Raw genomic sequence first — 57,671 nt, forward strand, 5'->3', positions numbered from 1 at the left:
CACCTCTTGGGCTTCCGCTTCGCGCCGCGCATCCGCGACCTGGGCGACACCAAGCTCTACATCCCGAAGGGCGATGCCGCCTATGACGCGCTCAAGCCGATGATCGGCGGCACGCTCAACATCAAGCACGTCCGCGCCCATTGGGACGAAATCCTGCGGCTGGCCACCTCGATCAAGCAGGGCACGGTGACGGCCTCGCTGATGCTCAGGAAACTCGGCAGCTACCCGCGCCAGAACGGCTTGGCCGTCGCGCTGCGCGAGTTGGGCCGCATCGAGCGCACGCTGTTCATCCTCGACTGGCTGCAAAGCGTCGAGCTACGCCGCCGCGTGCATGCCGGGCTGAACAAGGGCGAGGCGCGCAATGCGCTGGCCCGTGCCGTGTTCTTCAACCGCCTTGGTGAAATCCGTGACCGCAGTTTCGAGCAGCAGCGCTACCGGGCCAGCGGCCTCAACCTGGTGACGGCGGCCATCGTGCTGTGGAACACGGTCTACCTGGAGCGTGCGGCGCATGCGTTGCGCGGCAATGGTCATGCCGTCGATGACTCGCTATTGCAGTACCTGTCGCCACTCGGCTGGGAGCACATCAACCTGACCGGTGATTACCTATGGCGCAGCAGCGCCAAGATCGGCGCGGGGAAGTTCAGGCCGCTACGGCCTCTGCAACCGGCTTAGCGTGCTTTATTTTCCGTTTTCTGAGACGACCCCTAGTTGTTTGCGGTCTTGCGTGGCAGGGAGCAGGCATCTTTAACTTGCCTTTCACAGTGATGCTATGGACTATCATTAGATTAATTATCGTGGTATCGCTTGTATTTATTACTGGAAAATTCGGTCTATCAAGAGAGTTTACTTTCCCCGCAGCAGCAGTAGGTTTAGCTTTTAGTTTATTCCCTGTCCTTGATCATATTGCGTTAGGTTATTCTGCTAAAAATTTCTATGAAACCACTAATTTTATGGGGCAAACGGTTCGGGAATTTGGTGCCAGTAAAATTACGGTCTGGTGGGGTTCGATTTATGCCAAAATAGCCTATGCTAGCCTTGCAGGTTTAATTGGATATGGTGTTAAGGTCGCCACTGATGATTAAAAAAGAAAAACCAACTTGAAGTTGGTTTTTTTGGCACTGTTGCAAATAGAGATTTGAGTCGATGATGTTCCCTTTAAAAAGTACTTAGAGACCGAAAACCCTGTTGATTAGACACACTTCACCCTGAGGCTGACCATAATAAAATGACGATGCTTGTCCTTTACGTAGTGCACGCATGACTTCAATACCTTTAATTGTGGCATAAGCCGTCTTCATAGATTTGAATCCTAATGTGGCCCTGATGATCCGCTTTAGCTTGCCATGATCACATTCAATCACGTTATTTTTATACTTAATCTGCCTGTGCTCAAGGTCTGGTGGACATTTACCTTCCCGTTTTAACCGTGATAAAGCACGTCCATATGTGGGTGCTTTATCCGTGTTGATCACTTGTGGAATTTGCCACTTCTTCACATTATTTAAAATTTTTCCAAGAAAACAATATGCTGATTTGGTATTACGTCTAGAAGAAAGATAAAAATCAATGGTATCGCCACGTTGATCGACTGCACGATACAGATAAGACCATCGTCCATTCACTTTTACATAGGTTTCATCAATATGCCACGAGCTCAGATCTGTAGGATTACGCCAATACCAGCGTAAACGTTTTTCTATTTCAGGAGCATAACGTTGAACCCAACGGTAAATAGTCGTGTGATCAACATTCACACCCCGTTCGGCCAGCATTTCCTGCAGTTCACGATAGCTAATGCCATATTTACAATACCAGCGCACAGCCCAAAGAATGATTTCGCCCTGAAAATGCCGACCATGGAAAGGATTCATATGCTGCACCTTTAGCTAAAACAGTCTTCAGCTTACCATTCGTGGTTATTTGCAACAGTGCCGCTGACGCACACCATCGCCCACCGGGTGGGTCGCTATCTGGAACGGCAAGGCCTGCTGGAACGGGATGTCGAAAACAGCTATCTGGCCTCGGATGCGGTGGATGACGACCCGATGACACCCCTGCTGGGGCACTCGATCACTTACCGTATCGCTGTCGGTTCACAGGCGGGGCGAAAGGTGTTCACTTTGCAAACTCTGCCGACCAGTGGTGATCCGTTCGGTGACGGGATTGGCAAGGTAGCCGGGTCCAGCCTGCACGCCGGCGTGGCGGCCAGGGCCGATGAACGCAAGAAGCTCGAACGGCTGTGCCGGTACATCAGCCGCCCGGCGGTATCCGAGAAGCGGCTGTCGTTAACACGAGGCGGCAACGTGCGCTACCAGCTCAAGACGCCGTACCGGGACGGCACCACGCACGTCATTTTCGAACCATTGGATTTCATTGCAAGGCTGGCCGCCCTGGTACCGAAGCCCAGAGTCAACCTAACCCGCTTCCACGGGGGGTTCGCACCCAACAGTCGGCACCGGGCGTTGGTCACGCCGGCAAAACGGGGCAGGGGCAACAAGGTCAGGGTGGCTGATGAACCGGCAACACCAGCACAACGGCGAGCGTCGATGACATGGGCGCAACGGCTCAAGCGTGTTTTCAATATCGACATCGAGACCTGCAGCGGCTGCGGCGGCGCCATGAAAGTCATCGCCTGCATTGAAGACCCTATAGTGATCAAGCAGATCCTTGATCACCTGAAGCACAAAGCCGAAACCAGCGGGACCAGGGCGTTACCCGAAAGCCGGGCGCCACCGGCTGAGCTGCTCCTGGGTCTGTTTGACTGACGAGCCTGAAGGCCAACGATACCAATCAAAATGCTGCGTTCACAGCGCCGCGGCAGGGATCCGCCGTGCTGGTTGTCGGAAAAGGAGCCGCTAGTGGGAAAGAGGAGGGTAAATTTTCAGCGTTGCTGGCTCCCCGTCAGCCGGATTGGGTTGCATCGCAGGGGTGTCGAAAGAGTCAACTGCGGTCCAAAGCTGTTGGACTTGGGTGAAAAGGGCGTTTATTCTTCCTATACGTGCCGCGTTCCAGGCGGCGACTATGAGGGCTATGTCGATGCCCATGTGCGCCGGCTGGAGGCGCTACGCCGGGCCGGTATCGTCGAGCGGATCGACGCCGACCAATGGCGCATCCCCGATGATCTGGTCAGCCGTGCCGCCGCCCATGACGCCGGCCGAGACAGTCAGGCCAGCGTTCGCGTCCTTTCCCCGGTCGATCTGAACAAACAGATCGGATCGGACGGCGCGACCTGGCTGGACCGGCGGCTGATCCACGGCGAGACGGCCGACCTTGCGCCAACCGGCTTCGGGCAACAAGTCCGCGAAGCCATGGACCAGCGCCGCGAGCACCATATCGAACAGGGCGACGCCACCCGCAGCCGGGACAGCCGCGTCTTCTACCGGCGCAACCTTCTCGCCATCCTGCGGGAGCGCGAGGTAGCCGGCGTCGGATCGGATATGGCTTTGAGTAAGGGCCTGCCGTTCCGCGCCGCCACGGACGGCGAGAGCGTCAGCGGCAAGTTTACCGGAACCGTGCATCTATCGAGCGGCAAGTTCGCCGTGGTCGAGAAATCCCATGAGTTCACCCTTGTCCCGTGGCGGCCGATCATCGACCGCCAACTCGGCCGCGAGGTTATGGGCATCGTGCAGGGCGGGTCGGTGTCGTGGCAGTTAGGGCGGCAGAGGGGGCTGGAACGCTGAGTGCGCCCATGCCGCATTGCGAAGCAAAAGATAATCTGATAAAATGTAGCAATTCATATTCGTAAGCGTGGAGTAATCAGATGGGAAATTCCAAGTCAGCAGACAAGTAAGCCGCAACAACCAGTATTGTTGTTGCGGCGCTCTGTAAGGCTAGTCTCATCTGATTGCTGACGAGCAGACGTCGCCCGGTATTCCTTAATCTTAATCGAGGGTTGATTCGTCATGACCACCACACGCCCCGCGTGGGCCTATACGCTGCCGGCAGCACTGCTGCTGATGGCTCCTTTCGACATCCTCGCTTCACTGGCGATGGATATTTATCTCCCTGTCGTTCCAGCGATGCCCGGCATCCTGAACACGACGCCCGCTATGATCCAACTCACGTTGAGCCTCTATATGGTGATGCTCGGCGTGGGCCAGGTGATTTTTGGTCCGCTCTCAGACAGAATCGGGCGACGGCCAATTCTACTTGCGGGCGCAACGGCTTTCGTCATTGCGTCTCTGGGAGCAGCTTGGTCTTCAACTGCACCGGCCTTTGTCGCTTTCCGTCTACTTCAAGCAGTGGGCGCGTCGGCCATGCTGGTGGCGACGTTCGCGACGGTTCGCGACGTTTATGCCAACCGTCCTGAGGGTGTCGTCATCTACGGCCTTTTCAGTTCGATGCTGGCGTTCGTGCCTGCGCTCGGCCCTATCGCCGGAGTATTGATCGGCGAGTTCTTGGGATGGCAGGCGATATTCATTACTTTGGCTATACTGGCGATGCTCGCACTCCTAAATGCGGGTTTCAGGTGGCACGAAACCCGCCCTCTGGATCAAGTCAAGACGCGCCGATCTGTCTTGCCGATCTTCGCGAGTCCGGCTTTTTGGGTTTACACTGTCGGCTTTAGCGCCGGTATGGGCACCTACTTCGTCTTCTTCTCGACGGCTCCCCGTGTGCTCATAGGCCAAGCGGAATATTCCGAGATCGGATTCAGCTTTGCCTTCGCCACTGTCGCGCTTGTAATGATCGTGACAACCCGTTTCGCGAAGTCCTTTGTCGCCAGATGGGGCATCGCAGGATGCGTGGCGCGTGGGATGGCGTTGCTTGTTTGCGGAGCGGTCCTGTTGGGGATCGGCGAACTTTACGGCTCGCCGTCATTCCTCACCTTCATCCTACCGATGTGGGTTGTCGCGGTCGGTATTGTCTTCACGGTGTCCGTTACCGCGAACGGCGCTTTGGCAGAGTTCGACGACATCGCGGGATCAGCGGTCGCGTTCTACTTCTGCGTTCAAAGCCTGATAGTCAGCATTGTCGGGACATTGGCGGTGGCACTTTTAAACGGTGACACAGCGTGGCCCGTGATCTGTTACGCCACGGCGATGGCGGTACTGGTTTCGTTGGGGCTGGTGCTCCTTCGGCTCCGTGGGGCTGCCACCGAGAAGTCGCCAGTCGTCTAACCGACGACTGGTAGCAGGCCCGCTCCGATGCGGCGCACTAACCATCGAAACCTCGTGAATGTCGGTATCCTGTCTGGCAGGATACCGCTCATTTCCCTTGTTCAGTTCATCGCCGTCGCCGAGCATCTGAATTTTCGGCATGCGGCCAAGGCACTTGGTATCAGCCAGTCGAGCGTCAGCGCGCGTGTGAAAGCGCTGGAGGATAACCTTGGTGTCCTGCTATTTGAGCGCCATGCGCGGGGCGTTCGGCTAACAGACGCAGGCAGGCACTTCATGGAGCGTGTCACGGCGGGTGTCGATCAACTCGATCACGCAGTGAAGACCGCGGAGTGACGGGCACTGGCTGGCAATGTCTAGCAACGGCAGGCATTTCGGCTGAGGGTAAAAGAACTTTCCGCTAAGCGATAGACTGTATGTAAACACAGTATTGCAAGGACGCGGAACATGCCTCATGTGGCGGCCAGGACGGCCAGCCGGGATCGGGATACTGGTCGTTACCAGAGCCACCGACCCGAGCAAACCCTTCTCTATCAGATCGTTGACGAGTATTACCCGGCATTCGCTGCGCTTATGGCAGAGCAGGGAAAGGAATTGCCGGGCTATGTGCAACGGGAATTTGAAGAATTTCTCCAATGCGGGCGGCTGGAGCATGGCTTTCTACGGGTTCGCTGCGAGTCTTGCCACGCCGAGCACCTGGTCGCTTTCAGCTGTAAGCGTCGCGGTTTCTGCCCGAGCTGTGGGGCGCGGCGGATGGCCGAAAGTGCCGCCTTGCTGGTTGATGAAGTACTGCCTGAACAACCCATGCGTCAGTGGGTGTTGAGCTTCCCGTTTCAGCTGCGTTTCCTGTTTGCCAGCCGGCCCGAGATCATGGGGTGGGTGCTGGGCATCGTTTACCGCGTCATTGCCACGCACCTGGTCAAGAAAGCGGGCCATACCCACCAAGTGGCCAAGACGGGCGCGGTCACCCTGATCCAGCGTTTTGGATCGGCGCTCAATCTGAATGTTCACTTCCACATGCTGTTTCTCGACGGTGTGTATGTCGAGCAATCCCACGGCTCAGCGCGTTTCCGCTGGGTCAAGGCGCCGACCAGCCCAGAGCTCACCCAGCTGACGCACACCATCGCCCACCGGGTGGGTCGCTATCTGGAACGGCAAGGCCTGCTGGAACGGGATGTCGAAAACAGCTATCTGGCCTCGGATGCGGTGGATGACGACCCGATGACACCCCTGCTGGGGCACTCGATCACTTACCGTATCGCTGTCGGTTCACAGGCGGGGCGAAAGGTGTTCACTTTGCAAACTCTGCCGACCAGTGGTGATCCGTTCGGTGACGGGATTGGCAAGGTAGCCGGGTTCAGCCTGCACGCCGGCGTGGCGGCCAGGGCCGATGAACGCAAGAAGCTCGAACGGCTGTGCCGGTACATCAGCCGCCCGGCGGTATCCGAGAAGCGGCTGTCGTTAACACGAGGCGGCAACGTGCGCTACCAGCTCAAGACGCCGTACCGGGACGGCACCACGCACGTCATTTTCGAACCATTGGATTTCATTGCAAGGCTGGCCGCCCTGGTACCGAAGCCCAGAGTCAACCTAACCCGCTTCCACGGGGTGTTCGCACCCAACAGTCGGCACCGGGCGTTGGTCACGCCGGCAAAACGGGGCAGGGGCAACAAGGTCAGGGTGGCTGATGAACCGGCAACACCAGCACAACGGCGAGCGTCGATGACATGGGCGCAACGGCTCAAGCGTGTTTTCAATATCGACATCGAGACCTGCAGCGGCTGCGGCGGCGCCATGAAAGTCATCGCCTGCATTGAAGACCCTATAGTGATCAAGCAGATCCTTGATCACCTGAAGCACAAAGCCGAAACCAGCGGGACCAGGGCGTTACCCGAAAGCCGGGCGCCACCGGCTGAGCTGCTCCTGGGTCTGTTTGACTGACGAGCCTGAAGGCCAACGATACCAATCAAAATGCTGCGTTCACAGCGCCGCGGCAGGGATCCGCCGTGCTGGTTGTCGGAAAAGGAGCCGCTAGTGGGAAAGAGGAGGGTAAATTTTCAGCGTTGCTGGCTCCCCGTCAGCCGGATTGGGTTGCATCGCAGGGGTGTCGAAAGAGTCAACTGCGGTCCAAAGCTGTTGGACTTGGGTGAAAAGGGCGTTTATTCTTCCTATACGTTGTCGGCAGCGGGCCAAAAAGGAATACGTCCATGCCCATCGAGGTGAAACCGGCTGTGAGCGCGGGTTCAAGCATATAGCCCGACAGGCGCGTATCCTTGCCGATCACGACACGATGGCGGTGGTCACCGCGACGAAAGACACGGCCAGCCGCCATGCCGACGCGCAAGGCGGTTTCCGCCGTCATCGCGCCTTCGTTGGCTTTGCCACGAATACCGTCTGTGCCGAAATATTTGCGCACCATAAGGTCGATTATCCTGTCGTCGGGTCGCCCTCAAAGGGGACATGCCTGCTGAACCGCGAATATAGAGAAATATCCCGAATGTGCAGTTAACGAATTCTTGCGGTTTCTTTCAGCGCCGCCAATACCGCCAGCCCGTCGCGCAAGGGGCGCGGCTCGTGTGTGCGGATGAAGTCAGCTCCACCTGCGGCGGCGGCAAGCTCTGCAGCGAGTGTCGCGGCCCCGACATCCCCCGGACCACGGCCTGTGAGCGCGCGCAGAAAGGATTTGCGCGAAACAGACAGAAGCACCGGCAAATCGAAGCGCAGCCGCAATTCATCGAACCGCGCCAGCACCGAGAGCGAGGTTTCGGGAGCAGCCCCCAGAAAAAACCCCATGCCGGGATCAAGGACAAGGCGGTTGCGTTTGATACCGGCACCCGTCAGCGCCGCGATGCGCGCGTCAAAGAACGCCGCAATGTGATCCATGATGTCGCCAGCGGGTGCCTCGCGCCGATCTGCCTGCCCGTCTTGCACCGAATGCATAACGACGAGTTTGGCAGATGATTTCGCCAATTGCGGATAGAACGCAGCGTCTGGAAAACCGCGAATATCATTGAGATAGGCCACACCACGCGACAAGGCATAGGCTTGCGTCGCGGGTTGATAACTGTCGAGCGAGACGGGAATGCCATCTGCCTTGAGCACGTCCAGCACCGGCGCGATACGCGCGATTTCTGTGTCGGACGAAACAGGCGCGGCGTCGGGATTGCTGGATGCCGGACCGAGGTCGATCACATCTGCCCCCTCGGCCATCAGCTTACGCGCCTGCGCAATGGCTGCGTCTGGCGCCAGATACCGGCCTCCATCGGAGAAACTGTCCGAGGTTATGTTGACGATGCCGAAAATGATGAGCGATTTATTCATGGGGGCTTCTATAATAATCTCTGTACACGACAAAAATAGATAACTCATTGAAATAATGTCACAATAATTGTTTTCTAACGACGAATACTATGACACATCTCAATGAGTTATATCTTATCTTAAACAAATCTCTAAAATGGAACAAGTCACATTTAAAGTGCTTTGCGCTCATCATGCTTGTGATTATTTTAAAGCAAACATGTAATCTTTCTTCTGCATCTAAAGCCTTGCCCATCAAGTGTTTACCACAATCATTTTATCGACGTATGCAGCGCTTCTTTGCAGGTCAGTATTTTGATTATCGTCAAATTTCTCAGTTGATTTTCAATATGTTTTCATTCGACCAAGTGCAACTGACTTTAGATAGAACCAATTGGAAATGGGGAAAACGAAATATTAATATCCTGATGCTCGCAATCGTTTATCGTGGAATAGCGATACCTATCCTTTGGACATTGCTTAATAAACGTGGAAATTCAGATACGAAAGAGCGTATTGCTTTGATTCAACGCTTTATAGCCATTTTTGGTAAAGACCGTATTGTGAATGTGTTCGCAGACAGAGAGTTTATCGGTGAGCAGTGGTTTACATGGTTAATTGAACAAGACATCAACTTCTGCATTCGTGTTAAAAAAACTTCATTGTCACCAATCATTTAGGAAAGAATCATAAAATTAGTGATTTATTTCGCCATCTTAAAGTTGGTCAAATTGAATGTCGTAAACGACGGATTTTGGTTGGTCGGGTGAAACTATATATAAGTGCACTACAGTTAGAAAATGGAGAGCTTTTACTCGTCGTTTCTCCTCAGTTTAATGCCAATGCTATTCAGGATTATGCATTACGCTGGGAAATTGAAACCTTATTCAGTTGTCTCAAAGGACGCGGGTTTAATCTTGAAAATACGCGCTTGACAGACCCTAGACGAGTGAAAAAATTGATTGCGGTGTTAGCTATAAGCTTCTGTTGGTGTTACTTAACGGGTGAATGGCAACATAATCAAAAAAAAGCGATAAAAATAAAGAAGCATGGACGACTCTCAATGAGTTTATTTCGCTATGGTTTAGACTATGTTCAAATGGCGATTCAGCGTTTAATTGGTTTTGGGAAAAAAGAAGAGTTTAAGGAAATTTTGGCAATTTTAAGAAAGCAGAATCCTGATAGGATAAGGGTTCTGTGAAATTTGTCGTGTACAGAGTATAATAATAATAATCGAGCATGAGTCTCATACGGATGCTCGGGTCGAAAGGGAATCCCCAGGCGAGTAACCTGTTTGCGGTGATCCATTAGCTGCAGGAGCAGAAGAGCATACATCTGGAAGCAAAGCCAGGAAAGCGGCCTATGGAGCTGTGCGGCAGCGCTCAGTAGGCAATTTTTCAAAATATTGTTAAGCCTTTTCTGAGCATGGTATTTTTCATGGTATTACCAATTAGCAGGAAAATAAGCCATTGAATATAAAAGATAAAAATGTCTTGTTTACAATAAAGTGGGAGTAGTAATTTCGTTACTTTGTTTAGAATTTCTTCAGAAATATTTCTTAATAAATCGTGTTTTTCAACAAGCGTAAAATTACTTTCTAAAATCTCTTGTTGTTTAGCTCGAGTTTGGGTATAAGCCCCATAATAAAATTGACGAGGATCTTTAAGCACGTACCAATCTTTCATTTGGATTACAGTACGGCCCTTATCGTAAAGATCAAATTCAGGCTGCCATAAAGGTTTGTAATGAAAATTAATTTCTTCCTGAATATCGTAGGTCGCTTCTTGATAACGTGAAGCTGGTTTATCACCAAATCTTTTTTCAATATAAGCATAAGTATTTCTTAAAGGCTTAACTGAAGATGTTTTAATATCAATTTGCATATAAATCTTCCTGATTTTTTAATAAAGACTAGAGTTTTTATTCTCTAATACCGGCCTGTCCAAATCGCCACTTCATGCGGTCATATTCAATCTTTGCAAAATCATCCGTACTTAGGTGCTGTACTTGATGGTGTGCGCAGAATTCTTCAAAAGCCTTGACTGGCATAATCATTTCTACAGCTAACTCTGGATGGGGTCGTTTGCGGGAGGGGGCGGAATCCTACGCTAAGGCTTTGGCCAGCGATATTCTCCGGTGAGATTGATGTGTTCCCATCCGAGCGGCGAAACATGGGCCAAGAGATCGGGCGATAGCAGCTTTCCATCGCGTTTCTGGTTTGCAACGACCTCGCCGAGCTTCATGGTGTTCCAGAAGATGATGATGGCGGCGAGCAGATTCATGCCGGCGATGCGGTAATGCTGGCCTTCGGCGGAACGGTCGCGGATTTCACCGCGGCGGTGGAAGCTGATTGCCCGCTTCAGCGCATGATGAGCTTCGCCTTTGTTGAGCCCGATCTGGGCACGCCGTTGGAGTTCGGCATCCAGAATCCAGTCGATCATGAACAGGGTGCGCTCGACGCGACCGACTTCCCGCAGGGCTGTCGCGAGCTCGTTCTGCCGCGGATAGGAGGCGAGTTTCCGCAGAATCTGGCTTGGCGCGACGGTCCCGGCAGCAATGGTGGCGGCGATGCGCAGGATGTCGGGCCAATTGCGCTCGATCATGGCTTGGTTGACCTTTCCGCCGATCAACGCTCGCAGGTGCGCCGGGGCGGCCGACGGATTGAACGCGTAGAGCCGTTTGGATGGCAGGTCGCGGATGCGCGGAGCGAACCGGTAGCCGAGAATGGCACATGCGGCAAAGACGTGATCGGTGAAGCCGCCCGTGTCGGTGAACTGCTCGCGGATATGGCGTCCAGCATCGTTCATCAGCAGGCCATCGAGGATGTAAGGCGCTTCGCTTGCCGTTGCAGGAATCACCTGGGTTGCGAACGGCGCATATTGGTCGGAGACGTGGCTATAGGCTTTCAGGCCCGGGGTATTGCCATATTTCGCGTTGACCAGGTTCATGGCCTCACCTTGCTCTGTAGCGACGAAGAACTGTCCGTCGCTCGAAGCCGACGTGCCCATGCCCCAGAACCGGGCCATGGGTAACGCTGCCTGTGCCTCGACCACCATGGCCAGCGCCCGGTCATAGGCTTCGCCCTCGACATGCCACCGTCCAATGCGGATCAATTCCCAGAAGGTGTGGGTGTTTGTCGCATCCGCCATTTTGCGCAAGCCGAGGTTGATCCCTTCCGCCAAGATAACGTTCATTAGCCCGATCCGGTCAGCGCAGGGTGCTCCTGTGCGCAGATGGGTGAACGCTTCGGTGAAGCCGGTCGCCGCATCCACCTCCAGCAGGAGATCGGTGATGCGCGTGGGCGGGATCTGCTTGTAGAGATCGAGCACCAGATCTTCGGCGCCTGTCGGCGCGGCGGCTTCGAGTTTCTCGATATGCAGAACGCCGTTTTCAATCGACCCGCCCGGGATCGTGCCTGCGCGAGCGGCACGGCCAAGCTCGCGCAACCGCATGTCGAGGCGAGCTTGCCGGTCTGCCAGCCATTCCTCCGGCCGCAATGGCACAGCGAGACGACCGCCTTCCGCGATGGATTGTGCCGGAACGAGTGCGTGTTTCAGATCGCCATAGCGCCGGGACCTAGTAAGCCAGACATCTCCGGAGCGGAACGCATGGCCTTGTCGCAAATTCTTCAGGTTAACTCGATGTTGACCATGGGGAGAGAAGTTGCCGCTCCTGATATTGCGGAGCGAGCCGATGATTTTGAATACCATTGCCGAAAAGCTGAAGCGCCAGTCGAAGGATGATTTCAAGGGCAGGCATTTCGAGGCCTGGCTGATTGTACAGGCGGTTGCCTGGTACTTGCGCTACCCGCTCAGCTATCGTGACTTGGAAGAGATGTTTCGCGAGCGGGGCTTCGAGGTCGATCATAGCACGATCAACCGCTGGGTATTGGCTTATGCACCTGTCATCGAGAAACGGCTGCGGCAGTTTCGTCGACCCCATTGCGGCTCGGTCCGGATTGATGAGACCTATGTCAAGATCCGCGGCAAATGGCGCTATCTGTACCGAGCCATCGATAAGCATGGCAATCCGGTGGATTTCCTGCTGACCGCTAAGCGCGATCTCGACGCTGCCAAGCGGTTCTTCCGAAAGATGCTTAAAGATGAACCCTTGTTGTCGCCGAACAGGATTGGGACGGACGGGGCCAACACCTTCCCGTCAACGATCAAAACGTCGGTTGATGATGGGCTTCTCCATCCCGATCCCGTGCATTATGTGACCAAACATCTCCAGCAGGGGATTGAGAGCGACCATTTCCGGGTGAAGAAGAACATGCCGAAGATCGGCGGTTTCCAATCCTTTAACACGGCGCGGCGAACCATCGCGGGTTTCGAGGCGATGCTGTGGCTGCGGAAGGGCTTTGGCTTTTCAGGCGGCTGGACCGTCAATGACCAGAATGATTTGCTTGCGCGCCTCTTCGGACTGCAAAAGGTTAACAAAGCATGAAAATACCGGCCTTGGCTGGGTGATAGCTGCCTCCAAAAGTGTTTGCGACACGCCCGGAACAATTCAGCCACTGCACCCATGTTCCGAGTTGGTGTGGTTTGCGGATCGTATGCCGGCATCTCGTTGCGCAAGATCTGCACCCAATCGGCAGGCACGGGCGGCGATCTCCAATCTGCGGGATCAGTCAGATCACCCGAGTGCGTGGGCATGACAATCGTGCCCTGGGGACCAACACAATCCAGAAGGGCCTGAATCACTGCGACCGGCCCTCCCGCGACCCAGCCGAGCGAGCTTAGCGAACTGTGGACGAGAACTGTGCCACCAAGCGTAAGGCCGTTCTCTCGCATTTGCCTTGCTAGGCTCGCGCGAGTTGCTGGCTGAGGCGTTCTCGAAATCAGCTCTTGTTCGGTCGGCATCTACTCTATTCCTTTGCCCTCGGACGAGTGCTGGGGCGTCGGTTTCCACTATCGGCGAGTACTTCTACACAGCCATCGGTCCAGACGGCCGCGCTTCTGCGGGCGATTTGTGTACGCCCGACAGTCCCGGCTCCGGATCGGACGATTGCGTCGCATCGACCCTGCGCCCAAGCTGCATCATCGAAATTGCCGTCAACCAAGCTCTGATAGAGTTGGTCAAGACCAATGCGGAGCATATACGCCCGGAGCCGCGGCGATCCTGCAAGCTCCGGATGCCTCCGCTCGAAGTAGCGCGTCTGCTGCTCCATACAAGCCAACCACGGCCTCCAGAAGAAGATGTTGGCGACCTCGTATTGGGAATCCCCGAACATCGCCTCGCTCCAGTCAATGACCGCTGTTATGCGGCCATTGTCCGTCAGGACATTGTTGGAGCCGAAATCCGCGTGCACGAGGTGCCGGACTTCGGGGCAGTCCTCGGCCCAAAGCATCAGCTCATCGAGAGCCTGCGCGACGGACGCACTGACGGTGTCGTCCATCACAGTTTGCCAGTGATACACATGGGGATCAGCAATCGCGCATATGAAATCACGCCATGTAGTGTATTGACCGATTCCTTGCGGTCCGAATGGGCCGAACCCGCTCGTCTGGCTAAGATCGGCCGCAGCGATCGCATCCATGGCCTCCGCGACCGGCTGCAGAACAGCGGGCAGTTCGGTTTCAGGCAGGTCTTGCAACGTGACACCCTGTGCACGGCGGGAGATGCAATAGGTCAGGCTCTCGCTGAATTCCCCAATGTCAAGCACTTCCGGAATCGGGAGCGCGGCCGATGCAAAGTGCCGATAAACATAACGATCTTTGTAGAAACCATCGGCGCAGCTATTTACCCGCAGGACATATCCACGCCCTCCTACATCGAAGCTGAAAGCACGAGATTCTTCGCCCTCCGAGAGCTGCATCAGGTCGGAGACGCTGTCGAACTTTTCGATCAGAAACTTCTCGACAGACGTCGCGGTGAGTTCAGGCTTTTTCATATCTCATTGCCCCCGGACGAGCGTCTGCTCCGCCATTCGCCGTCCGCCGTGCCAATCGGATCAGCCGTCCAAATGCGGGATTTTCGTTAGTCGGAGGCCAAACGGCATTGAGCGTCAGCATATCATCAGCGAGCTGAAGAAAGACAATCCCCGATCCGCTCCACGTGTTGCCCCAGCAATCAGCGCGACCTTGCCCCTCCAACGTCATCTCGTTCTCCGCTCATGAGCTCAGCCAATCGACTGGCGAGCGGCATCGCATTCTTCGCATCCCGCCTCTGGCGGATGCAGGAAGATCAACGGATCTCGGCCCAGTTGACCCAGGGCTGTCGCCACAATGTCGCGGGAGCGAATCAACCGAGCAAAGGCATGACCGACTGGACCTTCCTTCTGAAGGCTCTTCTCCTTGAGCCACCTGTCCGCCAAGGCAAAGCGCTCACAGCAGTGGTCATTCTCGAGATAATCGACGCGTACCAACTTGCCATCCTGAAGAATGGTGCAGTGTCTCGGCACCCCATAGGGAACCTTTGCCATCAACTCGGCAAGATGCAGCGTCGTGTTGGCATCGTGTCCCACGCCGAGGAGAAGTACCTGCCCATCGAGTTCATGGACACGGGCGACCGGGCTTGCAGGCGAGTGAGGTGGCAGGGGCAATGGATCAGAGATGATCTGCTCTGCCTGTGGCCCCGCTGCCGCAAAGGCAAATGGATGGGCGCTGCGCTTTACATTTGGCAGGCGCCAGAATGTGTCAGAGACAACTCCAAGGTCCGGTGTAACGGGCGACGTGGCAGGATCGAACGGCTCGTCGTCCAGACCTGACCACGAGGGCATGACGAGCGTCCCTCCCGGACCCAGCGCAGCACGCAGGGCCTCGATCAGTCCAAGTGGCCCATCTTCGAGGGGCCGGACGCTACGGAAGGAGCTGTGGACCAGCAGCACACCGCCGGGGGTAACCCCAAGGTTGAGAAGCTGACCGATGAGCTCGGCTTTTCGCCATTCGTATTGCACGACATTGCACTCCACCGCTGATGACATCAGTCGATCATAGCACGATCAACGGCACTGTTGCAAATAGTCGGTGGTGATAAACTTATCATCCCCTTTTGCTGATGGAGCTGCACATGAACCCATTCAAAGGCCGGCATTTTCAGCGTGACATCATTCTGTGGGCCGTACGCTGGTACTGCAAATACGGCATCAGTTACCGTGAGCTGCAGGAGATGCTGGCTGAACGCGGAGTGAATGTCGATCACTCCACGATTTACCGCTGGGTTCAGCGTTATGCGCCTGAAATGGAAAAACGGCTGCGCTGGTACTGGCGTAACCCTTCCGATCTTTGCCCGTGGCACATGGATGAAACCTACGTGAAGGTCAATGGCCGCTGGGCGTATCTGTACCGGGCCGTCGACAGCCGGGGCCGCACTGTCGATTTTTATCTCTCCTCCCGTCGTAACAGCAAAGCTGCATACCGGTTTCTGGGTAAAATCCTCAACAACGTGAAGAAGTGGCAGATCCCGCGATTCATCAACACGGATAAAGCGCCCGCCTATGGTCGCGCGCTTGCTCTGCTCAAACGCGAAGGCCGGTGCCCGTCTGACGTTGAACACCGACAGATTAAGTACCGGAACAACGTGATTGAATGCGATCATGGCAAACTGAAACGGATAATCGGCGCCACGCTGGGATTTAAATCCATGAAGACGGCTTACGCCACCATCAAAGGTATTGAGGTGATGCGTGCACTACGCAAAGGCCAGGCCTCAGCATTTTATTATGGTGATCCCCTGGGCGAAATGCGCCTGGTAAGCAGAGTTTTTGAAATGTAAGGCCTTTGAATAAGACAAAAGGCTGCCTCATCGCTAACTTTGCAACAGTGCCAATTTATGAGTAAAGGATTATGTCCACGATAAGCACCTGGGTCGATTCCTGGGAGGCGGCCATGAGGGTAGGGAAGCGCCGTCCCGTCAAGTCAGCGTAATGCTCTGCCAGTGTTACAACCAATTAACCAATTCTGATTAGAAAAACTCATCGAGCATCAAATGAAACTGCAATTTATTCATATCAGGATTATCAATACCATATTTTTGAAAAAGCCGTTTCTGTAATGAAGGAGAAAACTCACCGAGGCAGTTCCATAGGATGGCAAGATCCTGGTATCGGTCTGCGATTCCGACTCGTCCAACATCAATACAACCTATTAATTTCCCCTCGTCAAAAATAAGGTTATCAAGTGAGAAATCACCATGAGTGACGACTGAATCCGGTGAGAATGGCAAAAGCTTATGCATTTCTTTCCAGACTTGTTCAACAGGCCAGCCATTACGCTCGTCATCAAAATCACTCGCATCAACCAAACCGTTATTCATTCGTGATTGCGCCTGAGCGAGACGAAATACGCGATCGCTGTTAAAAGGACAATTACAAACAGGAATCGAATGCAACCGGCGCAGGAACACTGCCAGCGCATCAACAATATTTTCACCTGAATCAGGATATTCTTCTAATACCTGGAATGCTGTTTTCCCGGGGATCGCAGTGGTGAGTAACCATGCATCATCAGGAGTACGGATAAAATGCTTGATGGTCGGAAGAGGCATAAATTCCGTCAGCCAGTTTAGTCTGACCATCTCATCTGTAACATCATTGGCAACGCTACCTTTGCCATGTTTCAGAAACAACTCTGGCGCATCGGGCTTCCCATACAATCGATAGATTGTCGCACCTGATTGCCCGACATTATCGCGAGCCCATTTATACCCATATAAATCAGCATCCATGTTGGAATTTAATCGCGGCCTCGAGCAAGACGTTTCCCGTTGAATATGGCTCATAACACCCCTTGTATTACTGTTTATGTAAGCAGACAGTTTTATTGTTCATGATGATATATTTTTATCTTGTGCAATGTAACATCAGAGGGCACTGTTGCAAATAGTCGGTGGTGATAAACTTATCATCCCCTTTTGCTGATGGAGCTGCACATGAACCCATTCAAAGGCCGGCATTTTCAGCGTGACATCATTCTGTGGGCCGTACGCTGGTACTGCAAATACGGCATCAGTTACCGTGAGCTGCAGGAGATGCTGGCTGAACGCGGAGTGAATGTCGATCACTCCACGATTTACCGCTGGGTTCAGCGTTATGCGCCTGAAATGGAAAAACGGCTGCGCTGGTACTGGCGTAACCCTTCCGATCTTTGCCCGTGGCACATGGATGAAACCTACGTGAAGGTCAATGGCCGCTGGGCGTATCTGTACCGGGCCGTCGACAGCCGGGGCCGCACTGTCGATTTTTATCTCTCCTCCCGTCGTAACAGCAAAGCTGCATACCGGTTTCTGGGTAAAATCCTCAACAACGTGAAGAAGTGGCAGATCCCACGATTCATCAACACGGATAAAGCGCCCGCCTATGGTCGCGCGCTTGCTCTGCTCAAACGCGAAGGCCGGTGCCCGTCTGACGTTGAACACCGACAGATTAAGTACCGGAACAACGTGATTGAATGCGATCATGGCAAACTGAAACGGATAATCAACGCCACGCTGGGATTTAAATCCATGAAGACGGCTTACGCCACCATCAAAGGTATTGAGGTGATGCGTGCACTACGCAAAGGCCAGGCCTCAGCATTTTATTATGGTGATCCCCTGGGCGAAATGCGCCTGGTAAGCAGAGTTTTTGAAATGTAAGGCCTTTGAATAAGACAAAAGGCTGCCTCATCGCTAACTTTGCAACAGTGCCTTAAAAAGAGTATAGGTTTTTATTGCGATAAACTAGGTTTCACTTTGGTTCACCATGAAGATGGATTCGCAGTTCTAATGTGTAATGAGGTTCGGATTCATCTATGGGAGGCAAGTGATGAAGGCTGGCGCTCTCGTAGTAATGATTCACCGGTTTGTACAGGTGCGGAGTCGTTTATTGCTGGTACTGCTAGTTGCCGCATTGAAGTAGAGGGAATTGATGAATTATATCAACATATTAAGCCTTTGGGCATTTTGCACCCCAATACATCATTAAAAGATCAGTGGTGGGATGAACGAGACTTTGCAGTAATTGATCCCGACAACAATTTGATTAGCTTTTTTCAACAAATAAAAAGCTAAAATCTATTATTAATCTGTTCAGCAATCGGGCGCGATTGCTGAATAAAAGATACGAGAGACCTCTCTTGTATCTTTTTTATTTTGAGTGGTTTTGTCCGTTACACTAGAAAACCGAAAGACAATAAAAATTTTATTCTTGCTGAGTCTGGCTTTCGGTAAGCTAGACAAAACGGACAAAATAAAAATCTAAATATGCTTGAACAACTTGTAACTTAAATTCATAACTGTATTTTGCCATAAAAAATGACCTCCCATAAGTTAGATTTTTGGTCTAACTTATGGGGGTCAGTTCATTCTACACTTGGGCTGCATGTTTTGATTAATTATCTAATATCTCCGGATCTCCTGTAAAGGAATATAAAACTGCCTGCATGTTTTTCAAATAAAATACGGTGAATTTCCCATCATCAGCGCTATACCAAACTCTCAAAGGCGGATTTGCTTCAAGCATTGCTTCCCTTGCTTCCACGGTATCATCAATTACGGCTTCGCCGGTGAGCCGAATCCATTTTCCTTTTGCCATACCTGAGACTTCCACCTTTGAATTTGCCAATAACTGCTGATAAACTTTTTTCTGATTGGTTGTACCAAGATAGACCTTGCCATTCCTCTCCATGGCTGCATTAAACGGTCTGACCCTTGGCTGGTCTCCTTCAACGGTTGCAAAATAAAAAGTTTTTGCTTCATTTAAAAAATCAACAACTTGACTCATCCTTTTTTACCTCCATAAATAAATTTTTCTTTACTTTTCTTTGACCTAAATTCCACGTGCATTTTTTATTAGCTTAAAAGAACATAAGCACGCCTTTGGCGTGAGCATCGCGGCAAAGCCGCTCTATTTCTAGGCAACTCTCTTCTCGTCTTTTATACTCTGCTTCATGTATATTCCCAGACCCACTAAACTGCTATTTCAATATGACGACGGATGGAACCGCTTCATTGATAACAACCCTGTCGATGAATGGCAACTCCTCTGTGTTGAAAAGATGCTCGCCTGTAGCACCTGCGCGATGGGCGTTCGACGTTATTGCTGTTCTTCTCCTGAATGCACGCATTCGCGCTTCTTTTGTCAAACCTGTAAATCCAAAGCTTGCAGTGCGTGTGGGCTCAAAGGCACCGAACAGTGGATCGCCCAACAACGGCATATTTTGCCAGATTGCGAATGGCAACATATCACTCTCACGATGCCGCACTTGCTTTGGCCTTTTTTCAATAACAACTGGGCCTTGCTCAACCAACTCTTTCGCTGTGCCACCCGTGCTATGCTCAAATACGCTAGACGCCTTGGACTCGACATTGGCATTTTTTGTGCACTGCACACCTATGGTCGCCAACTCAATCAACATCCCCACATTCATTTATCCGTCACCCGAGGCGGTCTCACCAAATACGACACCTGGAAGCCGATTTTCTTTAAAAAGAAAGACGTCGAAAAAGTCTGGCGCAGTGCCGTTATTCGGCTCCTTCGAGACAACTATGTTCAGTTACAACCGAATAAATTGCCTGGTTTCGGGCATATTCGCGATTACCCAACGTGGTGTCGTTACCTCAATGCCCAGTTTCAACGTTATTGGAAACTCCATTTTGCTAAGAAAACCCGAGGCGCGTGGCACAACGTCAAATATCTAGGGCGTTACTTAAAACGTCCGCCTATCTCGGCCTCTCAATTGAAACACTACAGCGGCGGCACCGTGCTCCATCATTATTATGATCACCACAGCCAGCAACATCGGCGACAAATTTTATCCCAAGAAGAAATGATAAGACGTTATGTCAGTCATATCCCAGCTCGCCATTTTAAAATGATCCGCTATTACGGTTTTTTAGCCAATCGCAAACGTGGGCACTTATTACCTAAAGTGTATGACGCGTTGGACATGATTCATCCTAACGTGCCTGAAAAACCGGGGTTTGCAGCCCTGACCAAAGGATTTTTAAACACGGATCCGTACCAATGTATTTTATGCGGAAACCGACTGCGGTTTATGAGTGCCGAAAAAGGCCTACACGCGGTCACTTTACTGTCAGAAAGGCGGGATAAAATGGCTAAAAAGCGATGGTTACAAACCGCAGCCTAGGATCAGTGTGCCTATCATTTCAGTTTTTGGTTAAAAATAGTGCGGTTACGCGTTAGCAAGGTTAAGTTTAAATACGATAGAGACCTTTTAGTAGACTCTGATGACGAAACATATCGTTATTAACTCATTAAACTGTTAATCGAATTTCCTAACCATGAACACTATTTCACGAAGAATTTAAACTGATACTCCCACATTGTAACATTATTTACCACCACCTTTCAATCTTTTTCAATAAATTATTGATTGCAACTTTTGAGTAAAGATACTTATTAAACCCTGCAAGTTATCCACAGAGCAACACTCGATTTTCAAGATGATATCTTTATTATACCAGACATTTTTCATACACTTCCTTGTACGGATAGTTTTCTGACAAATTCATAATTACAGTTCTTGCGGTTTTACCCAATTTGTGTAGGGCTTATTATGCACGCTTAAAAATAATAAAAGCAGACTTGACCTGATAGTTTGGCTGTGAGCAATTATGTGCTTAGTGCATCTAACGCCGGAGTTAAGCCGCCGCGCGTAGCGCGGTCGGCTTGAACGAATTGTTAGACATCATTTACCAACTGACTTGATGATCTCGCCTTTCACAAAGCGAATAAATTCTTCCAAGTGATCTGCGCGTGAGGCCAAGTGATCTTCTTTTTGTCCCAGATAAGCTTGCTTAGCTTCAAGTAAGACGGGCTGATACTGGGCAGGTAGGCGTTTTATTGCCCAGTCGGCAGCGACATCCTTCGGCGCGATTTTGCCGGTTATTGCGCTGTACCAAATGCGGGACAACGTAAGCACTACATTTCGCTCATCGCCGGCCCAGTCGGGCTGCGAGTTCCATAGCTTCAAGGTTTCCCTCAGCGCCTCGAATAGATCCTGTTCAGGAACCGGGTCAAAGAATTCCTCCGCTGCCGGACCTACCAAGGCAACGCTATGTTCTCTTGCTTTTGTAAGCAGGATAGCTAGATCAATGTCGATCATGGCTGGCTCGAAGATACCCGCAAGAATGTCATTGCGCTGCCATTCTCCAAATTGCAGCTCGCGCTTAGCCGGATAACGCCACGGGATGATGTCGTCATGCACGACAAGGGTGACTTCTATAGCGCGGAGCGTCTCGCTCTCGCCAGGGAAAGCCGAAGCCTCCATAAGATCATTGAGCAATGCTCGCCGCGTCGTTTCATCAAGCTTTACGGCCACAGTAACCAACAAATCAATATCGCTGTATGGCTTCAGGCCGCCATCCACTGCGGAGCCGTACAAATGCACGGCCAGCAACGTTGATTCCAGATGGCGCTCAATGACGCTTAGCACCTCTGATAGTTGGTTCGAAATTTCGATGGTCACCGCTTCCCTCATGATGTCTAACGGGCGAGGTAAGCCGACCGCAGAATGCGGGTCGGCTTGACCGAAATGTTAGAACCAGAAGCCAAAACGGATAACTTGAATTTGGCGACGGGCGCTAACCGTGAAAAAACGCTGCGCCACCGAGGCGGCACAGCACTGCAAAAACGATAGCTGCTTGCGCTTGCTACGCAAGGGCTAGAGGCCAAAAAGACTGAAAACCTGCGCAGCCCATGCAGGCGAAGCCCGGAAAAAAGGCAAAACAGGCACTGAATAACGCCTGAAAAGCTAAATGCCGTTTGAATAAACATGAGCTAAATAAAGCTGGGTTTCAGTGGTGCTAACGTTGGACGTAACGAGAGCCGGAGCGCAGCGGAGGGAACCAAAATGCGCAGCATTTTGGCGTCCCGTTGACGGAATGGTTAGCCGTTTCGACGCGCATAAACGGAGTGGGTGTACGGAATTACAGCTTGAATGGTTTCGGTTGAGACAAGCTCGAATTCTGTTTCGTTGAGCATTGGGAAGAAGGCGTCACCCTCGAAGGTTTGATGTACCTCAGATAGAAACACGCCGTGGGCGTGAGGTAGTGCCAGAGTGTATATCTCAGCTCCGCCCGCGACGTAGAGTTCATTGCCGAGTTCGGATGCCAAAGCGATAGCGTGCGACAGCGTTGAAACAACTACGCAGCCAGTGGCGCGGTAGTTAGCTTGGCGTGAGATTACCAATGTGTGACGGTTCGGTAGAGGCTTGCCGATAGACTCAAAGGTCTTTCGCCCCATGACAACGACTTTTCCCTCAGTGAGTCTGCGAAAAATCTTCTGCTCACCCGGAATTTTCCAGGGGATATTAGGACCATTGCCAATAACCCGATTGGCTCCCATCGCAGCAACGAGATAAATGCGTACTGATTCCGAGTTCATATGGCTAACTTTGTTTTAGGGCGACTGCCCTGCTGCGTAACATCGTTGCTGCTCCATAACATCAAACATCGACCCACGGCGTAACGCGCTTGCTGCTTGGATGCCCGAGGCATAGACTGTACAAAAAAACAGTCATAACAAGCCATGAAAACCGCCACTGCGCCGTTACCACCGCTGCGTTCGGTCAAGGTTCTGGACCAGTTGCGTGAGCGCATACGCTACTTGCATTACAGTTTACGAACCGAACAGGCTTATGTCAACTGGGTTCGTGCCTTCATCCGTTTCCACGGTGTGCGTCACCCGGCAACCTTGGGCAGCAGCGAAGTCGAGGCATTTCTGTCCTGGCTGGCGAACGAGCGCAAGGTTTCGGTCTCCACGCATCGTCAGGCATTGGCGGCCTTGCTGTTCTTCTACGGCAAGGTGCTGTGCACGGATCTGCCCTGGCTTCAGGAGATCGGAAGACCTCGGCCGTCGCGGCGCTTGCCGGTGGTGCTGACCCCGGATGAAGTGGTTCGCATCCTCGGTTTTCTGGAAGGCGAGCATCGTTTGTTCGCCCAGCTTCTGTATGGAACGGGCATGCGGATCAGTGAGGGTTTGCAACTGCGGGTCAAGGATCTGGATTTCGATCACGGCACGATCATCGTGCGGGAGGGCAAGGGCTCCAAGGATCGGGCCTTGATGTTACCCGAGAGCTTGGCACCCAGCCTGCGCGAGCAGCTGTCGCGTGCACGGGCATGGTGGCTGAAGGACCAGGCCGAGGGCCGCAGCGGCGTTGCGCTTCCCGACGCCCTTGAGCGGAAGTATCCGCGCGCCGGGCATTCCTGGCCGTGGTTCTGGGTTTTTGCGCAGCACACGCATTCGACCGATCCACGGAGCGGTGTCGTGCGTCGCCATCACATGTATGACCAGACCTTTCAGCGCGCCTTCAAACGTGCCGTAGAACAAGCAGGCATCACGAAGCCCGCCACACCGCACACCCTCCGCCACTCGTTCGCGACGGCCTTGCTCCGCAGCGGTTACGACATTCGAACCGTGCAGGATCTGCTCGGCCATTCCGACGTCTCTACGACGATGATTTACACGCATGTGCTGAAAGTTGGCGGTGCCGGAGTGCGCTCACCGCTTGATGCGCTGCCGCCCCTCACTAGTGAGAGGTAGGGCAGCGCAAGTCAATCCTGGCGGATTCACTACCCCTGCGCGAAGGCCATCGGTGCCGCATCGAACGGCCGGTTGCGGAAAGTCCTCCCTGCGTCCGCTGATGGCCGGCAGCAGCCCGTCGTTGCCTGATGGATCCAACCCCTCCGCTGCTATAGTGCAGTCGGCTTCTGACGTTCAGTGCAGCCGTCTTCTGAAAACGACACCATGTGCAAACGATGTCAGAATAGAGTTAAATTTCCTATTGATTGACATATTCCGTCAAAGGTAATAGATTTCATCCTGACACTTTTGCCTTTGGAGGCATCTTGCAAGGTCAACGCATCGGCTATGTCCGCGTCAGCAGCTTCGACCAGAACCCGGAACGGCAATTGGAGGGTGTTCAGGTGGCGCGGGTGTTCACCGACAAGGCTTCTGGCAAGGACACCCAGCGTCCCGAGCTGGAAAGGCTGCTGGCCTTCGTCCGCGAGGGCGACACCGTGGTGGTGCATAGCATGGACAGGCTGGCACGCAACCTTGATGACCTGCGCCGCATCGTCCAAGGGCTGACACAACGGGGCGTGCGCATGGAGTTCGTCAAAGAAGGGCTGAAGTTCACCGGCGAGGACTCACCGATGGCCAATCTGATGCTGTCGGTCATGGGAGCCTTCGCTGAGTTCGAGCGCGCCCTGATCCGCGAACGTCAGCGCGAGGGAATCGTGCTGGCCAAGCAGCGCGGTGCCTACCGGGGACGAAAGAAATCGCTGAACAGCGAACAAATTGCCGAGTTGAAACGGCGAGTTGCGGCAGGCGACCAAAAAACCTTGGTGGCCCGTGACTTCGGCATCAGCCGCGAAACCTTGTACCAGTACCTGCGGGAAGACTGACCATGCCACGCCGCTCAATCCTGTCCGCCACCGAGCGCGAAAGCCTGCTGGCACTGCCAGATGCCAAAGACGAACTGATACGGCACTACACGTTCAACGAAACCGACCTGTCGGTGATCCGTCAGCGTCGCGGCGCCGCGAATCGATTGGGCTTCGCTGTGCAGCTTTGCTACTTGCGATTCCCTGGCACCTTTTTGGGCGTCGATGAGCCTCCGTTTCCGCCCCTGTTGCGCATGGTGGCCGCGCAACTCAAGATGCCAGTGGAAAGTTGGAGCGAGTACGGCCAGCGCGAACAGACACGGCGGGAGCACTTGGTCGAGCTGCAAACGGTTTTTGGGTTCAAGCCCTTCACCATGAGCCACTATCGGCAAGCCGTGCATACATTGACCGAGCTGGCCTTGCAGACCGACAAAGGCATCGTGCTGGCGAGCGCACTTGTCGAGAATCTGCGGCGGCAGAGCATTATCCTGCCCGCCATGAATGCCATCGAGCGCGCAAGCGCCGAGGCCATCACCCGTGCCAACCGACGCATTTACGCGGCGCTGACCGATTCTTTGTTATCACCCCACCGTCAGCGCCTGGACGAACTTCTCAAGCGCAAGGACGGCAGTAAAGTGACGTGGCTGGCATGGCTGCGCCAGTCGCCTGCCAAACCGAACTCTCGCCACATGCTCGAACATATTGAGCGCCTGAAATCCTGGCAAGCACTTGATCTGCCCGCAGGCATCGAGCGGCAGGTTCACCAGAACCGCCTGCTCAAAATCGCTCGTGAAGGTGGCCAGATGACGCCTGCTGATCTGGCAAAGTTCGAGGTGCAACGACGCTATGCCACGCTGGTAGCGCTGGCCATCGAAGGCATGGCCACCGTCACCGATGAAATCATCGACCTTCACGATCGCATCATCGGCAAGCTGTTCAACGCGGCCAAGAACAAGCATCAGCAGCAGTTCCAGGCTTCCGGCAAGGCGATCAACGACAAGGTGCGGATGTATGGGCGCATCGGTCAAGCGTTGATTGAGGCCAAGCAAAGCGGCAGCGATCCGTTCGCCGCCATCGAGGCCGTTATGCCCTGGGACACCTTCGCCGCCAGCGTCACCGAAGCGCAAACATTGGCGCGGCCTGCCGACTTTGATTTCCTGCACCACATCGGTGAAAGCTATGCCACGCTACGCCGCTACGCGCCGCAGTTCCTGGGCGTGCTCAAATTGCGGGCTGCGCCCGCCGCCAAGGGTGTGCTCGATGCCATCGACATGCTGCGCGGCATGAACAGCGACAGCGCGCGCAAGGTGCCCGCCGATGCGCCAACCGCATTCATCAAGCCGCGCTGGGCAAAGCTGGTTCTGACCGACGACGGCATCGACCGGCGTTACTACGAGTTATGCGCCCTGTCGGAGCTGAAGAACGCGCTGCGCTCCGGTGATGTCTGGGTGCAGGGTTCTCGCCAGTTCAAGGACTTCGACGAATACCTGGTGCCGGTCGAGAAGTTCGCCACTTTGAAGCTGGCCAGCGAATTGCCGCTGGCAGTGGCCACCGACTGCGACCAATACCTGCATGACCGGTTGGAATTGTTGGAGGCGCAACTCGCCACAGTCAACCGCATGGCTGCGGCCAACGACTTACCGGATGCCATCATCACCACCGCGTCAGGCCTGAAGATCACGCCGCTGGACGCGGCAGTACCAGACGCCGCGCAAGCCATGATCGACCAGACAGCTATGCTGCTGCCGCACCTCAAAATCACCGAGTTGCTGATGGAGGTCGATGAATGGACGGGCTTCACCCGCCACTTCACACACCTGAAGACCAGCGACACGGCCAAGGACAAAACCTTGCTGTTGACGACGATCCTGGCCGACGCGATCAACCTGGGTCTGACCAAAATGGCCGAGTCCTGCCCTGGCACCACCTACGCCAAGCTGTCTTGGCTGCAAGCCTGGCACATCCGCGATGAAACCTATTCGACGGCGCTGGCCGAGCTGGTGAATGCGCAGTTTCGGCAACCCTTCGCCGGCAACTGGGGTGACGGCACCACGTCATCGTCGGACGGCCAGAACTTCAGAACCGGCAGCAAAGCAGAAAGCACTGGTCATATCAACCCGAAGTATGGAAGCAGTCCAGGACGGACTTTCTACACCCATATCTCCGACCAGTACGCGCCCTTCAGTGCCAAGGTGGTCAACGTGGGCATTCGTGATTCAACTTACGTGCTTGATGGCCTGCTGTACCACGAGTCGGACTTGCGCATCGAGGAACACTACACCGACACGGCAGGCTTCACCGATCACGTGTTTGGCTTGATGCATTTGCTGGGATTTCGCTTCGCGCCGCGTATCCGTGACTTGGGCGAAACCAAGCTATTCATCCCCAAGGGCGATGCCGCCTATGACGCGCTCAAGCCGATGATTAGCAGCGACAGGCTGAACATCAAGCAAATACGCGCCCATTGGGATGAAATTCTGCGGCTGGCCACCTCCATCAAGCAAGGCACGGTAACGGCTTCGCTGATGCTGCGCAAACTCGGCAGCTACCCGCGCCAGAACGGCTTGGCCGTGGCGTTGCGCGAGCTGGGGCGCATCGAGCGCACGCTGTTCATTTTGGATTGGCTGCAAAGCGTGGAGCTGCGCCGCCGCGTCCATGCGGGGCTGAATAAGGGCGAGGCGCGCAACGCGCTGGCCAGGGCGGTCTTCTTCTACCGATTGGGTGAAATCCGCGACCGCAGTTTTGAGCAGCAGCGCTACCGGGCCAGCGGCCTCAATCTGGTGACGGCGGCCATCGTGTTGTGGAACACGGTATATCTGGAGCGTGCCACCAGTGCTTTGCGTGGCAACGGCACGGCGCTGGACGACACATTGTTGCAATATCTGTCGCCGCTGGGGTGGGAGCACATCAACCTGACCGGCGATTACCTATGGCGCAGCAGCGCCAAGGTCGGTGCGGGGAAGTTTAGGCCATTGCGACCGCTGCCACCGGCTTAGCGTGCTTTATTTTCCGTTTTCTGAGACGACCCCTAATAAATCCCCCGATTTCTGTTGAAGAAAAAAATCATTGGTTAGGTAAATTAGCCTTTTCCGCTTTAGTCGCGCTCAAGCTGGCGCAGTGGGATGGAAAAGCTGCCCGAAACGCCCAGTCCGAAAATCTTTTTCTGCTTCGCTGGCTACAAACGGCCCTGAAACAAAAACGGTTTCATCGTTGTGTCGTTCATGATTTTGAATGGCTCATTCACCTTGGCCAACAATGGCTAATGACCTCAAAATTAAAATCACGGTTAGAATATCTGTGGCGTTCGTGTTGTTGTGATATTACCAGGCAAAGTGATTTGTTTCGTTTAACCTACGCGACCGAGCTGCTTAAAGATTTGGGCTGGGACAGTGTGGTACTCAGTGAAGACCGCTGGCAAAAACTGATTGCGAAAAAGCCGATAGTCACTGCAATTCCCACCTTCTATGTTACTGCCTCTGCTTTAACCACTGGATTCAGTGATGAAGGAAAACAGATAGACTCGGTGGCGTTTTGGGTGCTGGGTGATAAAAAACAATTTAGCGAAGTCTTCAAACAACACCATCTTTGCGGTCAGTTCGATGAAAATTTGCCACACTATACGTTGTTGTTCTTACTGTAGGGTATGGATTTGCAGAGTTTTTCTCAAAAATACACTTAACGCACAGTTTGTGTATAGTTAGGCTTTAGTCCCTATGAGACTCAGTTGTTCGAAATTTAAGCTAAAAAAGGATATACTCCATGAGAAAAATCAACATAAGCTTAAACGACTGTTTTGGTGAAAAAATCAAAATGATTAGAGAGCGAGAAAAAAATTTTTCTCCAGATATTAATTGGTTTTCTAAAATGGATATTGAACGTTTAGATACATATATGACAAAATTTCAATTCAATTCATTTGAAGAAATTCCTCAAGATATGTCTAATTTTTCATACCCACCTTTTGAGGAAATTAATTTCGAATTACCATCGCTACTCAAGCCTGAACATATAGCTAAACTTCCTCTTCAACATCAGAAAAAACCAATAATAATAGAAGTAGACGGGCTTCTTTTTTTAAAAAACCTTGGGAAAGGTGCTTTTTGTATAGACCCTCGCCGTTGGCACAGAATTAAAACTTACATAGCCCAAGGGAATGTAACTTATCCTGAAGGGTTAAATGATGAGTTTGGTGTTTTTGATGGCCGTCACAGAACTCTTCTATTGATGCAATTATATAAGCGCAGATTTGTGCCTGTTGTCGTAGATGAAAAACAGTCTAAAGAATTTATAGCGGCTGCAAAACGATTGAAAGCGCTAAAATTCTAAATTTTGATAGATATGATGTTAGGATTTCCGAGTTTTTAGTTCCACTAATTGGGGCCCGCTTGGAAAACAGAAAATATCCTACGTTAAGGTTATGTTATATACAAATTGATATCAACTCTAGTTCCAACAAGTTTAAAAACTACAGTGGTAAAGAAAAATGCGTTCCCATTTTTAAGAGGCTAAAAGATGTCAGTAATAAGAGCAATAACAATACAGAATTTTAGAAGCATAAAAGAGTTTAAGTGGCATCCAAAACCTGGGCTTAACTGTATAATTGGCCCAGGTGACACGGGAAAATCCACAATTCTAGATGCTATAGACTTAGCGCTCGGAGCGAGACGAAGTTATAATTTTACTGATGCTGATTTTCATGGTCTAAATACTCAAGAGCCTATCGTGATAACAGTCACTATCGGTTGCCTAGATGGTGAGCTCATGAATATTGATAAATACGGCTTTTTTCTTCGTGGTTTTAACCACACATCACTTGAAATACACGATGAACCACAACCGGGTGATGAAACAGTTCTTACCATTAAACTAATAGTTGATCAGGATTTATACCCAGACTGGCGCTTGTACTCAGAAAGAGCAGAAAGTGAAGGTTTAGAGAAGCGTCTGCAATGGAAGCATAAAGAGTTACTAAGCCCAGCTAGACTTGGAACTACTACATATCAACACCTCGCTTGGGGTAACAGCTCTATCCTCAATAAACTCTCAGAAGATACCCTCGATGTTTCAGCAACACTTGCAGAATTAGGAAGACAAACTAGACAACACTTCGCAGATCAGCAAGTTGATGGTGTTAATGATGTTCTATTAAAAGTACAAAAAATCGCAAATGGATTGGGAGTACCAGTCGGTAAACTTAAAGCGCTATTAGATGTCAATGGAGTATCCCTTTCAAACGGCGCTATAAGCCTTCACAATGATGACAATACCCCTTTACGTCAACTAGGCACTGGCTCATCTAGATTGCTTATTAGTGGGTTACAAAAGGCTGCAAGCAAATCAAACATTATTTTAGTTGATGAAGCAGAATATGGGCTAGAACCATATAGAATAACTCGTTTGCTAAATGAGTTAGGTTCCAAAGATACACAGCCAACTCAGCAGGTGTTCATTACTACACATTCACCATATGTTCTCCGAGAGCTACAGGCTCAACAATTAAATGTATTAAGAAAAGTATCTTTAGCTACTCAAGTTTTTGGTAATACCCAAGAATCTCATAAACTTCATAGCCTTGAAGGAAACGATGAGCAACAATCGACTTTGCGTGCTTGCGCTGAATCATTCTTCAGTAAAGCTGTAATCGTTTGTGAAGGTAAAACAGAAATTGGATATGTTCGAGGAATTGATCTTCACAATCAAAGCACGAATTACCGTAGTATTAACGCATGTGGTGTCCATTGTGCCGATGGCGGTGGAGATAGCATGTTCGTAAGAGCGGAAATTTTTGCTCAATTAGGTTATCCCACCGCCATATTTAAAGACTCAGACAAAGCTCAGGAACATGTAGGACCTTCTCAACTGGCTGCGAGTAAAGGCATCGCTATCTATGAGTGGGGTAATAATTCTGCAACTGAAGATGTGCTTTTTATGGCTTGTCCGGCTCAGGTGATTCCTCAATTACTGGCTATTGCAATTCAGCGAAAAGGCCAAGCAGCAATCGAAGACCATATTATTGCTCACTCACAAAACCAAATAACGCTTGATGTTTGTCTAAATCACTTTCAAGAGAGTTATCGAGCGATTTTAGCCAAAGCTGCAAAAAAAAAGTCATGGTTCAAAGATATCGAACCAGCAGAAACGTTTGCACGGAATGTGATTGCTCCCAATTATGCTCAATTTTCAGAAGCTCTCACAACTACGACTAACCAACTGTTTCGATGGGCTCTAGAGCAAGGTGATTGATAATGAGCATAGAAGCAATTTTCGATAATGATGTTGGCTCTATAGTGGCTCCGGCAGGGTGCGGTAAAACCCAGTTGATCACTGATACTCTGGTGATAAAACCAAACAAGCCATATCTTGTCTTAACTCATACGACGGCAGGTGTAGCCGCTCTAAAACTAAGGTTGAAAAAATTATCTGTCCCAACAAAGAACTTCTTTGTTACAACAATAGATGGTTGGGCTTTGAAATTAGCAAAAAACTTTCCTGTTTCATGTCCTATACAAACCTCTCCTGAAAATCCAAAGGCATTCTATCCAGAGTTAAGAAGAAGTGTTCTTGCGTTACTCCAAAATGGGAACGTAAACGACATTCTAAGAGCATCATATTCACGACTACTTGTTGATGAGTACCAAGACTGTAACTTGGTGCAACATCAGGTAGTAACAGAGCTATCGTCATTAATTCCGACGACAGTTTTCGGCGATCCGATGCAGTGTATATTTAACTTCGCAGGAAGGATGCCTGACTGGAACACAGAGGTTCAAGCAAGGTTTCCTCAAATACATGAATTAACAGTACCATGGAGGTGGAATAATGCTGGTTCCCATGGTCTTGGACAGTGGGTACTCGATTGCCGAAATATATTGATCCAAGGTAATAAAATAGATCTTTCGACATGCCCTGGTTATGTTCACCACAAGCCATTGTCCGGTGTTGCAAGCACTGACTTACAAGCTCAACAAGCTGCTCAATATGATATTTTTAATAGAGCTCAAAATGAATCTTTGCTCGTAATCGGTGATTCAATAAATGCAAGATCTAGGCATAAATATGCTCAAAGTAGTAGGAATATTGATGTCGTTGAGCCAGTGCAACTCGACGATGTAGCTAATGCTGCTCGCTCTTTTGATAGTGCGCAAGGCATAGATTTGGTTGATGCCATTCTTACCTACTCGGGTGAGATGATGACCAATGTGCAAAGGCCACAGACCCTACAAAGATTACGCACTATTCAAGCAGGGAGAAGTCGAATACCTATCACTTCACTGGAGACTGCTCTCCTCAATGTTCTCCAGAATAGCTCTCGCAATAATATTCTGACGGCTTTGCTGCAATTAGAGTCTAAACAAGGAGCTAAAGTTTATCGCAAGGCTGCATTTTCAGCGCTGAAAGACACTATTTCACTTTCAAGCTCTATGCCTGACCAGACCATATTGGACGCCGCTTCATCAATTCGTGAGCAACTCAGGCTACATGGCGATCGACGAATATCTCGCCGCGCAATTGGATCGACACTGCTACTGAAAGGGCTAGAGTGTGATCATTCACTAATTCTTAACGCTGATAACATGAATGCACAACATCTATACGTTGCTTTATCAAGAGGGGCAAAATCAACAACTGTTTTTTCTCAAAGCAACCTGATTGGCCCATAACCATTTAATGGGGTGTTTTGACTTAAAGAACGGTTTGTCTGATTGATTCTTAAAACGCTTTTAAAAACATAGCGTTATAATGGTTTGTTAAAATTAAAAACTTAATATTCAACATACTAATCAACTGAATATTAAGCTTATTTTTAATTTCTTTATTTCATAAATTCAATGCTATTAATTTCATCCTCTGTTAAAGGTAGAAATTCTTCCATGCTGTCGGCTACACTGTGTGCATAAGCACTAATATCCTCTTCATCGACTTCACCTAAGCTATTCCTCATGCTCTCTGCAAACTCTTCGATATTATTGATAATATTAGCATGCAAGCTCGGATCTGCTTTAATAGCGGGGTTCAGTGATGAGGGGAAACAGGTTAACTCAGTAGAGTTTTGGGTGCTTGGGGAGAGAAAACAATTTAGTGAAGTAATCAAACAGCACCATCTTTGTGGTCAGTTCGATGAAAATTTGCCACACTATACGTTGTTGCTATCACGTTAGGATGTATCATATCTACAGCGTCATACACTTTAGGTAATAAACGCTCACGTTTGCGATTGGCTAAAAAATCGTAATAGCGGATCATCTTAAAATGCCGTGGTGGGTATAGAATGGGATTCCTGCGTAGAACCCATTCTGATTTATTTATAGCATAGAATAATGTAGAATTTATTGTGTTGTATTCGAAGGTTTTTTACATCCTAGTTCTATAAGTGCATCAGTAATAAATGGAAATGCTGGTTGTTGCCATGGATTAATATAATTTGGTTTTAGGCTTGTTACTTCAAATTTTGTTTTATTTTTATTGTCATAAACCCATCTCTTTGTCGTATTTATTTCTTCATACTTATCAATCTGATATTTGATGTTATCAAGAATATCTTTTAATGAGATGGATGGACAGTTCCCTGTTCCTTTTGTTACGTACTGCTGCGCCGCTTCCAAAAATCCCAAACAGTGAGAGTATTCGTTGCTTGAACCTTTTTGGGCTCCATTATTACAAATTTTGACCAAATCTTGAATTGATGGTGCTGCATAATAGGTGGCTTTTGGTGTATCTATGTACTTGCTGATGTCACCGAATAGTTGAGAGTCAATAATTGATGTGTTTTTACTTAATACTATTGAAGGAAAAAAAAACATCGAAAATAAAATATAACTAATTGATATGTTAGGTTTAAGCATAATTTTATTTATCCCAATAAGTGAGATGGTGTTAGAAAAACTCTTTCTTAACTGAAGGTATACAATGTTAATCTAAAAATGCACAGTATAACATGGAGTTGGATTTTTACCGTACATGGCTAGGAATCTATGGTCACTCCTTTTTTGCAACACAGATTTTGAAGATATTGTTGGCTTGCATGAATCTATACGGCGTCTGAATCCGCACCTAATGAACCTTGTAAAATTGAGCTGCATTGGCTCCTGAGGGCCAATGGAACGAAAACGTACGCTAATTAGTGTACGTTTTCCGAATGGTTGGCAGTTATCGCAGCTACCCTGTCACTGCCCCCTGAATTGTTTGTCACTTAGACATTAATGAGTGTCAATTTTGTTTAATCCCATGCCCGTTTGGTGAATAGGGTTAACATTTTTCGTGATTTGACTGACATGATGACCTGGACGAAAAGGAATGTGATTTTTTATTTATAGTCAATGTGTCCACTAATTCATTGAAATCGTGCGATTAAATACATCTAGATAGAGTGTGAAAATGCAAATTAGACTTCACTCGAACATTGAGAGTCGAAAAACGGACAGAAAATCGATTCTGCGTTATGAGGGGTTTGAAGCCTAACCGTACGAGATCGTACGCTAAGTTTATTTTTTTAGCGGGTTTGGCGAGTAAAGAAAACGAGGGTTTTGTTTACTCTTTTCATTGATGGCAGTATCCATCAGTTTCAGACACTTCCGACGTTAATAAACTCGGTAATCAAAGTAAATCTATTCGACAACATAACGGCTTTATAGACTTAAAATCATATAGTTACTTCCTTAACGTACGTTTCCGCACGGTTAGGCTTCAAACCCCGATTAAGGTCCCATCAATGAGAAATATGCATAAAAAAAACATCAAATTAATGGTGTCGGATTTTTCGGCGGTTCCGGCGTGGAACCCCTTAATGCAGTTTACCCAGAAGGGTTTACGGGTGACACCATCACAGATGCGATTGCTGAGTTCGAAAAAACCTTAATCACCCCAGACTCTCCGTTTGATAATTGGTTAAGAGGCGACAAAACTGCGTTAACCGCACAACAGCTCCATGGTTACCAGTTATTTAAAGAGAACAAATGTGCAACCTGCCATGGTGGCGTGATCTTAGGTGGTCGTTCCTTCGAACCTCTGGGCCTGAAAAAAGACTATGAGTTCGGTGAAATTACCGCACAAGATATTGGTCGCATGAATGTCACCTCTGATGAGCGCGATAAGTTACGCCAAAAAGTCCCAACACTACGTAATGTCGAGCTAACCGCGCCATACTTCCACCGTGGAGATGTGGCTACCTTAGATGAAGCAGTGAAACTGATGCTACGTTATCAAGTCGGTAAAGAACTGCCACAAAAAGATGTCGATGATATTGTTGCCTTTCTTGAAAGCTTAACGGGTGTGTATACACCATATGTACAACAAGGTGAATCACAACAGTAAATATCAATAGCTAATTGATATGAAAAACCAATAGCACCGCTCAAATAATAGCGGTGCTATTTTTTTATTTAAAACTGCCGTATAGGCTACCTACAACCCCGACTTAACCTATATTCAAAGCAATTCACGTTATCGCGTATCTATTTCCCACTGTGTTATTACTTAAACGATCCCAGTTTCCCAATTTATACGAAACAATGTTAACTATCTCAAAGTTTTCATTGAATGGTATTTAAAAGGTATTATTAAGTGGTATTGTCATTGCTGTACCCTACAATACCTATAATTAGCCGTATAAAGGAATGAAAGATGAAAAAAACAACAGCAAAACTCTCATTCATGATGTTCATTGAATGGTTTATATGGGGGGCTTGGTTTGTTCCCTTATGGCTATTTTTGAATAAAAGTGGCTTCACCCCTTCTCAAATAGCATGGTCTTACGCCTGTACAGCCATTGCTGCAATTATCTCTCCCATCCTTGTAGGCTCAATTACTGACCGATTTTTTGCCGCGCAAAAAGTCCTGGCGGTACTGATGTTTGCAGGGGCAGTCTTTATGTTTTTCGCAGCTCAGCAAACTGAATTTTCTAGCTTTTTCCCTCTACTCTTGGCGTATGCATTGACTTATATGCCAACCATTGCGCTCACCAATAGTATCGCTTTTTCCAATGTGGAAGATGTGGAACGTGACTATCCTCGTATTCGTGTAATGGGGACTATCGGCTGGATTGCATCAGGCATTGCATGTGGATTTTTACCTTCCATGATGGGCTTTGGTGATATTTCTGCGACTAATATCCCGCTCTTAGTGACAGCCGCTAGCTCCGCTTTACTGGGCTTTTTTACCTATTTCTTGCCAGACACCCCACCAAAAGGAACTGGCAAAATGAGTATTAAAGTCATGCTCGGATTGGATGCCATTGTGCTGTTAAGAGACCGTAATTTCTTAGTATTTTTCGTGTGTTCATTCCTCTTCGCCATGCCTTTAGCTTTTTACTATATTTTTGCTAACGGCTACCTTACTGAAGTTGGGATGAAAAATGCCACCGGATGGATGACCTTGGGGCAATTCTCTGAAATCTTCTTCATGCTTGCTTTGCCCTTCTTTACTAAACGTTTTGGTATCAAAAAGGTATTACTTCTTGGTTTAATCACTGCAGCTATCCGTTATGCTTTCTTTATCTATGGCGATGCAGACCACCTATTCACCTACGGATTACTCTTCCTCGGTATTTTATTACACGGTGTTAGCTACGATTTTTACTATGTCACCGCATATATTTATGTCGACAAAAAGACGCCTGTGCATATGCGAACAGCGGCTCAAGGCTTAATTACTCTCTGTTGCCAAGGCTTTGGTAGCTTACTGGGTTATAGCCTAGGTGGGCAAATGATGGAAAAACTTTTTTCTTACGGTGAACCTGTCAACGGCCAGACCTTTAACTGGGCCGGTATGTGGGGCTTCGGCGCTGCTATGATCGTCGTAATCACGGTTGTTTTCATGTTGATGTTTAAAGAGTCGAGCCGTGATATTCAAGAAATTGATATTAATAAAAGTGGCATAAAACCCACATCCAATTAGTTAAGCAATCATTAATTAAACGCCTTTATTGACCGACTGCCAACACATAAGGGCGCTGTTTTTAGCCAAAATTGAAGGAATTATAATGAACAAAGAGAACCGTATTTTAGGCACGTTTTATGGCCAAGCCTTAGGTGATGCAATGGGAATGCCTTCTGAATTATGGCCTCGCTCTCGTGTTAAAGCACATTTTGGTTGGATAGACCGCTTCTTACCTGGGCCAAAAGAAAATAATGCAGCTTGCTACTTCAATACGGCAGAATTTACAGATGATACCTCAATGGCGCTCGCACTTGCGGACGCGATTATAGAATGTGATGGCAAAGTGAGTCCTGAACTTATTGGCCGTAATATTTTAAAATGGGCAGAGCAATTTGATGCCTTTAATAAAAATGTCTTAGGGCCGACCTCTAAAATTGCATTAAAGGCAATAAAACAAGGGACTCCGATTTCTCAGTTAGAAAACAATGGCATGACAAATGGTGCCGCAATGCGAGTTTCCCCACTCGGTTGTTTGCTGCCAACTCATTCTATTGATGAATTTATTGATGAAATTACACTCGCCTCATCGCCAACGCATAAATCGGATGTGGCAATTGCGGGGGCGGTCGCTATTGCTTGGGCAATTTCTAAAGCGATAGATGGCGAAAATTGGCCGCAAATTCGCGACCAATTACCTGCTATTGCGAAGCTAGCACAAGAAAAGCATGTCACAACCTTTAGCCCATCAATAGCTGCACGTATTGAACTTGCTTTACACACGGTGAAAAACACGATTGGCACCGAGCAAGCAATGGAACAGCTTTATCAACTCGTTGGCGCTGGTACGAGCACCATTGAGTCAGTTCCTGCCGCCATTGCTATGGTTGAATTAGCGGAAACTGATCCCAACCGCTGTGCCATTCTGTGTGCTAATTTAGGGGGAGATACCGATACCATAGGGGCAATGGCCACCGCCATTTGTGGCGCCCTCCATGGCGTTGATGCCATCGATAAACAGCTCAAAAAACAATTAGATGATGTGAATCAACTTGATTTTACACAGTATAGCCAAGCCTTTATGGCATTGAGAACTGCAAGAGAAAAAGCTTATGAAAACTGCTGAACTTATTGCCCATCTTCCATTGCAAGCAGAGCATCGTCCTGTCTGCCTGATTGGCGCTGCCGTTATTGATGTGATTGCAGATGCATATTCACTGCCTTATCGCGGAAGTGATATCGAATTGCACCAGCAGAGTGTCAATATCGGTGGATGTGCTCTGAATATTGCGGTGGCCTTGCAGCGTCTTGGTATCCAGTCTCTCAATGCATTACCTATTGGGCAAGGTGTATGGGCAGATATCATCCGCAACCAACTCAATAAAAAAGGTGTGAGTTCCGTTATAGAAACGAATAAAGGTGATAATGGCTGGTGTTTAGCCTTGGTTGAACCCGATGGAGAAAGGACATTTCTTTCAATTAGCGGTGTAGAAAACCAATGGGAACGCCAAACCCTAGATGAATTGCCAATTACATCTAACACTATCATCTATCTTTCTGGCTACCAACTAGCCGCAAAATGTGGCGAAACTCTGCTTTCATGGCTGGAGTCGCTCTCCGATAACGTCACTTTATTTATCGATTTTGGCCCTCGGATCGCCGACCTTTCGAAAACACAATTATTACGATTAATGGCTTTAAAACCAATCATTTCGTTGAACCGCCAAGAAGTCGAACATATCGTCACATTATTCCCTGATATCGCGCATCAAGGAATGGATACAGAAGCATTAGCCAATATTTGGCATTCTCAATTTTTAGTTCCCGTGATTGTTAGAGTCGACAAAGAAGGCGCGTTCTTTCAAGAAAGTGGTCGTTCATCAGGCTGGGTGGCACCATTTGAAACCACCGTTGTCGATACCATTGGAGCAGGAGATAGCCATGCAGGAGGCGTGATTGCGGCATTGGCGTCCGGCTGGGCACTAGAAGACGCCGTGTTACTCGGAAATGCTGTCGCATCCTATGTAGTTAGCCATCGCGGAGGGGATTGTGCGCCTTCGTCTGAGCAACTCACCGCATATTTACAGCAATATTAATCATCAGAGAAAAAAGAGGCCTAGCCTCTTTTTTACTCTTCAGAGACAAATACATACATATCACTGCGACACTGATTAAAACTGTATTCAATGGGCACATTTTTATGGTCGAAAGCCACCTGCTTAATCACTAAAATAGGTACGGTCTTTTCCAATTTAATGTGCGTTTGGAAGTCTTCATCTGGCATTCGAGCACTCACCTTGCTCTTTGTTCGTGTAGGATAAATATTTTGGCTGCGAAAATAATCGTACAAAGATAAGCCAATATCATCGACATCACCAATCAGCCCAATAGGAACATATGACTCCTCAATAGAGACCGGCTGTTCATCCACATAGCGAATACGTTTTAACATAAATACATTACTATTGATGGGGAGCGCGAGTGACTCTGCCACCTCCTGTGAACAAGGCACGATACTTTTATTGACCCAAAGTGTGTTTGGTTTTTTTCCAAGTAAAACAACTTGCTGTGAAAAACCTTTAGCTTCTTTGAGTGAATACTCAAACTTATCACTAATTTGGGTGCCATAACCTTGTGACCGAATGATAACGCCTTCTTGTTCAAGTAGCTCTAACGCTTTTCGAACGGTAATACGTGACACCCCTGTCTGCTGACCTAATTCCCTTTCACTGGGTAGCATATCACCTTGATGCAAAACCCCTGTTCGCACAGCAAATTTCACCGTTTCAGCAAATTTTACATACAAAGGTGTATTGTCTATTTCAGCAAGACGGGTACAAAGTTGTTGGATCAGAGATAAATGCGCATCATTCATATTGAGTTAGTCACCTAAAAATCGCAGCAATAATCAATAGTACCACTATCCATAGATTTATTGCAGGCAATTGAATTAGATAAATTTATTACCAATGAAAAACAGAATGCTACAGGGTACTATTTCTGGTGAGGTACACGTTTTTCTCTGATATAGGTAAAGTCAATTGCTGTTGATACCCATCCAGTGTTTCTTTCGATAATATCGCCAATGCGCGGTAAAAATCGCTGTTAGCCGAATCTATCAATACTTCGAGAAAATGTGCCGACCAAGGTAATAAGTGCCAAGCGAGCAACTCTTCTAAATCCGCTCTGCGATTTTGCTCAGCCAGCCAAGCCGCTAACATCAAAATCAACCCAAAGTGGTCTTCAGGCTCTTTTTGTGTCGTTACGGGTTCAACACCTTTAATACGCATCCACTGACGCAATTCAACGGTTGAGTCGCCAAAAACAATCTTTTCTTTATCTAGCCAAACCGAACCCCAAGGGGGAGCAGGTAAAGCATAAGGCCCAATAAACAAGCGCTGCCACGCTTCACTCAGTGGTTCATTCCCCTGAGCACTGGATTGCAAAAGCTGGCTAATTTTTACTAAGGAAGGTAAAGCAAATGGCCATTCGTTATGCCAAGTCAGCTCCTGTAAAATCGCGATAATTTCTGCATTGTTTTCATTCTCTGGGGAGAAATAAAATAAAGATCCCAAAACCCGCCCTGTCACTGCGACGTGTTCAAGAAAGTGCGCTTGTTGCATATTGATTGTCTCTGAAATTATCAGCGCAGGGAAATCACACCCTGCGCTGAAAGTTTACTAATTAAGCTACAGCCATGCCGACTGTCATATGTAAACCATAGAATAGCCCACGACCGATAAATTCACCAACCAGTACCAGCACGGTACCAAGAAGTAAGCTCAAAACCGAAGGCTGATTTTGTCGCACAACAGGCAAAATCCATAACAACAGCCCAATACTTGTCACCACGATGCGTACCACTTGTAAAACACCAAAGTCAGGGACTAAATCCACAGCTTTCTGTACTGAGGTGGTGATAAGCGCAATCTCACCACTTTGCAGTAGTACTGATGCAATAGTCACGATATAAGCAACGACACTAATTGCCGCTAATTTACCACTATTAAATGGAAATTTAGCAACTCGTAATAGTAAAGTACCTAAAATTGGCCCCACAACAAACAGAGTCATAAAGAAGCCGATAGTGGTATGTGGCGTGTTCCATGTCGGTACTGTGCTTATCATATAAACTCGTGTCATTGCCCAAACAAATAGCAATCCCATCAACATGGTGATGATTAACCACACCTTATCGAGTCCTGTTGGCATCTTTTTGATTGCGGATAACAACCACCATAAGCCACCCAAAGCAAAGAAAATAGAGCCGAATAACACTTCGTTACTCAGTGACGAGGCAAATACACGGTTCATCGAGTTAAATGCACGCATCGGTGAGCCCATATGCATCATAGAAGCGAGAAAACCTAAGCCCATCAATACCCATAATGCCAACATCGCATTCACAATACGCTGTTTTTGGGGTTTATCGTCTGTCGATAACCATGCAAGCCCCGTTACAATCACACCACCTGCAATACTTTGGCCTAATACCGTAAATAAAATTAGCGGCCATTCATGTAATCCATTGCCCATGTTATACCTCCCGAGGATTGGCTAAATGGCCTGTCGTATCATTGACAGGGCGACTATTGGCATTTGGTTTAATGACAAGATTGGGCTTGGTATAGTGCGCTTCAGGTAGTGGCGCAATCTCGGCCAAATTGCCATGTTTTTCACGTAATTCATCAATGGGGCCAAAGTCTAATGCACGCAATGGGCAAGACTCGGCACAAATCGGTTTTTTACCAACTGCAACACGCTCATAGCAACCATCGCACTTGGTCATATGTCCTTTTTCGCTATCAAATTGCGGTGCACCATATGGGCAAGCCATATGACAATAGCGGCAGCCAATACACACGCTTTCATCTACAACGACAAAGCCATCTTCACGTTTGTGCATCGCGCCGCTTGGGCACACTTTGACACAAGCAGGGTCTTCGCAGTGGTTGCATGAAATCGACAAATAATAACTAAATACGTTTTGATGCCACACACCGTTATCTTCTTGCCAATCTCCCCCTGCATATTCATAAATGCGCCTAAAATTCACCGCAGGAGATAAATTTTTGTAGTCCTTACACGCTAACTCACATGTTTTGCATCCCGTACACCGTGCGGAATCAATATAAAAACCATATTGTGTTGTCATGATTTATCCCCCTATACCCTTGCCACTTCAACCAAATTACTGTGTTGCGGATTACCTTTCGCTAACGGTGACGGGCGTTGAGTGGTCAGGACGTTTAGGCTACCACCATGGTCTACCTTGTTTTCATCAGGTGCGTACCAAGCCCCTTCCCCCATTGCGACAACGCCTGGGATGATGCGTGGAGTCACTTTGGCAGTGATCTGTACTTCCCCTCTATCGTTGTAAATTCGCACCATGTCGCCATCTTTAATATTGCGACGTTTTGCATCAATAGGGTTGATCCACATCTCTTGTAAACAAGCCGCCTTGATCACATCAACGTTACCGTAGGTGGAGTGAACTCGTGATTTATAGTGAAAACCACTCAATTGCAGTGGGTATTTTTCGGTGAGCTTATCATCATGGCTTTCAAAGCCTGGGGAATACATTGGAAGTGCTGATATCAAATCACCTTCCGCTAGAGTCCATGTTTTCGCAATATCCGCTAAGCGAGATGAATAGATCTCAATCTTTCCTGACGGGGTATTTAATGGATTACCAATAGGGTCTTCACGGAAGGCTTTGTGTGCTACAAAATGCCCTTGCGGGTCCATTTTTTTATAAATTCCTTGCTGCTGGAATGTCTCAAAATCAGGTAGCTCAGGTAACTTTTGTCGTGAGATTTCATACAAATGGCGTAGCCACTCTTCTTGGGTTCGCCCTTCGGTGAATTTCTCTTCAACGCCCATGCGACGCGCAATTTGTGTACACATTTCATACACTGTTTTACTCTCAAAACGCGGTTCGATAGCTTGGCTGGCGAAAATGACATACCCCATATTACTGGCGGCACCATCCAAACAAAAATCCATTTGTTCAGAGGCGGTGCAATCTGGTAGGACTAAATCCGCATATTTCGCTGAGGCGGTCATATGGTTATCAATCACTACTATCATTTCGCATTTTTTATCATCCTGAAGAATGTCATGCGTTTTATTAATATCAGAGTGTTGATTAATTAAGCTGTTGCTGGCGTAGTTCCAAATAAACTTAATCGGAACATCCAGTTTATCTTTGCCGCGTACGCCATCATGAGTTGCGGTCATTTCTGGGCCGCGCTCTATTGCATCAGTCCATAAAAATACGGAAATGCTTGCTTTGACTGGGTTTTCTAACGTTGGCATCCGCTCAAATGGAATATCATAATTCCCTTCACGAGCCCCTGTATTACCACCATTGATGCCAACATTACCGGTTAAAATCGGTAACATCGCAATCGCACGTGCGGTTTGTTCACCATTCGAATGACGTTGCGGCCCCCAACCTTGGCTAATATACGCAGGTTTTGCAGAACCGATTTCACGCGCGAGTTTAATGATTTTATCAGCCGGAATACCGGTAATCTGCGCAGCCCATTGTGGTGTTTTTTCTACGCCATCATCCCCTTGGCCTAAAATATACGCTTTATAGTGGCTGTTTTTCGGGGCATCTGCTGGCAGGGTTTTCTCATCATAACCTACACAATATTGGTCTAAGAAGGGTTGATCAACCATATCTTCAGTGATCAACACATGGGCGATCCCTGCCACTAATGCGGCGTCTGTTCCTGGGCGGATTGGGATCCACTCATCTTCACGCCCTGCTGCTGTATCAGTATAACGCGGGTCGATCACTATCATTCTTGCATTAGAACGCTCACGAGCTTGTTCTAATTGATAAGTAATCCCACCACCGCTCATACGGGTTTCTGCAGGGTTGTTACCGAAGAGAACCACCAGCTTTGAGTTTTCGATATCGGAAACGCTATTACCCGCTCCGCTACCATAGGTATACGGCATTGCACAGCTGATTTGTGCCGTACTGTAGGTTCCGTAATGGTTTAAATAGCCGCCCATACAGTTCATCAAACGGGCGATGGGTGAATTCGCTGGCGGCCATGAACGTGCGACTGTGCCACCTAATGTGCCAGTACCATAGTTCAAATACACTGCTTCATTACCATAATCGGCAATAATTCGTTTTAGGTTACCACTGATTAGATCGTAGGCTTCATCCCAACTGATTTGTTTGAATTTACCTTCACCACGCGCCCCAACGCGCAACATTGGGTATTTCAAGCGGTCAGGGTTATAGACACGACGGCGCATTGAGCGACCACGTAAACAGGCTTTAACTTGGTGATTATTGCCGTAAACATCATCTCCGGTATTATCGGTTTCGACATATTTGATTTCACCATCAACCACATGCATACGCAGTGGGCAGCGACTCCCACAGTTAACAGTACATGCGCTCCAAACTATTTTCTCTTCAGGTATGGTTGTTTTGGATGCGGTTTCACTGGTATTAGCAACACTATTAAAAGGTAAACTTAGCGCTCCACTTGCAAGTGCGAGTCCCCCGACGGTACTGGTTTGCATTAGCTTCCTGCGGCTGATCTCCGATTGGAGTACTCCCTCAGATAATGCTTTACTCATATCTGCCTCACTTTACATTGCTTCAGCGTTTTAAAATGGTTTTCTGAAATTTATTTTTATCTTTAATTTATTTATCTACTCTCAAAGACCATTCTATCGCTGAGGCTTGGTAGGGCATTGTGCACGATCAACAATCCAATACAAATTGTGTGGTTTTGATACGTTATATCGAGTCATTCAAGCCAGACTAAAATTAAAATAATTATTTTTAATATTTAATTATGAATTAAATTGAAATAAATATAATTCCATTCTTCTTTAACTTGAGTTTACTGTTTTTCATTTATTTCCGAGTCTCTATCCATAAAAAATCCCCTTAAACGAAAATTGACTAAAGCGTTTAAGGGGAAACATAGAAACTAACCTTATCTAGTGACTTTTTTCTTTTAACAGCACTCAAAACTGACAATTACGCCGTTAACCCACCATCTAAGACCAATGTTTGCCCGGTTAGGTACTGGCTGTTATTACCAATCAAAAATTCAACTAGCTCTGCCACTTCTTGAGGTTGCCCTAAGCGACGTAAAGGGATGTTTTGGCACATAGCTTTTAATTTAGCTTCAGGCATTGCACGGGTCATATCACTATCAATAAGCCCCGGAGCAATACAATTCACACGTAATCCAAAACGCCCAACTTCATGAGCCAATGAACGCGTCAACCCCATCATCGCCGATTTACTCGCCGCATAAGCTGTTTGACCAATATTGCCTTTTAACCCAGTAATTGATGACATCAATACGATTGAGCCACTCCCCGCCATCAACATGGCAGGTAATAATTTACGGTGCCAATTCATCACGGAAATGACGTTGTTCTCTAGCACGTCTCGCCAGATTTCAGCATCTTGATGAATATGTAAGGCATCCCTAGTGATACCTGCATTATGAATAATCGCCGTAGGCGCTCCAAATTGTTCCAATAACGAGCTAGAAAGCGCATCAACTTGGGCTTCATTTTTACCATCACACGGGGATCCTTTCACCCATGTATCTAAATCGGGGTTTTCAAGATTCGCTTGAGTTTCATTAACACCATCAACGCTACGCCCAGTAAAAACCACATTCCAATGGCGTCGCAATTCGCTAACCAGTGCAAGTCCAATTCCTCGGCTTCCTCCCGTCACGAGTATCCATTGATTATTTGCCATTTTAAGATTTCGACTCCTTATCAATATGTTCACACAACGCTTTCACCGAAATTTCTGGATGTTCTAGGAAAAATTCCGCATCTAAAGCAACATTAAAGTCACGTTTAACCAGCACCATAAGTTCAACATAATCTAAGCTATCGAACTCTAACTGGACTAAAGTCATCTCCGCATTCAGCTCTTCTGCTTCTAAATCTTTTGCGTCACAGATCATGTCACTAATTTTGGTATAAATTTCTTGATATTGGCTCATTTGTTTTATCCTTGCATTCTTATTGAGTTATTGAATTAACTTTCAATGTTATTGAATTATTTATTATTTTTTCTCTGTAACGAGCAGCGATACTAATACTCACTAATCGACCACTCTCACTATCGGCGATCACTAAGGCCGGCAAAATACGTAGGTAAATAGGCTCAGGAGAGGTGATAGGAACCCATTTAGTCAGAAGTTCACGGTCAAACACCACCTCTTGATGGGTTTGTACGATAGGATAACGGCAAAAAATATCTTTCAATGTTGAGCCGACCGGCAGCCATTGTGCGATCTCTTGTTGTTCAAATAACGAGCTATCATGAATTAAGTACCAGAACAAAACTGCGTCAATAAACTGCCATTCATACATTTCGTTGGAAAACTGAGAAAATATTGACTGCAATTTCACCATCTCTGCGGCCGAAATCGTTATCTCATTGGCGATTTCATGTAATACAGGTGGAGGACTGTTCGACAATTGGCAAGTTAAGCAATTTTGTTGTGTATCAGAAGAAAGTAAAGCTACAGACCCCGCTTTATTTCGTGCAACTAATTGATAATCTTTATCGTTCCACAGGGGATTACGCAGTCGCACAACACATTTGATAAACTCAGGGGCGGTAACCTCTTTTGAAGCCAATAATGGATGATTTAATGATTCACTCGCGAATTGTTTCACATCGAGTAATGCACGCATGCCATGCACACTCAGTTGATCTCCACCCTTTGCTTTGACCCATTCAAGGTCGAAATGAATCGGGTTATCATCACCAGAAAATGAGGCCCACTGTTTTGCATCCTCAAGGGTATAGCGTAAAGTCCTCATGACGCTTTCTCTAAAATCAGTGCCGCATTTGCCCCACCAAAACCAAAACTTAGGTTTAATGCACGCTTAACTTCACCAATGCGGTGTTCATTAGGGATATAATCGAGGTCACATTGCGGGTCCGAGTGGTGCAAGTTCGCAGTTGCAGGCATCACACCATGCGCCATCGCTTGCAAGCAAATAATGGTTTCAAAGCTGCCAGCAGCGGCAATTAAATGTCCCGTATAGGATTTCGTACTGGATATTGGGACTTGGTAAGCTGCCGCACCTAATGCCTTTTTCAATGATTCTGTTTCATTTAAGTCATTAAGAGCCGTTGAGGTTCCATGGGCATTGATATAATCGAGAGATTCAGGAGCAGCTCCCGCTTGTTGTAAAGCCATTTCAATGGTTTTCACTCGGGCAACACAATCTTCTGCTGGTGATGTAAAATCAAAGGCATCAGAAAAATTCGCATACCCTGTAATCTCGCCCAAAATGGTGGCGCCACGAGAAATAGCGCTCTCACGCTCTTCTAAACACAACACGGCCGCACCTTCAGAAAGGACAAAACCACTGCGATCTGCGCTAAATGGGCAACTGGCACGAGTCGGGTCTTCCGCTTCACGTGTTAAAGCACCAAGAACATCGATATTCCATACAGCACAATCTGTCCGCAAGGACTCCCCTGCACCAGCGAGCATCATATCGGCTCGTCCATGACGAATCGCTTCAAAAGCATCACCAATCGCAATAGTGCCTGTCGCACAAGCCGCGATGGTGGTATTTTGATATCCACGCAAATTCCAAAACTGGCTGCAAGCCGCCGTTGTCACATTTGGCATTGCATAAAAACAGTTGAAAGGCGAGGTCATCCCTGTCGCTTCAAATTCACTTACTGACATATAACTTTCATCAAGCCCTGCCCATCCTGTTCCCATAATGACACCGCACATCAGTGGGTCATAAAAATCAGTTAATGGCGTGCCTGCGAAGGCCATATCCATGGCTTCCCGCGCTGCCCCCAAGGCTAAACGCGTATGGCGTGGTAAACGACGACGAATAGCCGCGGGAACCCCTTTTAAGCTAGGTTCATTATCAATAAGCCCTAAAAAATGACTGTGGATATTTTGCGCGGTTTTATCAACGTAACGATAACCGAGCTTTTTATCCATAATTGCTTGCCAACATGCCGAAGCCGTATCACCCAGAGGAGTGACAGCCCCATAGCCTGTGACAACAACGCGTTTAAAGTGAGATTTTTGGTTCATAATGGGTTGTCCTCCTGTCGAGCGCTACCGCCACCTTGTGCTAGCCAAAGTTGTAGCGTTGCATAAAGATAATCGTATTGATTTTGCGCTAATGAGTTCTCAATAGTTAAAAGGTCATCTTGCGCATTAAGCAGTGTTTGATAATCCACAGCACCGGCTCTGTAACGGCTGTTGGTTAGTTTTAGTCGCTGCTGGCTAAGTGATAATGACTGCTGCAATTGCTGACGAATTTCATCCGCGGCAAAACGGGCCTCCATCGCATTATCGACTTCTGACAAGGCGGTATAAGCCGCACTACGAAATGCCACCGCAGCTTGTTGCACTTGTAAGTCGGATTGTTCAATGGTCAATTTCACTGTGTTCCACTGAATAAATGGCAAAGAAATCGAACCCCCAACAACCCGTGTCGGGTCACTAAACCATTGAGAAAACAGCTGGCTACCCGCATTAAGCGCACCTTGCAAAGACAGTGTCGGGTAGAAGCTCAATTTAGCAGCGTCAGAATCAGCAAGCGCGGAACGTAAACGTGACTCGGCGGCTTGAATATCCGGCCGCTGTGCTAATACGGCCAACGGTGTCGCGTTAAGAATTTCAATCCGTTGATTTCGATTAAGTGCGCTAAGCTCACGCACATGTTGCTCTGCAGGGCGGTTTAACAATAGTGCTAATGCATTACGGGAACTATCACGCTCTTTAATGAGTCGTCGCAATTCATTTTTTCGACTAATCACCGTTTGCTGTGATTGTAAAAAATCCAGCTGGCTAACTTTTCCTGCCAAATACCATGACTTAATTTGCTGCTGACTTTTTTCTGCAATCTTTTGGCTTGCTATCAGGTTATCAATCTGTTGATTTAACAGCGCATTATTCCAATATAATTGTGCTGTCGTATTAATAACCACTAATGCTGTTGCATGGTAATCCTGTTCGGTTGCTATAGCTTCCCACTCATTCTTTTCACGAATACGTGCCAGTTTTCCCCATAAATCGATTTCATAATTTAAGGTTAGGTTTGAGCTATAGCTTTCTTGAGGGGAAGTGCCATGGCGAATGGATTTCGTATTACTTGCTGAGCCGCCAAGGGAGAAATCCGGGGTTATATTGGTATTTGCTAACCCAGCAGTACTTCGCGCAAGCTTTAATTTAATTGCCGCGGTAGCTAAGTCATTATTATTTTCTAGTACCTGATTGATCAGTTGGGATAGTTGAGGATCTTTAAACTTATCCCACCAATTTCCAGCAACATTCCCCCCCTGCACTGACGTAATCACGTCATTCGCACCAGATTGGCGTATTTTATCATCCCACTTCTGAGGCAATGTGAGTTCAGGGCGTTGGTATTCGGTACGCGTAAAACTGCCGCAGCCATTAAGCAAAAATAAAGCAGAAATAATATAAAGTGATTTGATATTCATTCGCGTGCCAATGCCTCCGTTGGGTTGAGTTTGGCAGCTCGACGGGCAGGAAAATAACCAAAAACCAAACCAATTAAAGCAGAGAAACCGCACGCTAATAAAACAGGGAACAGAGTAAACACCATCGTAAATTCAGTGGTGAAATAAGAGAAAATCCACCCCGTTAACCATGAACCGACAATACCAATTAAGCCGCCAAGCGAGCAAATCATCACAGCTTCTATCAGAAATTGGTTCATAATATCTTGAGGACGCGCACCGACGGAAAGGCGGATCCCGATTTCATGAGTTCGTTCCGTTACAGAAACCAACATGATATTCATCACCCCAACGCCGCCAACCAATAAGGAAATAGCGGCAATCGAAGTGATCAGTAATGACATAGAATCGGATGTTTTTTGTAATGCATTGGCGAGTTGGTCATCCGACTGAATAAAAAAGTCCTTTTTACCATGTTCGCGTAATAACAAACGCTCAACCTGTAATTCAGCTTGCTGAGAGGTTAAGCTTTCAGGGAAGCGCAGTGAAATAAACTCAATAGGTTTGTCCCCGACCACACGTTGCTGTAACGATGAGTAAGGTACCCATCCCATAACAAAGCCACTCGACATTTTGGGCCCCGGTTTACGGGCAATACCAATAATTCGCCATGGTGAATGGCCAATCTGCACAATTTGCCCTAACGGTTCTTCTTCTGGCTGAAAAAGTATTTCTCGGCTTCCTTCATCCAATACAATAACGGGCTCACTGTCAGCCATATCGAGCGTACTGAATAAACTGCCATGTAAAAGCTGAAACCCTTGTGCCGCAAAATACTCTTCTGAAACACCATTAAGCATGATGGAGTTATCCAAGCCTTTATTAACGACCATCGTCATGCTACTCGCGACGGGAGAAACAGACTCAATCCATGGCAGTTGCTTTAGGCTTTTAACATCATTTAACGATAACGCACGCTCCATATCAGGCCGCTTTGCCCCCCACCCAGTACCGGGGCGAATTTCCAGTGTCGTGCTACCAAGCTTCCCGATTTCATCCATGATGGAGCGTCTTGCACCTTCCCCCACGGCCATTGATGACACCACAGAAGAAATACCAATGATAATTCCCAACATCGACAAAAATGCACGCATACGATGACCGAGTAAGGCCCGCCATGCCATACGAATGGACTCAATAATATTGCGCCACACCGATGCACGGCCATTATCTTCAACAGCAGGAAGCTGGTGCCGTTGTTTTGTGTCTGTCTGTGCTTGGTTCTGCTTATCAGAAACAATTTTTCCATCACTAATTTCAATAATTCGCTGAGTTTGCTGAGCGATATTTTGGTCGTGGGTCACAATCACAACAGTGTGCCCATCGAGATGAAGCTGATGTAAAATATCCATCAATGCATGGCCACTGGCGCTATCTAATGCCCCTGTAGGTTCATCTGCAAGAATTATTTGTGCACCATTGACCAAGGCGCGACAAACACTAACACGCTGCTGTTGCCCACCAGATAGCTGATAAGGTTTGTGATCCAAGCGTGTTTGTAACCCTAACTTTTCTGCTAATAAAGCAACTCGTGCGCTCCGCTCATCTTCTGGCATTGCCGTATACAAAGCAGGGATAGCAATATTTTCCTCTGCAGTCAGGTAGGGCATCAGGTGATAACGTTGAAAAATAAATCCAAGATATTGGCTACGTAATTCCGCCAGTTGGTCACTGTTCACCTCATGAACCGCAATCCCATTGATAAACACTTCTCCTTGAGAAGGCTTATCTAAACAACCAATGATATTCATCAGAGTCGATTTACCTGAACCTGATGCGCCAATGATAGCGACCATTTCTCCTTGGTTAATTGATAGCGAAATATCATTCAAAACAGGAATAGTTTGCGTACCTGCTGAAAACTCACGGTAAACATGATGAAGTTCAATCAGGGGGCGGGTAAAAGATACATTTCGTGTCGTCGCCATCATTAACTCGCCACATTATCTGATTGAATAACAACGTGTTCACCCTCGCTAATCCCCTCAAGTACTTCGACGAAATGGCGATCATTAATCCCCACTTTGATAGTGCGAATTTCCGGTTTTTCATTGTTGATCACGGTCACTTCATATTGGTTTGCACCTACCGCTCGCCCCAGTGCGCTAACGGGGAGTCGTAACGCATCTTTCGCTTGTGCAACACGAATAAATACTTGAGCTGTCATTGATGTCTTTAATGCACGATCGGCGTTATCGACCTCAAATGTTCCATTGTAATAAATTGCACTGTTCTGTTGCCCCCCAGAATTATTGTTATTTTCATCAAGCGCTTCGGGAGGAATGGGTTGAACATACCCCATGGTACTTTCGTAGTGCGTTTCAGGGTCCGCAATCACATAGAATGTGAGGGGTTGACCTGGGCGAATTTTTTGAATATCCGCTTCCGAAATTCGTGTCTGAACCTGCATTTTATCTAGGTTCGCCAGCACTAAAATGGTCGGTGCTGTCTGTGAAGAAACGATGGTTTGCCCTTCGTTCGCCACAATACCCAGTACTTCGCCACTAATCGGCGCGATGATCCGTGTAAAATTGAGGTTAGCTTGTGCAGTTTGCACGTCCATTTCTGATTGCGTGATTAACGCCTCATTGACATTAACCTGCTGTAATTGCGCCTCATATTGGGCTTGTGCTTGTTCATATTCACTGCGAATACCAGAGCCATCTCTCTGCATCACCACTTGGCGCCGATAGGCTTTGATATACTGTATTAATGTCGCTTCTGCAGCCCGTTTTTGCGCCTGAGCACTGGATAACCGAGCGGTTGCATTTTTGAGCTCAGACTGCTGGATAGTTGGGTCGATTTCTGCCAACAATTCCCCTTTAACTACTTTGTCGCCTTGTTTTACATACAGTTTTTTGATTTGCCCGTTAACCTGAGCCCCTACGTTAACTTGCATTGAGGGCTTTAATGTCCCCGTGACCATGACAACTTTTTCAATATCGCCACGTTCCACCGATAAAATTACGTTTTCATGCAACGCTGGCGCGGGTGATTGCCAAACAAAACGGCCGATCACCACGATCAGCACAAGTAGTGCTACCAACCCACCTAAAATGCGTAATCGTTGAGTCGTTAAACCCAATTTTGGTGCTACGTGGCGAGAGGTCATGAGGGAGTTCCTTCCATTGCCGCTAACAAAGAAGGTTCAGGTTGAGGCGTACCTGTTGTCACACAAGGGGCTTTATTAGGGCTGTTCTCAAGACTTAATTTCCCATCAACTATTCGGTAAAGTGCATCGAAATTAGCCGCCAGCTCTTCACTGTGAGTGACAACAATCAATGTCTTACCTGTTTTCTGGCAATGTGACTGAATGGTCGCCATGACTATTTTCGCCGTTTCTTCATCCAAATTGGCGGTGGGCTCATCCAATAACAAAATAGGACGGGCACTGTATAACGAACGAGCCAATAACAAACGTTGACGTTGCCCAAGTGACAGCGCCGCATGGCTTTCTCTTATTAACGCATTAACCCCACCAGGTAATTGATTAATCACTGCACCGAGAGCCAGTTTATCAAGCAACACTTCGACTCTTTTTTTATCTTTTTCGCGGAAGTTAGGGTCAAATAGCGTGATGTTATCTAAGACGGTCGCATTAAATAAAATATCTTCTTGGCTTTGCAAGCAAACCAATTGCGTAAGCTGCTGCACACTGACAACCTCACCGTTGGACTCGCATACTCCTTGCTGTGGACTGAATAAACCCGCGATTGTCCGTAATAATGTGCTTTTTCCTGCTCCTGACTCCCCAACAATGGCAACCTGCGTACCTGAAGGTAAGTCTAATGACACATTATTTAAAATCGGTTTCGCAGGGTCATAACTAAAATGAATCCCATTGAAAGATAAGTGAGGGGCTTTTCCTAGCACTGCGGCTTGTTTTTCGTGGAATGGCGCGGTGTCCTGCTCACTTTTCTTAGGGAATAAAGAATGGGCACGTGTATCAATAATATGCAGTTGCGACTTATGGATAATCGCATAAAAAATACGCGTCACATAATTGGTGAAAATTTGACGCAAGAAACTATAAGCAAAGAAATCCCCCAAAGAAATTAACTCATTGGCCACCATGGGTAAAACCACTAACATAAAAATGACCATCTCCAAACTACCGGTTAATTGATAGATGCCATCTTTAATTTGTTGATACACATTTCTGCGTTGCATACAGGTAAACAATTCACGGCTTAACCATGCAAATTGCGCCTTACGCTGATTTTCTATCCCTGCTGTTTTTATGGTCAGAATGCCCTGCAGCGTCTCCATAAAAAAGTCATTTAATTCTGCTGATTTTAACTGTAACTGTTGGGTATACCACCGATCACGAATTATCGCCCATACACTAATTAAGCCCATCACGGTAACACCCGCAGCTGAAATAGCCGCTAATACGGGCGCAATCCAAAACATGGTACCTAATGCTATCGCACAAATAACCCAATCCGTTCGTAGCCCGTTATCCAGCTCGATTTTTTCGGTTAATGCCCCCTGCCAAGCAACAAAACGGCTAAACACATCCCCGGGGGCGCGTTTTTCAAAAAAGCGCAATGGATTACTCAATAAACGTGAAAAACCCACCCCGCTTTTAATCAACACAAAGTGTTTTACGAAACGCTCGCTTAGTATTCTCACGCCGAGTGCTAACAGTGTTGCAACCACAAAGGCAACAATGAACCAGCCGTAAGGGAAAATGGCATTTTTAGCGTCGGAAAAAGCTTGGTTGATCGCATTGCTCACCATTGCTGGCATTAAAAATAGCGTTAAAGAAACCAAAAAAGCGAATATCATCAACCAATAAACACCACGAATTTCTGAGGTTTCTTTCAGACTCATTGCATGAGGGGCTTTTTTCCCTGTAGTCCCATCATTTCTGTCTTCTGGTGCGAGTGATTCAATTTTTTCCAGCGCAGTATCTGGTTCTAAAATTAATGCGTAACCGCTGATTTCCGCTTTTAATGCAGAGAAAGGTAACCACTGCTGCCCAATTGCAGGGTTCATCACGCACACGTTATTTCCTTTGCGATAAGCAAGCAGTACAAAATGGCTTGCTCCGTAATGTAAAATAGCGGGAAGTGGTAAGCTATTGAGCTCTTGGTGCTCAAATAGCACTGGTGTCGTCGCAACACCGTAATTAGCTAAAATGGACGAAAGGTCAATCAAAGAAGTTCCATGATCCGATGCTGGATACACCTCTCGCAGCGTTTCAAGAGAAACATTGAGACCTTGAGTTTGTGCTAACATCGCAATACATGCTAAGCCACATTCATTGGTTTCTTCTTGAGAAACAAAATTTGGAATAATATTTTTCATTATTATTTAATGGCTAATAAAATAAAGTGAATGGCTATGCCATAAAAGCCAATCATTGGGATAATGACGAACCGCATTTTCAATGATGGCGGGCATTTGAGTTGCAACATCTTTTGCTGCAACAGGCGGATAAACCTTGATTTTTAAACCGTTTTGGTAGTACAGATGATAAAAAACCACCTGTGCCGAAATCGCACTGGATAAACGCACTACACCATTGTGCAGCTTTGCTGCACGGTTAAATAAATGGCACGATAATTTGCTCGACGCCCCTTCTTCTGTTTGAACCGTGTAATCAGGGGTGATATCAGGAAAAACAATTATATTCTTTTGCCCTGTCGCCGCTTCTGTCATCGCAGTCATTAACTGGCTAGCTAATACTTTATTCCCTTGATGAATAGAACAATACGATAAATTCACCTGCCCTAACTCACGTGCCGAGGCGTTATACTTCTGCTGTTCTGCACTCGACGAAACCACCACCGTCGCATTGCCTGGAGTCACCCCCGCGCCAACCATGGTAGCTAAAACATCAGAAACCATATGCAATGGAGCAAGTACAACGGGGTTATTTTGTTGGTGCAAAGGCGCAACGACGCTATCAAGTTCAAGGGTACAAACTCGAACTTGCGCCATGATTTTTTGGTTTTGTCCCCATGTGGCTGCCTCTTCCAAAATGAAGCGTCGAACAGCTATCCAGCTCATATCAATATGCCCTTTCGTTTCCATTAAACTACGAAAGTTTTCCGTGGCGACTTTATTCCGATTACGATATTGACGACCTAATAAGCCGACGCGACATAATAAATTGGAGACAAATAATACCGATGTGATATAGCCTCGGCGCAATAACAACCGTAAAAAGGCAAGTCCACTATGATTAAGTTTTTGATATCCTTTTTTAAACGGCATCAAACAGTTTTTCACTGTAAATACCGTCCAGACAATGCAAAACCGGATCACCGTAACTCCTTATTGCTTTTGTCTAATAACTCAAGCATATAAGCAGTAAAGTCTGCAAAATCACGGTCTTGATAGACGACATAGCGTTTATTGATAATAAATGCAGGTGTTCCAGTAATTTGATAAAACTTGCTAATTTCAAGCATGTTTTTCAGGCGTTCTTGAACCGCTTGGCTCTCACTGGTTTTTAGGTATTGGGTTGAATCAACATTGTGCTGTTTTAACCATTGGTTTAAGACATCTTTATTAGCTAAATCAAGCTTATCATTGATAACTGCGGTATAAAGATCCTGACGGTATTGAGATTCCACCCCCATCTCTTCCAATGTCGCAAAAATAGGCGCATAGGCAGCAAGCCCCATATTATTATCCATGGCTAAATGCACGACTTTAAAGTTGACGTTCTCAGGGAGTGTTTTTTCGAATTGACTGACATTATCATGATTTACGGCACAATAATGGCAACCATAAGAAAGGACTTCTATGATACTGTTATTTTCTTTTATTGGACTCAATAAAACTTGTTCACTATTAAATTCAATAAAAGAAGAGCTTTGTGCATCATCATTTGAAAAAGTATTAAAAACAAAAATATGATAGAACAAAACCGTCATGAGTGAAGAAGCGATAATAACAAATAGAGTATAAAGTGTAATAGTTATTGGTTTAAAACGAGTATTCATAACAGTTAATTCCATTCCGGTACGAAAAATACATGGGGATAGCTCCCCATGTATCAATTAATAAAAATCAAATTTAATACTATGGAGCTGTTACATCACAGTTTGATGCACCAACAGCTTTTGCTTTGTATGTTTTATTACCGTGCTTATCAGTACAAGTGGTCACTAATTGGCAAGATTTAACACCACCAACAGTGATGCTCTCGTAAGAATTAGTACAAACTTGTTTTGTTCCACCAACTACAGCAGCAGCTTCGATAGCATTTAACTTTTTCATGTTATTTCCTTTAATATAGATTTTAATTAATAAAACGCCCTATTTATTGATAATTAACACCAATAAATCCTTTAGATTTTTAATTAACACACGAATTACCGCATGAATAATTAAAAATTCAATCCTTCTAATTTCTCATTATTATCAAATAAAAAAATCGCTTTTTCTTTGACGCTTTTTGTTTTCTCTTTCTCACCTAATTCATTTAAAACAAGGATCCAAGAAAAATAAACATTAAGATCTGGGCAAGAACGCGAATAGTTTTCTGCCCAAGATGAAAATAAATTCAAATAATAAGGGTCTTGTGTCTCGTTATAGCGTAATAAATACCCCATATTGAGATCCAATTTGTAACGGTCATCGATTAAATAGTATTTCCATTCACTATAATCAGGCTCATTCATTGAAAGAAGATACTGCTGTCCTGTTTTTTCTATATATGTTAAATATTGCTGTGTTTGCAAAGTAAAATACAATAACCCCATGGATAACAAACCACCTAACGCAATAATTGTTTTCGAAAAATACCCTACAAACTTATTCAATGAATATTTTTTAGTTGGAACATCGGCACAACGTATTAACAATATCAATACCACACCATGAGGTATGGATAGCCACAATGGAAACTCTGTCATCATATGAAAAACAATTGGTAACGCAATAACTAAAAAAACATAATTGTTATTTTTATTTTTTAATGAAGAATAAAGTAGATGCACACCACCAATAATAACTAACAATATTGCCGCAATACCAACTAACCCACCTTCAACCATCCAACGCAATATCTCATTGTGTGGATGTGAAATAACCTTTTCACTGGTTCCTAGCAAACCACCACCAAAACGCTCTAAAAATACAGATTCAAAACTACCAACCCCAGAGCCAAATAAAATATTTTCGCTAAATAAATATAAACTATGTTGCCATAGCACCCATCTAATATGTGATGTTTGTAATTTACTTTCAGAAAAGTCAGAAATATTAAAACTAACTTTTATTCCATAGCCAATAATAAGACCGATAACAATCGCTATTAAAGAGTAAACAATATATTGACGATGATACTTTGCGAAAAAATAAAAAACAATAACAATTAATAATAAATTTAAATATCCAGTTAATGATTGGGACAATGGCAATACCATGCTCATTAAAATGAGACTCACAATGATAATGGCAAACGCATACCGTGTGACAGTTCTCATTAAAATAAACATGCCTATTGCACTGGCAATACCAACACAAATAAAACTAGAAAGAACATTAACTTG

The 57,671-nt window shown here is 47.4% G+C and carries 53 protein-coding genes and 5 pseudogenes (2 of these 58 running past the window's edge); 24 read left to right on the forward strand and 34 right to left on the reverse strand.

Annotation, left to right across the window (positions count from 1 at the left end; all coding sequences use genetic code 11):
* Positions 1 to 672, forward strand: partial view of a Tn3-like element TnAs3 family transposase gene (locus tag FVA69_RS18795; protein WP_015344976.1) — the end only. 2,280 nt of this gene lie to the left of the window's left edge; only the last 672 of its 2,952 coding nucleotides appear in the window; its start codon lies off the left edge, out of view; the stop codon is at positions 670 to 672.
* Positions 606 to 1,082, forward strand: coding sequence for a hypothetical protein (locus FVA69_RS18800; RefSeq protein WP_223171565.1), 477 nt, complete (start codon positions 606 to 608; stop codon positions 1,080 to 1,082). Before FVA69_RS18795 ends, FVA69_RS18800 begins: the two co-directional genes overlap by 67 nt.
* 84 nt (positions 1,083 to 1,166) lie before the next feature.
* Here FVA69_RS18800 and FVA69_RS18805 read toward each other — a convergent pair whose 3' ends face one another.
* On the reverse strand, positions 1,167 to 1,871 hold the full coding sequence (locus FVA69_RS18805; RefSeq protein WP_001067784.1) for an IS6-like element IS1006 family transposase: 705 nt from the start codon (positions 1,869 to 1,871) through the stop codon (positions 1,167 to 1,169).
* A gap of 63 nt (positions 1,872 to 1,934) precedes the next feature.
* Here FVA69_RS18805 and FVA69_RS18810 point away from each other — a divergent pair.
* The 5 genes and pseudogenes from FVA69_RS18810 to FVA69_RS18830 all read left to right on the forward strand — a co-directional run.
* Positions 1,935 to 2,765, forward strand: a pseudogene (locus tag FVA69_RS18810) (IS91-like element ISCR2 family transposase); the annotation flags it as partial.
* Positions 2,766 to 2,795: 30 nt separating this feature from the next.
* Entirely contained in the window at positions 2,796 to 3,680 is an 885-nt protein-coding gene (locus FVA69_RS21440) for a DUF3363 domain-containing protein (RefSeq protein WP_001447541.1), read from the forward strand.
* A 222-nt stretch (positions 3,681 to 3,902) separates the two neighbouring features.
* Positions 3,903 to 5,117 (forward strand): chloramphenicol/florfenicol efflux MFS transporter FloR, encoded by a 1,215-nt coding sequence (gene floR / locus FVA69_RS18820; protein WP_000214122.1) that lies wholly within the window; start codon positions 3,903 to 3,905, stop codon positions 5,115 to 5,117.
* Between the two features lie 27 nt (positions 5,118 to 5,144).
* Positions 5,145 to 5,450: a LysR family transcriptional regulator gene (locus tag FVA69_RS18825; protein WP_001255015.1), complete on the forward strand. Its 306-nt coding sequence runs from the start codon at positions 5,145 to 5,147 to the stop codon at positions 5,448 to 5,450.
* Positions 5,451 to 5,561: 111 nt separating this feature from the next.
* A complete protein-coding gene (locus FVA69_RS18830) occupies positions 5,562 to 7,055 on the forward strand; it encodes an IS91-like element ISCR2 family transposase (protein ID WP_015344975.1) in 1,494 nt (497 codons plus the stop codon).
* A gap of 175 nt (positions 7,056 to 7,230) precedes the next feature.
* Here the strand turns inward: FVA69_RS18830 and FVA69_RS21775 are convergent, their stop codons facing one another.
* Together FVA69_RS21775 and sul2 are read right to left on the reverse strand one after the other, a co-directional pair.
* Positions 7,231 to 7,533 (reverse strand): phosphoglucosamine mutase, encoded by a 303-nt coding sequence (locus FVA69_RS21775; protein WP_000251875.1) that lies wholly within the window; start codon positions 7,531 to 7,533, stop codon positions 7,231 to 7,233.
* A gap of 86 nt (positions 7,534 to 7,619) precedes the next feature.
* Positions 7,620 to 8,435 carry a sulfonamide-resistant dihydropteroate synthase Sul2 gene (gene sul2 / locus FVA69_RS18845; protein WP_164529213.1) on the reverse strand — a complete coding sequence of 272 codons (816 nt, stop codon included), beginning with the start codon at positions 8,433 to 8,435 and terminating at the stop codon, positions 7,620 to 7,622.
* Positions 8,436 to 8,524: 89 nt separating this feature from the next.
* Here sul2 and FVA69_RS18850 point away from each other — a divergent pair.
* A protein-coding gene (locus FVA69_RS18850; protein WP_085940648.1) for an IS4-like element ISAba1 family transposase occupies positions 8,525 to 9,615 on the forward strand; the annotation gives its coding sequence in 2 pieces (ribosomal slippage) (positions 8,525 to 9,065 and positions 9,065 to 9,615; 1,092 coding nt in all).
* Positions 9,616 to 9,811: 196 nt separating this feature from the next.
* On the opposite strand, the gene FVA69_RS21780 is transcribed toward FVA69_RS18850, so the two are convergent.
* From FVA69_RS21780 to FVA69_RS18870, 3 genes and pseudogenes are all read right to left on the reverse strand, one after another.
* A complete protein-coding gene (locus FVA69_RS21780; protein WP_006581703.1) occupies positions 9,812 to 10,297 on the reverse strand; it encodes a hypothetical protein in 486 nt (161 codons plus the stop codon).
* Positions 10,298 to 10,334: 37 nt separating this feature from the next.
* The gene (locus FVA69_RS21855; RefSeq protein ID WP_223231885.1) at positions 10,335 to 10,469 is read right to left on the reverse strand and encodes a phenol hydroxylase subunit; all 135 of its coding nucleotides are present in this window, start codon (positions 10,467 to 10,469) and stop codon (positions 10,335 to 10,337) included.
* A 53-nt stretch (positions 10,470 to 10,522) separates the two neighbouring features.
* Positions 10,523 to 12,022 (reverse strand): annotated as a pseudogene (locus FVA69_RS18870) (Tn3 family transposase); the annotation flags it as partial.
* An 85-nt stretch (positions 12,023 to 12,107) separates the two neighbouring features.
* Between FVA69_RS18870 and FVA69_RS18875 the strand changes: the two are divergent.
* Positions 12,108 to 12,860: an IS6 family transposase gene (locus FVA69_RS18875; protein WP_000602738.1), complete on the forward strand. Its 753-nt coding sequence runs from the start codon at positions 12,108 to 12,110 to the stop codon at positions 12,858 to 12,860.
* 110 nt (positions 12,861 to 12,970) lie between these two features.
* On the opposite strand, the pseudogene FVA69_RS21860 reads toward FVA69_RS18875, so the two are convergent.
* The 3 genes and pseudogenes from FVA69_RS21860 to aac(3)-IVa form a co-directional block, all read right to left on the reverse strand.
* Positions 12,971 to 13,276, reverse strand: a pseudogene (locus FVA69_RS21860) (AAC(3) family N-acetyltransferase); the annotation flags it as partial.
* Positions 13,277 to 13,281: 5 nt separating this feature from the next.
* A complete protein-coding gene (aph(4)-Ia, locus tag FVA69_RS18885; protein ID WP_000742814.1) occupies positions 13,282 to 14,307 on the reverse strand; it encodes an aminoglycoside O-phosphotransferase APH(4)-Ia in 1,026 nt (341 codons plus the stop codon).
* A 228-nt stretch (positions 14,308 to 14,535) separates the two neighbouring features.
* Positions 14,536 to 15,312, reverse strand: a complete 777-nt coding sequence (gene aac(3)-IVa, locus FVA69_RS18890) for an aminoglycoside N-acetyltransferase AAC(3)-IVa (protein ID WP_001199192.1) — start codon at positions 15,310 to 15,312, stop codon at positions 14,536 to 14,538.
* 113 nt (positions 15,313 to 15,425) lie between these two features.
* On the opposite strand from aac(3)-IVa, the gene FVA69_RS18895 reads away from it, so the two are divergent.
* Complete coding sequence (locus FVA69_RS18895; protein WP_001067855.1) at positions 15,426 to 16,130, forward strand: IS6-like element IS26 family transposase; 705 nt, start codon at positions 15,426 to 15,428, stop codon at positions 16,128 to 16,130.
* A gap of 189 nt (positions 16,131 to 16,319) precedes the next feature.
* Here FVA69_RS18895 and aph(3')-Ia read toward each other — a convergent pair whose 3' ends face one another.
* Complete coding sequence (gene aph(3')-Ia, locus FVA69_RS18900; protein ID WP_000018329.1) at positions 16,320 to 17,135, reverse strand: aminoglycoside O-phosphotransferase APH(3')-Ia; 816 nt, start codon at positions 17,133 to 17,135, stop codon at positions 16,320 to 16,322.
* 150 nt (positions 17,136 to 17,285) lie between these two features.
* Here aph(3')-Ia and FVA69_RS18905 point away from each other — a divergent pair, with 150 nt between their 5' ends.
* Entirely contained in the window at positions 17,286 to 17,990 is a 705-nt protein-coding gene (locus FVA69_RS18905) for an IS6-like element IS26 family transposase (RefSeq protein ID WP_001067858.1), read from the forward strand.
* Between the two features lie 9 nt (positions 17,991 to 17,999).
* Positions 18,000 to 18,404, forward strand: a complete 405-nt coding sequence (gene bleO, locus FVA69_RS18910; RefSeq protein ID WP_064732565.1) for a bleomycin binding protein — start codon at positions 18,000 to 18,002, stop codon at positions 18,402 to 18,404.
* Positions 18,405 to 18,723: 319 nt separating this feature from the next.
* Here the strand turns inward: bleO and FVA69_RS18915 are convergent, their stop codons facing one another.
* Positions 18,724 to 19,116 (reverse strand): pyridoxamine 5'-phosphate oxidase family protein, encoded by a 393-nt coding sequence (locus FVA69_RS18915; RefSeq protein ID WP_108168472.1) that lies wholly within the window; start codon positions 19,114 to 19,116, stop codon positions 18,724 to 18,726.
* Between the two features lie 166 nt (positions 19,117 to 19,282).
* Between FVA69_RS18915 and FVA69_RS18920 the strand changes: the two genes are divergently transcribed.
* Positions 19,283 to 20,482 (forward strand): IS91 family transposase, encoded by a 1,200-nt coding sequence (locus FVA69_RS18920; RefSeq protein WP_015344972.1) that lies wholly within the window; start codon positions 19,283 to 19,285, stop codon positions 20,480 to 20,482.
* 514 nt (positions 20,483 to 20,996) lie between these two features.
* On the opposite strand, the pseudogene FVA69_RS18925 reads toward FVA69_RS18920, so the two are convergent.
* The 3 genes and pseudogenes from FVA69_RS18925 to dfrA12 all read right to left on the reverse strand — a co-directional run bounded on the left by FVA69_RS18925 (position 20,997) and on the right by dfrA12 (position 22,740).
* A pseudogene (locus FVA69_RS18925) lies at positions 20,997 to 21,835 on the reverse strand (AadA family aminoglycoside 3''-O-nucleotidyltransferase).
* 5 nt (positions 21,836 to 21,840) lie between these two features.
* A complete protein-coding gene (locus tag FVA69_RS18930; protein WP_001336345.1) occupies positions 21,841 to 22,131 on the reverse strand; it encodes a DUF1010 domain-containing protein in 291 nt (96 codons plus the stop codon).
* Between the two features lie 111 nt (positions 22,132 to 22,242).
* Positions 22,243 to 22,740 carry a trimethoprim-resistant dihydrofolate reductase DfrA12 gene (gene dfrA12, locus FVA69_RS18935; RefSeq protein ID WP_001083725.1) on the reverse strand — a complete coding sequence of 166 codons (498 nt, stop codon included), beginning with the start codon at positions 22,738 to 22,740 and terminating at the stop codon, positions 22,243 to 22,245.
* A 144-nt stretch (positions 22,741 to 22,884) separates the two neighbouring features.
* On the opposite strand from dfrA12, the gene intI1 reads away from it, so the two are divergent.
* The 7 genes from intI1 (at position 22,885) to FVA69_RS18970 (ending at position 32,401) form a co-directional block, all read left to right on the forward strand.
* Complete coding sequence (intI1, locus tag FVA69_RS18940) at positions 22,885 to 23,898, forward strand: class 1 integron integrase IntI1 (protein ID WP_000845054.1); 1,014 nt, start codon at positions 22,885 to 22,887, stop codon at positions 23,896 to 23,898.
* 305 nt (positions 23,899 to 24,203) lie between these two features.
* Positions 24,204 to 24,761, forward strand: coding sequence for a recombinase family protein (locus tag FVA69_RS18945; RefSeq protein WP_001162012.1), 558 nt, complete (start codon positions 24,204 to 24,206; stop codon positions 24,759 to 24,761).
* Positions 24,762 to 24,763: 2 nt separating this feature from the next.
* Entirely contained in the window at positions 24,764 to 27,736 is a 2,973-nt protein-coding gene (locus tag FVA69_RS18950) for a Tn3 family transposase (protein ID WP_001138073.1), read from the forward strand.
* Positions 27,737 to 27,849: 113 nt separating this feature from the next.
* On the forward strand, positions 27,850 to 28,380 hold the full coding sequence (locus FVA69_RS18955) for a DUF2913 family protein (RefSeq protein WP_238789316.1): 531 nt from the start codon (positions 27,850 to 27,852) through the stop codon (positions 28,378 to 28,380).
* Between the two features lie 119 nt (positions 28,381 to 28,499).
* Positions 28,500 to 29,066, forward strand: a complete 567-nt coding sequence (locus tag FVA69_RS18960; protein WP_238789268.1) for a hypothetical protein — start codon at positions 28,500 to 28,502, stop codon at positions 29,064 to 29,066.
* Between the two features lie 186 nt (positions 29,067 to 29,252).
* Complete coding sequence (locus FVA69_RS18965; RefSeq protein ID WP_140172934.1) at positions 29,253 to 30,983, forward strand: ATP-dependent nuclease; 1,731 nt, start codon at positions 29,253 to 29,255, stop codon at positions 30,981 to 30,983.
* A 2-nt stretch (positions 30,984 to 30,985) separates the two neighbouring features.
* A complete protein-coding gene (locus FVA69_RS18970) occupies positions 30,986 to 32,401 on the forward strand; it encodes a UvrD-helicase domain-containing protein (protein ID WP_094962749.1) in 1,416 nt (471 codons plus the stop codon).
* A 152-nt stretch (positions 32,402 to 32,553) separates the two neighbouring features.
* Here FVA69_RS18970 and FVA69_RS18975 read toward each other — a convergent pair whose 3' ends face one another.
* The 3 genes from FVA69_RS18975 to FVA69_RS18985 all read right to left on the reverse strand — a co-directional run bounded on the left by FVA69_RS18975 (position 32,554) and on the right by FVA69_RS18985 (position 33,583).
* Positions 32,554 to 32,832 (reverse strand): hypothetical protein, encoded by a 279-nt coding sequence (locus FVA69_RS18975; protein WP_180359560.1) that lies wholly within the window; start codon positions 32,830 to 32,832, stop codon positions 32,554 to 32,556.
* Complete coding sequence (locus FVA69_RS18980) at positions 32,829 to 32,984, reverse strand: hypothetical protein (RefSeq protein WP_164529214.1); 156 nt, start codon at positions 32,982 to 32,984, stop codon at positions 32,829 to 32,831. Before FVA69_RS18980 ends, FVA69_RS18975 begins: the two co-directional genes overlap by 4 nt.
* A gap of 83 nt (positions 32,985 to 33,067) precedes the next feature.
* Entirely contained in the window at positions 33,068 to 33,583 is a 516-nt protein-coding gene (locus tag FVA69_RS18985; RefSeq protein WP_125894902.1) for a hypothetical protein, read from the reverse strand.
* Positions 33,584 to 34,529: 946 nt separating this feature from the next.
* On the opposite strand from FVA69_RS18985, the pseudogene FVA69_RS18990 reads away from it, so the two are divergent.
* From FVA69_RS18990 to FVA69_RS19005, 4 genes and pseudogenes are all read left to right on the forward strand, one after another.
* Positions 34,530 to 35,051: pseudogene (locus FVA69_RS18990) on the forward strand (cytochrome-c peroxidase); the annotation flags it as partial.
* 309 nt (positions 35,052 to 35,360) lie between these two features.
* On the forward strand, positions 35,361 to 36,632 hold the full coding sequence (locus FVA69_RS18995) for a nucleoside permease (protein WP_004907714.1): 1,272 nt from the start codon (positions 35,361 to 35,363) through the stop codon (positions 36,630 to 36,632).
* A gap of 85 nt (positions 36,633 to 36,717) precedes the next feature.
* Positions 36,718 to 37,737, forward strand: a complete 1,020-nt coding sequence (locus FVA69_RS19000) for an ADP-ribosylglycohydrolase family protein (protein ID WP_164529215.1) — start codon at positions 36,718 to 36,720, stop codon at positions 37,735 to 37,737.
* Entirely contained in the window at positions 37,724 to 38,707 is a 984-nt protein-coding gene (locus FVA69_RS19005; RefSeq protein ID WP_164529216.1) for a PfkB family carbohydrate kinase, read from the forward strand. The genes FVA69_RS19000 and FVA69_RS19005 overlap by 14 nt, the downstream gene beginning before the upstream one ends.
* A 32-nt stretch (positions 38,708 to 38,739) precedes the next feature.
* Here FVA69_RS19005 and FVA69_RS19010 read toward each other — a convergent pair whose 3' ends face one another.
* The 17 genes from FVA69_RS19010 to FVA69_RS19090 form a co-directional block, all read right to left on the reverse strand.
* Entirely contained in the window at positions 38,740 to 39,486 is a 747-nt protein-coding gene (locus FVA69_RS19010; RefSeq protein ID WP_004907708.1) for a GntR family transcriptional regulator, read from the reverse strand.
* A gap of 109 nt (positions 39,487 to 39,595) precedes the next feature.
* Positions 39,596 to 40,234, reverse strand: a complete 639-nt coding sequence (gene dmsD, locus FVA69_RS19015; protein ID WP_164529217.1) for a Tat proofreading chaperone DmsD — start codon at positions 40,232 to 40,234, stop codon at positions 39,596 to 39,598.
* 61 nt (positions 40,235 to 40,295) lie between these two features.
* Positions 40,296 to 41,147 (reverse strand): DmsC/YnfH family molybdoenzyme membrane anchor subunit, encoded by an 852-nt coding sequence (locus FVA69_RS19020; protein WP_109912772.1) that lies wholly within the window; start codon positions 41,145 to 41,147, stop codon positions 40,296 to 40,298.
* 1 nt (position 41,148) lies between these two features.
* Positions 41,149 to 41,766, reverse strand: a complete 618-nt coding sequence (locus tag FVA69_RS19025) for a DMSO/selenate family reductase complex B subunit (protein ID WP_004907698.1) — start codon at positions 41,764 to 41,766, stop codon at positions 41,149 to 41,151.
* A gap of 11 nt (positions 41,767 to 41,777) precedes the next feature.
* Positions 41,778 to 44,222: a DMSO/selenate family reductase complex A subunit gene (locus FVA69_RS19030; RefSeq protein WP_109912774.1), complete on the reverse strand. Its 2,445-nt coding sequence runs from the start codon at positions 44,220 to 44,222 to the stop codon at positions 41,778 to 41,780.
* Positions 44,223 to 44,631: 409 nt separating this feature from the next.
* A complete protein-coding gene (locus tag FVA69_RS19035) occupies positions 44,632 to 45,372 on the reverse strand; it encodes an SDR family NAD(P)-dependent oxidoreductase (protein ID WP_004907691.1) in 741 nt (246 codons plus the stop codon).
* Position 45,373: 1 nt separating this feature from the next.
* The gene (locus FVA69_RS19040; protein ID WP_004907686.1) at positions 45,374 to 45,625 is read right to left on the reverse strand and encodes an acyl carrier protein; all 252 of its coding nucleotides are present in this window, start codon (positions 45,623 to 45,625) and stop codon (positions 45,374 to 45,376) included.
* A 19-nt stretch (positions 45,626 to 45,644) separates the two neighbouring features.
* Positions 45,645 to 46,454, reverse strand: a complete 810-nt coding sequence (locus FVA69_RS19045) for a MaoC family dehydratase (RefSeq protein ID WP_109912776.1) — start codon at positions 46,452 to 46,454, stop codon at positions 45,645 to 45,647.
* Positions 46,451 to 47,704: a beta-ketoacyl-[acyl-carrier-protein] synthase family protein gene (locus FVA69_RS19050; protein ID WP_109912777.1), complete on the reverse strand. Its 1,254-nt coding sequence runs from the start codon at positions 47,702 to 47,704 to the stop codon at positions 46,451 to 46,453. The genes FVA69_RS19045 and FVA69_RS19050 overlap by 4 nt, the downstream gene beginning before the upstream one ends.
* The gene (locus FVA69_RS19055; protein ID WP_164529375.1) at positions 47,701 to 49,113 is read right to left on the reverse strand and encodes an efflux transporter outer membrane subunit; all 1,413 of its coding nucleotides are present in this window, start codon (positions 49,111 to 49,113) and stop codon (positions 47,701 to 47,703) included. Before FVA69_RS19055 ends, FVA69_RS19050 begins: the two co-directional genes overlap by 4 nt.
* 2 nt (positions 49,114 to 49,115) lie before the next feature.
* Positions 49,116 to 51,089 (reverse strand): ABC transporter permease, encoded by a 1,974-nt coding sequence (locus FVA69_RS19060; RefSeq protein WP_164529218.1) that lies wholly within the window; start codon positions 51,087 to 51,089, stop codon positions 49,116 to 49,118.
* Positions 51,089 to 52,270: an efflux RND transporter periplasmic adaptor subunit gene (locus FVA69_RS19065; protein WP_004907670.1), complete on the reverse strand. Its 1,182-nt coding sequence runs from the start codon at positions 52,268 to 52,270 to the stop codon at positions 51,089 to 51,091. The genes FVA69_RS19060 and FVA69_RS19065 overlap by 1 nt, the downstream gene beginning before the upstream one ends.
* Positions 52,267 to 54,471, reverse strand: coding sequence for a peptidase domain-containing ABC transporter (locus tag FVA69_RS19070; protein WP_109912779.1), 2,205 nt, complete (start codon positions 54,469 to 54,471; stop codon positions 52,267 to 52,269). The genes FVA69_RS19065 and FVA69_RS19070 overlap by 4 nt, the downstream gene beginning before the upstream one ends.
* Before the next feature lie 6 nt (positions 54,472 to 54,477).
* Entirely contained in the window at positions 54,478 to 55,434 is a 957-nt protein-coding gene (locus FVA69_RS19075) for an ABC transporter (RefSeq protein WP_110731620.1), read from the reverse strand.
* A complete protein-coding gene (locus FVA69_RS19080) occupies positions 55,431 to 56,117 on the reverse strand; it encodes a thiol:disulfide interchange protein DsbA/DsbL (protein WP_231136532.1) in 687 nt (228 codons plus the stop codon). Before FVA69_RS19080 ends, FVA69_RS19075 begins: the two co-directional genes overlap by 4 nt.
* Before the next feature lie 79 nt (positions 56,118 to 56,196).
* Positions 56,197 to 56,394, reverse strand: coding sequence for a DUF4762 family protein (locus FVA69_RS19085; RefSeq protein WP_004907658.1), 198 nt, complete (start codon positions 56,392 to 56,394; stop codon positions 56,197 to 56,199).
* Between the two features lie 110 nt (positions 56,395 to 56,504).
* Positions 56,505 to 57,671 carry the 3' portion of an O-antigen ligase family protein gene (locus FVA69_RS19090; protein ID WP_109912782.1) on the reverse strand. Its footprint extends 504 nt past the window's final position, so the window shows 1,167 of its 1,671 coding nt (coding positions 505–1,671); the start codon falls outside the window, past its right edge; its stop codon occupies positions 56,505 to 56,507.

The organism is Providencia sp. PROV004, from assembly GCF_011045615.1.
Classification (GTDB): Bacteria; Pseudomonadota; Gammaproteobacteria; order Enterobacterales; family Enterobacteriaceae; genus Providencia; species Providencia rettgeri.

Excerpts from the sequence above, each read along its gene's own strand:
- FVA69_RS19085 (WP_004907658.1), bottom strand. The coding sequence starts at position 56,394 with ATGAAAAAGTTAAATGCTATCGAAGCTGCTGCTGTAGTTGGTGGAACA.
- FVA69_RS19035 (WP_004907691.1), bottom strand. The coding sequence starts at position 45,372 with ATGGCAAATAATCAATGGATACTCGTGACGGGAGGAAGCCGAGGAATT.
- FVA69_RS18995 (WP_004907714.1), top strand. The coding sequence starts at position 35,361 with ATGAAAAAAACAACAGCAAAACTCTCATTCATGATGTTCATTGAATGG.
- FVA69_RS18970 (WP_094962749.1), top strand. The coding sequence starts at position 30,986 with ATGAGCATAGAAGCAATTTTCGATAATGATGTTGGCTCTATAGTGGCT.
- FVA69_RS18800 (WP_223171565.1), top strand. The coding sequence starts at position 606 with ATGGCGCAGCAGCGCCAAGATCGGCGCGGGGAAGTTCAGGCCGCTACG.
- FVA69_RS18905 (WP_001067858.1), top strand. The coding sequence starts at position 17,286 with ATGAACCCATTCAAAGGCCGGCATTTTCAGCGTGACATCATTCTGTGG.
- FVA69_RS19060 (WP_164529218.1), bottom strand. The coding sequence starts at position 51,089 with ATGATGGCGACGACACGAAATGTATCTTTTACCCGCCCCCTGATTGAA.
- FVA69_RS18985 (WP_125894902.1), bottom strand. The coding sequence starts at position 33,583 with ATGCTTAAACCTAACATATCAATTAGTTATATTTTATTTTCGATGTTT.
- FVA69_RS18830 (WP_015344975.1), top strand. The coding sequence starts at position 5,562 with ATGCCTCATGTGGCGGCCAGGACGGCCAGCCGGGATCGGGATACTGGT.
- FVA69_RS18950 (WP_001138073.1), top strand. The coding sequence starts at position 24,764 with ATGCCACGCCGCTCAATCCTGTCCGCCACCGAGCGCGAAAGCCTGCTG.
- dfrA12 (WP_001083725.1), bottom strand. The coding sequence starts at position 22,740 with ATGAACTCGGAATCAGTACGCATTTATCTCGTTGCTGCGATGGGAGCC.
- FVA69_RS21440 (WP_001447541.1), top strand. The coding sequence starts at position 2,796 with ATGCTGCGTTCACAGCGCCGCGGCAGGGATCCGCCGTGCTGGTTGTCG.
- FVA69_RS21780 (WP_006581703.1), bottom strand. The coding sequence starts at position 10,297 with ATGCAAATTGATATTAAAACATCTTCAGTTAAGCCTTTAAGAAATACT.
- FVA69_RS19000 (WP_164529215.1), top strand. The coding sequence starts at position 36,718 with ATGAACAAAGAGAACCGTATTTTAGGCACGTTTTATGGCCAAGCCTTA.
- FVA69_RS18875 (WP_000602738.1), top strand. The coding sequence starts at position 12,108 with ATGATTTTGAATACCATTGCCGAAAAGCTGAAGCGCCAGTCGAAGGAT.
- FVA69_RS19065 (WP_004907670.1), bottom strand. The coding sequence starts at position 52,270 with ATGACCTCTCGCCACGTAGCACCAAAATTGGGTTTAACGACTCAACGA.
- FVA69_RS19005 (WP_164529216.1), top strand. The coding sequence starts at position 37,724 with ATGAAAACTGCTGAACTTATTGCCCATCTTCCATTGCAAGCAGAGCAT.
- FVA69_RS19050 (WP_109912777.1), bottom strand. The coding sequence starts at position 47,704 with ATGAACCAAAAATCTCACTTTAAACGCGTTGTTGTCACAGGCTATGGG.
- FVA69_RS18965 (WP_140172934.1), top strand. The coding sequence starts at position 29,253 with ATGTCAGTAATAAGAGCAATAACAATACAGAATTTTAGAAGCATAAAA.
- FVA69_RS21855 (WP_223231885.1), bottom strand. The coding sequence starts at position 10,469 with ATGATTATGCCAGTCAAGGCTTTTGAAGAATTCTGCGCACACCATCAA.
- sul2 (WP_164529213.1), bottom strand. The coding sequence starts at position 8,435 with ATGAATAAATCGCTCATCATTTTCGGCATCGTCAACATAACCTCGGAC.
- FVA69_RS18805 (WP_001067784.1), bottom strand. The coding sequence starts at position 1,871 with ATGAATCCTTTCCATGGTCGGCATTTTCAGGGCGAAATCATTCTTTGG.
- intI1 (WP_000845054.1), top strand. The coding sequence starts at position 22,885 with ATGAAAACCGCCACTGCGCCGTTACCACCGCTGCGTTCGGTCAAGGTT.
- FVA69_RS19045 (WP_109912776.1), bottom strand. The coding sequence starts at position 46,454 with ATGAGGACTTTACGCTATACCCTTGAGGATGCAAAACAGTGGGCCTCA.
- FVA69_RS18980 (WP_164529214.1), bottom strand. The coding sequence starts at position 32,984 with ATGATCCGCTATTACGATTTTTTAGCCAATCGCAAACGTGAGCGTTTA.
- dmsD (WP_164529217.1), bottom strand. The coding sequence starts at position 40,234 with ATGCAACAAGCGCACTTTCTTGAACACGTCGCAGTGACAGGGCGGGTT.
- FVA69_RS19040 (WP_004907686.1), bottom strand. The coding sequence starts at position 45,625 with ATGAGCCAATATCAAGAAATTTATACCAAAATTAGTGACATGATCTGT.
- FVA69_RS19020 (WP_109912772.1), bottom strand. The coding sequence starts at position 41,147 with ATGGGCAATGGATTACATGAATGGCCGCTAATTTTATTTACGGTATTA.
- FVA69_RS18960 (WP_238789268.1), top strand. The coding sequence starts at position 28,500 with ATGAGAAAAATCAACATAAGCTTAAACGACTGTTTTGGTGAAAAAATC.
- FVA69_RS19070 (WP_109912779.1), bottom strand. The coding sequence starts at position 54,471 with ATGAAAAATATTATTCCAAATTTTGTTTCTCAAGAAGAAACCAATGAA.
- FVA69_RS19025 (WP_004907698.1), bottom strand. The coding sequence starts at position 41,766 with ATGACAACACAATATGGTTTTTATATTGATTCCGCACGGTGTACGGGA.
- FVA69_RS18930 (WP_001336345.1), bottom strand. The coding sequence starts at position 22,131 with ATGTTTATTCAAACGGCATTTAGCTTTTCAGGCGTTATTCAGTGCCTG.
- FVA69_RS21775 (WP_000251875.1), bottom strand. The coding sequence starts at position 7,533 with ATGGTGCGCAAATATTTCGGCACAGACGGTATTCGTGGCAAAGCCAAC.
- FVA69_RS19030 (WP_109912774.1), bottom strand. The coding sequence starts at position 44,222 with ATGAGTAAAGCATTATCTGAGGGAGTACTCCAATCGGAGATCAGCCGC.
- floR (WP_000214122.1), top strand. The coding sequence starts at position 3,903 with ATGACCACCACACGCCCCGCGTGGGCCTATACGCTGCCGGCAGCACTG.
- FVA69_RS18895 (WP_001067855.1), top strand. The coding sequence starts at position 15,426 with ATGAACCCATTCAAAGGCCGGCATTTTCAGCGTGACATCATTCTGTGG.
- FVA69_RS18920 (WP_015344972.1), top strand. The coding sequence starts at position 19,283 with ATGTATATTCCCAGACCCACTAAACTGCTATTTCAATATGACGACGGA.
- FVA69_RS19010 (WP_004907708.1), bottom strand. The coding sequence starts at position 39,486 with ATGAATGATGCGCATTTATCTCTGATCCAACAACTTTGTACCCGTCTT.
- FVA69_RS19080 (WP_231136532.1), bottom strand. The coding sequence starts at position 56,117 with ATGAATACTCGTTTTAAACCAATAACTATTACACTTTATACTCTATTT.
- FVA69_RS18825 (WP_001255015.1), top strand. The coding sequence starts at position 5,145 with ATGCGGCGCACTAACCATCGAAACCTCGTGAATGTCGGTATCCTGTCT.
- FVA69_RS18915 (WP_108168472.1), bottom strand. The coding sequence starts at position 19,116 with ATGAGTCAAGTTGTTGATTTTTTAAATGAAGCAAAAACTTTTTATTTT.